37 protein-coding genes and 1 pseudogene (1 of these 38 running past the window's edge) are annotated in these 57,671 nt (G+C 41.9%); 21 read left to right on the plus strand and 17 right to left on the minus strand.

Features of this window, described 5'->3' with window-relative positions; genetic code table 11:
- Positions 1-138: 138 nt before the first annotated feature.
- Positions 139-732 (plus strand): annotated as a pseudogene (locus H6G14_RS15795) (sensor histidine kinase); the annotation flags it as partial.
- Here the strand turns inward: H6G14_RS15795 and H6G14_RS15800 are convergent.
- Together H6G14_RS15800 and mnmG are read right to left on the minus strand one after the other, a co-directional pair.
- Entirely contained in the window at positions 727-2,109 is a 1,383-nt protein-coding gene (locus H6G14_RS15800; RefSeq protein WP_190568308.1) for a hypothetical protein, read from the minus strand. The pseudogene H6G14_RS15795 and the gene H6G14_RS15800 overlap by 6 nt on opposite strands.
- A gap of 330 nt (positions 2,110-2,439) precedes the next feature.
- Positions 2,440-4,362: a tRNA uridine-5-carboxymethylaminomethyl(34) synthesis enzyme MnmG gene (gene mnmG, locus H6G14_RS15805; protein ID WP_190568309.1), complete on the minus strand. Its 1,923-nt coding sequence runs from the start codon at positions 4,360-4,362 to the stop codon at positions 2,440-2,442.
- A 225-nt stretch (positions 4,363-4,587) separates the two neighbouring features.
- Between mnmG and H6G14_RS15810 the strand changes: the two genes are divergently transcribed.
- The 5 genes from H6G14_RS15810 to H6G14_RS15830 all read left to right on the plus strand — a co-directional run bounded on the left by H6G14_RS15810 (position 4,588) and on the right by H6G14_RS15830 (position 17,311).
- A complete protein-coding gene (locus tag H6G14_RS15810; RefSeq protein ID WP_190568310.1) occupies positions 4,588-5,430 on the plus strand; it encodes a M15 family metallopeptidase in 843 nt (280 codons plus the stop codon).
- Between the two features lie 308 nt (positions 5,431-5,738).
- The gene (locus H6G14_RS15815; RefSeq protein WP_190568311.1) at positions 5,739-8,264 is read left to right on the plus strand and encodes a cyclic nucleotide-binding domain-containing protein; all 2,526 of its coding nucleotides are present in this window, start codon (positions 5,739-5,741) and stop codon (positions 8,262-8,264) included.
- 407 nt (positions 8,265-8,671) lie between these two features.
- The gene (locus H6G14_RS15820) at positions 8,672-14,086 is read left to right on the plus strand and encodes an ATP-binding sensor histidine kinase (protein WP_190568312.1); all 5,415 of its coding nucleotides are present in this window, start codon (positions 8,672-8,674) and stop codon (positions 14,084-14,086) included.
- Positions 14,087-14,212: 126 nt separating this feature from the next.
- Entirely contained in the window at positions 14,213-15,580 is a 1,368-nt protein-coding gene (locus H6G14_RS15825) for an NAD-dependent succinate-semialdehyde dehydrogenase (protein WP_190568313.1), read from the plus strand.
- 87 nt (positions 15,581-15,667) lie between these two features.
- The gene (locus H6G14_RS15830; RefSeq protein ID WP_010997705.1) at positions 15,668-17,311 is read left to right on the plus strand and encodes an acetolactate synthase large subunit; all 1,644 of its coding nucleotides are present in this window, start codon (positions 15,668-15,670) and stop codon (positions 17,309-17,311) included.
- A 485-nt stretch (positions 17,312-17,796) separates the two neighbouring features.
- On the opposite strand, the gene H6G14_RS15835 is transcribed toward H6G14_RS15830, so the two are convergent.
- Together H6G14_RS15835 and H6G14_RS15840 are read right to left on the minus strand one after the other, a co-directional pair.
- A complete protein-coding gene (locus H6G14_RS15835; RefSeq protein ID WP_190568314.1) occupies positions 17,797-18,399 on the minus strand; it encodes a hypothetical protein in 603 nt (200 codons plus the stop codon).
- 450 nt (positions 18,400-18,849) lie between these two features.
- Positions 18,850-19,722, minus strand: a complete 873-nt coding sequence (locus H6G14_RS15840) for a 4-hydroxybenzoate solanesyltransferase (protein ID WP_190568315.1) — start codon at positions 19,720-19,722, stop codon at positions 18,850-18,852.
- A 379-nt stretch (positions 19,723-20,101) separates the two neighbouring features.
- Between H6G14_RS15840 and H6G14_RS15845 the strand changes: the two genes are divergently transcribed.
- The 3 genes from H6G14_RS15845 (at position 20,102) to H6G14_RS15855 (ending at position 24,532) form a co-directional block, all read left to right on the plus strand.
- Entirely contained in the window at positions 20,102-21,754 is a 1,653-nt protein-coding gene (locus tag H6G14_RS15845; RefSeq protein WP_190568316.1) for a Ppx/GppA phosphatase family protein, read from the plus strand.
- 298 nt (positions 21,755-22,052) lie between these two features.
- The gene (locus H6G14_RS15850) at positions 22,053-23,123 is read left to right on the plus strand and encodes a DMT family transporter (protein ID WP_190568317.1); all 1,071 of its coding nucleotides are present in this window, start codon (positions 22,053-22,055) and stop codon (positions 23,121-23,123) included.
- A 239-nt stretch (positions 23,124-23,362) separates the two neighbouring features.
- A complete protein-coding gene (locus H6G14_RS15855; RefSeq protein ID WP_190568318.1) occupies positions 23,363-24,532 on the plus strand; it encodes a peptidoglycan-binding protein in 1,170 nt (389 codons plus the stop codon).
- 9 nt (positions 24,533-24,541) lie between these two features.
- Here the strand turns inward: H6G14_RS15855 and H6G14_RS15860 are convergent, their stop codons facing one another.
- The 4 genes from H6G14_RS15860 to H6G14_RS15875 all read right to left on the minus strand — a co-directional run bounded on the left by H6G14_RS15860 (position 24,542) and on the right by H6G14_RS15875 (position 29,472).
- Positions 24,542-24,997, minus strand: coding sequence for a DUF2141 domain-containing protein (locus H6G14_RS15860; protein WP_190568319.1), 456 nt, complete (start codon positions 24,995-24,997; stop codon positions 24,542-24,544).
- Positions 24,998-25,179: 182 nt separating this feature from the next.
- Positions 25,180-26,547: a sensor histidine kinase gene (locus tag H6G14_RS15865; protein ID WP_190568320.1), complete on the minus strand. Its 1,368-nt coding sequence runs from the start codon at positions 26,545-26,547 to the stop codon at positions 25,180-25,182.
- A 196-nt stretch (positions 26,548-26,743) separates the two neighbouring features.
- A complete protein-coding gene (hetF, locus tag H6G14_RS15870; RefSeq protein WP_190568321.1) occupies positions 26,744-29,245 on the minus strand; it encodes a cell division protein HetF in 2,502 nt (833 codons plus the stop codon).
- 8 nt (positions 29,246-29,253) lie between these two features.
- Positions 29,254-29,472: a hypothetical protein gene (locus H6G14_RS15875; RefSeq protein WP_190568322.1), complete on the minus strand. Its 219-nt coding sequence runs from the start codon at positions 29,470-29,472 to the stop codon at positions 29,254-29,256.
- 621 nt (positions 29,473-30,093) lie between these two features.
- On the opposite strand from H6G14_RS15875, the gene H6G14_RS15880 reads away from it, so the two are divergent.
- Complete coding sequence (locus H6G14_RS15880; protein ID WP_190568323.1) at positions 30,094-30,237, plus strand: hypothetical protein; 144 nt, start codon at positions 30,094-30,096, stop codon at positions 30,235-30,237.
- A 1,160-nt stretch (positions 30,238-31,397) separates the two neighbouring features.
- Entirely contained in the window at positions 31,398-31,715 is a 318-nt protein-coding gene (locus H6G14_RS15885) for a thioredoxin family protein (protein ID WP_190568324.1), read from the plus strand.
- Between the two features lie 47 nt (positions 31,716-31,762).
- On the opposite strand, the gene H6G14_RS15890 is transcribed toward H6G14_RS15885, so the two are convergent.
- Together H6G14_RS15890 and H6G14_RS15895 are read right to left on the minus strand one after the other, a co-directional pair.
- On the minus strand, positions 31,763-31,999 hold the full coding sequence (locus H6G14_RS15890) for a hypothetical protein (RefSeq protein ID WP_190568325.1): 237 nt from the start codon (positions 31,997-31,999) through the stop codon (positions 31,763-31,765).
- A gap of 81 nt (positions 32,000-32,080) precedes the next feature.
- Positions 32,081-33,928 (minus strand): S8 family peptidase, encoded by a 1,848-nt coding sequence (locus H6G14_RS15895; protein ID WP_190568326.1) that lies wholly within the window; start codon positions 33,926-33,928, stop codon positions 32,081-32,083.
- Positions 33,929-34,054: 126 nt separating this feature from the next.
- Here H6G14_RS15895 and H6G14_RS15900 point away from each other — a divergent pair, with 126 nt between their 5' ends.
- The 3 genes from H6G14_RS15900 (at position 34,055) to thiD (ending at position 37,202) form a co-directional block, all read left to right on the plus strand.
- Positions 34,055-34,486 (plus strand): hypothetical protein, encoded by a 432-nt coding sequence (locus H6G14_RS15900; RefSeq protein WP_190568327.1) that lies wholly within the window; start codon positions 34,055-34,057, stop codon positions 34,484-34,486.
- Between the two features lie 172 nt (positions 34,487-34,658).
- Complete coding sequence (locus H6G14_RS15905; protein WP_190568328.1) at positions 34,659-36,272, plus strand: hypothetical protein; 1,614 nt, start codon at positions 34,659-34,661, stop codon at positions 36,270-36,272.
- A gap of 84 nt (positions 36,273-36,356) precedes the next feature.
- A complete protein-coding gene (thiD, locus tag H6G14_RS15910; RefSeq protein ID WP_190568329.1) occupies positions 36,357-37,202 on the plus strand; it encodes a bifunctional hydroxymethylpyrimidine kinase/phosphomethylpyrimidine kinase in 846 nt (281 codons plus the stop codon).
- Positions 37,203-37,292: 90 nt separating this feature from the next.
- Here the strand turns inward: thiD and H6G14_RS15915 are convergent, their stop codons facing one another.
- On the minus strand, positions 37,293-38,135 hold the full coding sequence (locus H6G14_RS15915) for a LolA family protein (protein ID WP_190568330.1): 843 nt from the start codon (positions 38,133-38,135) through the stop codon (positions 37,293-37,295).
- 264 nt (positions 38,136-38,399) lie between these two features.
- Between H6G14_RS15915 and eno the strand changes: the two genes are divergently transcribed.
- Entirely contained in the window at positions 38,400-39,689 is a 1,290-nt protein-coding gene (eno, locus tag H6G14_RS15920; protein WP_190568331.1) for a phosphopyruvate hydratase, read from the plus strand.
- Positions 39,690-39,818: 129 nt separating this feature from the next.
- Here eno and argC read toward each other — a convergent pair whose 3' ends face one another.
- Entirely contained in the window at positions 39,819-40,877 is a 1,059-nt protein-coding gene (argC, locus tag H6G14_RS15925; RefSeq protein ID WP_190568332.1) for an N-acetyl-gamma-glutamyl-phosphate reductase, read from the minus strand.
- Between the two features lie 481 nt (positions 40,878-41,358).
- On the opposite strand from argC, the gene ribBA reads away from it, so the two are divergent.
- The 5 genes from ribBA to H6G14_RS15950 all read left to right on the plus strand — a co-directional run bounded on the left by ribBA (position 41,359) and on the right by H6G14_RS15950 (position 49,950).
- The gene (ribBA, locus tag H6G14_RS15930) at positions 41,359-43,041 is read left to right on the plus strand and encodes a bifunctional 3,4-dihydroxy-2-butanone-4-phosphate synthase/GTP cyclohydrolase II (RefSeq protein ID WP_422394077.1); all 1,683 of its coding nucleotides are present in this window, start codon (positions 41,359-41,361) and stop codon (positions 43,039-43,041) included.
- A 736-nt stretch (positions 43,042-43,777) separates the two neighbouring features.
- Positions 43,778-45,244: an ammonium transporter gene (locus H6G14_RS15935; RefSeq protein ID WP_190568365.1), complete on the plus strand. Its 1,467-nt coding sequence runs from the start codon at positions 43,778-43,780 to the stop codon at positions 45,242-45,244.
- Between the two features lie 422 nt (positions 45,245-45,666).
- Positions 45,667-47,223 carry an ammonium transporter gene (locus H6G14_RS15940; protein WP_190568334.1) on the plus strand — a complete coding sequence of 519 codons (1,557 nt, stop codon included), beginning with the start codon at positions 45,667-45,669 and terminating at the stop codon, positions 47,221-47,223.
- A 457-nt stretch (positions 47,224-47,680) separates the two neighbouring features.
- A complete protein-coding gene (locus tag H6G14_RS15945; protein ID WP_199326185.1) occupies positions 47,681-49,033 on the plus strand; it encodes an ammonium transporter in 1,353 nt (450 codons plus the stop codon).
- Between the two features lie 101 nt (positions 49,034-49,134).
- Positions 49,135-49,950: a GDSL-type esterase/lipase family protein gene (locus H6G14_RS15950; protein ID WP_190568336.1), complete on the plus strand. Its 816-nt coding sequence runs from the start codon at positions 49,135-49,137 to the stop codon at positions 49,948-49,950.
- 127 nt (positions 49,951-50,077) lie between these two features.
- Here the strand turns inward: H6G14_RS15950 and H6G14_RS15955 are convergent, their stop codons facing one another.
- The 5 genes from H6G14_RS15955 to H6G14_RS15975 form a co-directional block, all read right to left on the minus strand.
- Positions 50,078-50,986, minus strand: a complete 909-nt coding sequence (locus H6G14_RS15955) for a glycine betaine ABC transporter substrate-binding protein (protein ID WP_190568337.1) — start codon at positions 50,984-50,986, stop codon at positions 50,078-50,080.
- 39 nt (positions 50,987-51,025) lie between these two features.
- Positions 51,026-51,658 (minus strand): ABC transporter permease, encoded by a 633-nt coding sequence (locus H6G14_RS15960; RefSeq protein ID WP_190568338.1) that lies wholly within the window; start codon positions 51,656-51,658, stop codon positions 51,026-51,028.
- A gap of 107 nt (positions 51,659-51,765) precedes the next feature.
- Entirely contained in the window at positions 51,766-52,521 is a 756-nt protein-coding gene (locus tag H6G14_RS15965) for an ATP-binding cassette domain-containing protein (protein ID WP_190568366.1), read from the minus strand.
- 283 nt (positions 52,522-52,804) lie between these two features.
- Positions 52,805-54,493, minus strand: coding sequence for a hypothetical protein (locus H6G14_RS15970; RefSeq protein WP_190568339.1), 1,689 nt, complete (start codon positions 54,491-54,493; stop codon positions 52,805-52,807).
- 40 nt (positions 54,494-54,533) lie between these two features.
- Entirely contained in the window at positions 54,534-55,484 is a 951-nt protein-coding gene (locus H6G14_RS15975; protein ID WP_190568340.1) for an ABC transporter ATP-binding protein, read from the minus strand.
- A 616-nt stretch (positions 55,485-56,100) separates the two neighbouring features.
- On the opposite strand from H6G14_RS15975, the gene H6G14_RS15980 reads away from it, so the two are divergent.
- A protein-coding gene (locus H6G14_RS15980) for an alpha/beta hydrolase (RefSeq protein WP_190568341.1) crosses the window boundary here: on the plus strand, positions 56,101-57,671 show its 5' portion. It continues 70 nt past the right edge of the window; the window shows 1,571 of its 1,641 coding nt (coding positions 1-1,571); its start codon is at positions 56,101-56,103; the stop codon falls past the right edge of the window.

The raw sequence follows: 57,671 nt of genomic DNA on the forward strand, positions 1-57,671 counted from the left end.
TGGTGTTGAGGAATTTACTTAATGACGAGGCAGGGGGCAGGGGGAGCAGGGGGCAGGGGGCAGGGGGCAGGGGAAGCAGGGGAAGCAGAGGAGGCAGGGGGAGAACTGACTGCAAAATTTTTGCCCAATCCCCAATCCCCAATCCCTGTCCCTCGCTCAATTTTAGAGCGAATGGTGCAAAGTAGCGATCGCCAACTCAATCTGATTAACTCTTTATTAGAAGCTCATATTGGTGAGGTGCAGGGTTTGAGCTTGCAATGTCAGCCTGTACAATTACAGATGGTGGTAGAAGCGGCGATCGCAGATTTAGAACCCATGTTGGTAGATAATCAAGCCACTTTGATCAATTTAGTCACCGCAGATTTACCATTAGTAAATGCCGATCCTACGCAAGTATGGCGAGTGTTTTCTAACTTCATCGTCAATGCCATCAAGCATAATCCCCCTGGATTACACCTAACAATCAATGCTATTCCCCAAGATGACAAAATTTTCTGCACTGTCAATGATAACGGTGTAGGCATCAGTCAACAACAAAGCGATCGGTTATTTGACCTTTATTTTCGGGGTGGTAGTATTCGTAATTCCTTGGGTTTGGGCTTGGGTTTATACCTATGTAAGCAAATCATCACTGCTCACGGCGGTGAAATTGGGGTAAAAAGTGGTTTAGAGAAAGGGGCTACATTCTGGTTTACGTTGCCCGTCACATCAAATCAGGTTAACCAATTATAGTTTCTGCCCAGCATAGATTGAGCGCACTTCACCATTACGCCGAACTATAGCTTCACCATTATTGACATCAACTAAAGTCCAACCGCTAGCACCAATAGTTTCACCAATGCTGACACGTCGGCTAGTGCCATTAACTTGAAATAAGGCAACAGATTTATTTCCCAACTCTAATAAGCCTTCTAAGGTGTGGATAGGGGTTGGTGCTGGTGCATTGACGGTGAGTGATGCCACAGGTACAGCTTCTCCACCAGTGTTAGGCTGTTTCGGGAGACTCGTACCGAATGGAACGACAGGCAAGTTTGGGAGTAATTTAGGTGCTGGTTGGATGTTAATTGGTGCGTTACGTACAGCTACTGGCTTGAGTTCCGAACGCACAGCCGAGGCTAACATATTCACGCTTGCAGGTTTGCCTGCTGGTTGCACTTGAGTTAAGGTATTTTTCACTATGTTAGGTTGACCCGTAGCCGAATTATTCGCAACCGGTGGTAAAGGTGAGCCAGGAATAACTGGCGGTGCATAGCGCATCGGTAAGGGTGCTTGATAAACAGGTATGTAAATGCGCTCAACAACGTTAGAACGGCTAGCGGCTGGTGATGTATTATTGGCGGTGAGGGGGGATGGTAGATTACCTGGTGGCGGTTGACTGTTGTTGAAAGCTGAGGTTGTGGGATTATAAGTCATCCTGCTGCCAACTGCCGAACTAGCTGGTTGCCGATTTTGGATATCTGATTTATCGATAACTGCCAGCGCTCCTAGCATATAGTTAGCTAGCTCTCCCTGCACATCTGGCTGAGGAAGTAGTTGTGCTTGTGGTACATAAATATTTGGCTGGGTGAGTTTGGAAGTGAGTAGAACCAACACACCCGATTGCAATATATATAGTACACCCGCGATCGCCACACCAAGGGTTGTCCCCACAATCAGCATTTTGCCCAAAGTTAGTTGAGTTTGCTGACGGATTTTCGTCATCTGTTTGACAGATTGAGACTCAACTACAACCTTCCCTCCCTGTCTACTAATGACGGAAGATACACTCTGTACACCTCGATTGAGTGAGTTGGGTAAAACAATTTGCGGCACATCTAGGGTCTGCAAATGTTCATATTCTAAAGTTTGGTGATGAGAAGGGTTGCTGGAACTATGGAACCAATCACTGGCGGCAGTTTCATTCATCCTACTGACTGGAGATGCTTGGCATATTTGTCTACCTCTTGTGTTAGTCAGGTGAGGCAAGTTCACATCAAGAATCTCGTCGATATCAGCAAAAAGTTCATCCATCAAGCCATCAGCATAAAATTCTATCGACCAAGGCTCGTTAACGATCAGGTCTTCTGACGGTTCTGGAATAATGAGATGGGTGCTAACTTCTTGTAACATAAGCATTTTAGGGTAGTAGCTGCCAGGATGGGGCAACACCGCCCCTACTGCCTGGGAATCAGGATTTTTAAAATATGTGAGGACTTAAGCAATGAGACTCTTGGTTCTGGTGGGGTGTAAGGGTATGAAGATGTAAAAACTTTGAATCACTATACCCCTATACCCCTGCACCCCTTTTCCAAATCGTTGATTTTTGTTCTCATGCGAAAACCCTATTTGTATTAAATCCAACGCAAAAGCGGGGATCAGTTGATGATGCCAGTTCTGGATTCTTGTCATCTATCATACCCATCCCTCCCTCTACTATACTCACCCTTGATGAAGATGAAGTTAAGGTAAAGCGGCTAATCCTGTCTGGTGCTTGGTTTGACGCAATTCTAAATAAATTAATAAGGCGTTGATATCGGCTGGATTGACTCCACCGATTCGGGCTGCTTGACCAATAGTCAAGGGTTTGACCTTATTCAGTTTTTCCCGCGCTTCTTTGGAGAGGGTTTCCACAGTTGTGTAATCCAAATCCTTTGGTAGTTGGCGCTGTGCTTGACGGGCAATCTGTTCGATTTGGCTTTGTTGCCTGGCGAGATAGCCAGAGTATTTGATGTCAATTTCTGCCCCTTCTCTTTCGGCTGGGGTAAGTTCGGGGTTTCCTAAGCCATATCTATCGAGGTCTACATAATGGAAGCCTGGGCGACGCAGTAAGTCAGCCAAGGTGATTGAACCTTTAATGGCTTGTTGGGTATTAGAGGCGATCGCTTTGCCTACTTCATCATTTTCTTTTACTCTGGTAGCATACAGCCGTTCTTTCTCACCTGTAATCTGCTCCTGTTTACGGGTAAACATTTGCCAACGACGGTCATCTATTAAGCCTATTTCCCTTCCTAAAGGAGTTAGGCGCTGGTCAGAGTTATCAGAACGTAGCAGCAACCGATATTCGGAACGACTGGTAAGCATCCGGTAAGGTTCGCGGAGGTCTTTTGTACACAAGTCATCAACTAAAGTTCCTAAGTAACTTTGCTCACGAGGAAAAACTATCATTTCCTCATTTCGGACAAACCGCGCCGCATTAATTCCGGCTACAATCCCTTGGGCTGCGGCTTCTTCATAACCAGTTGTACCATTCACCTGTCCCGCACAAAACAAGCCAGCAACTTTCTTCGTCATCAGTGTGGGGTAACACTGAGTTGCGGGTAAGTAGTCATATTCCACAGCATAAGCTGGACGTAACATAACGCAATTTTCCAACCCAGGGAGACTACGTAGCATCTGTAGTTGCAAATTTTCGGGCAACCCTGTAGAAAACCCTTGGATATATAATTCAGGAATATCCCGTCCCTCTGGCTCAATAAAGATTTGATGACTTTCTTTATCCACAAAGCGGACAATCTTATCTTCAATACTGGGGCAATAACGGGGGCCTTTGGCTTCTACCCAACCACCATACACAGGCGATAGGTGCAAGTTTTCTCGAATCAGGCGATGGGTTTCGGGGGTAGTGCGAGTCATGTGACAAGGTAGCTGTTCCCGTTCTACCCACACATCTGGGTCAAAACTAAACCAACGCACTTCCGCATCCCCTGGCTGGAGTTGCATCTTACTGTAATCTACTGACCGCTTATCTACCCGTGCGGGTGTACCAGTTTTCAACCTACCAGTTTCAAATCCCAAACGATTCAGGGTTTGGGTTAATCCCTCAGCCGCAAACTCTCCAGCACGTCCGGCTGGCATGGATTTGTTACCTACCCAAATTTTCCCCCCCAGAAATGTACCTGTGGTTAAAATTACGGCTTTACACTGGAAAGCTACACCAAAGTAAGTTTCCACACCTATGACTTCATCATTAGCACCCAGTACCAAGTCCGTCACCATACTCTCGCGGATGCTCAAGTTCTCTTGATTTTCCACAATATTTTTCATGATAGCCGCATATTCCCGCTTGTCAGTTTGGGCGCGTAATGCCCACACCGCAGGCCCTCGTGAAGAGTTGAGGATGCGCTTTTGTAGATATGTGCGGTCTGCCATCTTGCCAATTTCCCCGCCCAAAGCATCTACCTCATGGGTCAACTGGGATTTGGCAGGGCCACCCACAGCCGGGTTACAGGGTTGCCAAGCAATTTTATCCAAATTGAGCGTCAGTAACAAGGTACGACAGCCGAGACGAGCAGTAGCGAGGGCCGCTTCGCAACCGGAGTGACCTGCACCGACGACAATGACATCAAAAGCGTCTTGAAATTCCACTGAATTGTGCATGGTCATACGTACAGGATTAACAAGCTGAGATTTATCCCTGATTCTAACCTAATCTAGCCCGTGATTTTAAGTAGGCTAACCTTCGACAGCAAACTGCATCGAGTTCATGATGCTATTTGATTTTTAAAATATATCTAGGGTGGGCAATGGCTAGCATATCATTCGCATAAATGAATTTTGCTATAAATATAATTATGTAATTTCTTATATTTATTTAGCATTGGTAATTTTATGAGGCGATTTATTAAGAAGTTGAAATTTATTCTTATTACAGTTTTCATGGTTATTACACTAGTTGCCAGTAATGAAATTAATTATTCCAAAATCGCCCAAGAAAACCAAATATTAAATGCCTGTACAATCAATAATACCGTAGCTTGTTTGGAGATATATCAAAAACCGATATTACCAACACCCTTTCCTAATAATCCGCAAACTGAACAAGAACGTTTTTTGTCTGCGATCGCTACTAATTTACCAGAAATTCCCCAACCCAATAGCTATGAATATATATTGCTTCGTGCCTACGGTGCAGCTTTTGTAGACCCAGATCCAACAGTTAAATTTCCTTCTAAGGTAGTTTTTAACAACGAGCAGGAGACGGAAATATTTCAAACTAATTTAACGATGGATAAAATCATAGGCACTAACAATTGTTACTTACAACAATCAGCAGCATTAGCTTTAAATAAAGCACGTTCTCAACAAAATATTCCTCTCAAATCTGGCTATGGTGCTAGTGATTGTACTCGTAACTACGCCACAAATTTAAGATTCTGGAGAAAATATGCTAACAAAAATACTTTAGATAAAGTCAGGGAAGGCAAAGAAACAGCAATTCTTGGTGTAGTTGCACCACCAGGAGCATCACAGCATCTTTGGGGTTTGGCAATTGATTTACGAGTATCTAATACTAAACAAAGACAAGCTCTTTATGATAATGGTTGGTTTCAAACTGTAGAAAATGACATACCACACTGGACTTATCTTGGTGTTAATGCAGATAATCTGGCAAGCTTGGGTTTAAAAAATAAAGTTGTTAGAGGAATTAGCTATTGGTTGACACCAATTTAATTGGACTTATGCACCTGGATTTTCTGTTGAGACTGGGGGTAGGGGTATAGGGGTGTAAGGGTATGGGGGTATAGGGGTGTAGGGGTTTCAAAGATTTATGCGTCAGTCCTATTTAATTAGGATTAGAACTTACAAATGTAATGGTTTGTAAATTAACGGCTACGACTAAAAAACACCGCCGCCAGCACAATTAAACCCAAAAGCGCCAAAGGAACACCCAGATTAGGTAAATCAGATAAACTCATCAGATAGCTATTTTTAGGGATAATTTCTTTTATACAGCAAGCAGCCTGCACGGAGAACCCAGGATGACATCTCCAAACACAGTTATATGGCTACGAGAACGGACAACTTTAGGTATTCTCTCATCGATGGTGTTGGATGCGATCGCCCAAACTTTGGAAGAGCAAGTTGTACCAGCCAATAGTACTCTAGTTTCAGAAGCTACTCACCCAGAAGCACTGTATATTGTCCAAGATGGTCAACTAGAAAGCGAAACTACTAATCAAAATAGTTCTGCTTTAGCTCGTGGGTTTCTACCAGGAGCGGTCATCAATCTGCAAGAATTACTCTTGGATGAATTAACACCATGTAAAATTGTCACCTTAACAGAATCTCATGTGTGGGTCATACCTACGGCTAAATTTCGGGACTTAATTAGCCAATACCCGGAGATTAATCAGGCTTTTTCTCGACAATTGGCGCAGGAATTAGCCCAGGTGACATCTGCGTTAACCTATGAGCAAGAACGTTCTGTAGCGTTGCGTCCCTATTTAGTCACCAAAGCGCAACGGGGAATTGTGGGTACGAGTCGCTACGCTGTGCGTCTGCGAGAGCAAATTCGCGGTGCGGCTACTGACCGCAAATCTGTAGAAATCTTTGGCGAACCAGGTTTAGAAAAAGATAATATCGCTACTCTAATTCACTTTAGTTCCCCCAAGCGACGGGAACCAATTATTAAAATCAATTGTGGGATTTTGCAGACAAGCGGTGCAGATTTATTTGGTCGCGCAGGCGGTAAACCTGGACTGTTGGAGTGGTTGGGGGAAGGTAGTTTAATTCTCAACAATATCCAAGAATTACCTCCAGAGTTATTACAACCTGTAGCGCAGTTACTGCAAACAAATACATATACTCCCGTTTCTCGACCAGGAGAACCAGCTGCTACACCCCGTACCAGTAAAGCCCGGATTCTACTTGTGTCGGAAAAAACCGAGTCTAAGATTGAGCGTTGTGTGGGACATATTATTAAAGTACCACCGCTACGGGTAAGGAAAGCTGATATTAAAGCCCAGGTAGAATATTACACTAGTTTGTATGTGCGATCGCGTGGACTGAAGAAACCCCACATAACCCCAGAAGCTTTACGCCGCCTACAATCTTATGATTTCCCAGGTAATCTCAAGGAGTTAAAAAACCTTGTAGAAAGGGCAATTGTGCAAGCAGGGGAACGCAGGGAATTAACCGAAGAAATATTCTGGGCGGCGGAACCGAAGAAAAAACAATTCCGGGTCAATCTTTTAAATCTTTATCCAGGGTTGCGGCGATTTTTACGCAGTTCTTGGTGGCCTGACAAGATTAACTATGGTTTTACGGTTGTAGCGTTTGCATTTATTGTAGGCGTTTTGTTTCTCGGCCCGCAAACACGCGATCGCAATTTTGCTTTAAATTTATTTTGGGCTTGGTGGTGGCCTCTCATCCTCTTGATTTTTCCTTTTTTCGGGCGTGTGTGGTGTGCTGTCTGTCCCTTCATGATTTACGGGGAAATCACCCAAAAACTATCTCTGTGGCTATTCCCCCGCCAACTCAAGCGCTGGCCGCGAGAACAAGCAGAAAAATGGGGCGGATGGTTTCTATTTGGTTTATTTACCTTAATTTTCCTGTGGGAAGAACTTTGGCATTTAGAAAATACAGCCTATCTTTCCGCTTGTTTACTATTATTAATTACCTCTGGGGCTATGATTTTTTCTGCCCTGTTTGAGCGACGTTTTTGGTGTCGCTATCTTTGCCCCATTGGGGGAATGAATGGTTTGTTTGCTAAACTTTCCATGACTGAACTCAGAGCGCAGCAAGGTATTTGTTCTGCTACCTGTACTACCTATCAATGTTATAAAGGTGGCCCCGAAAAAGGCGAAGGGATGGAAACAGATGGTTGTCCTTTATATTCTCATCCAGCCCAGTTGGAAGATAACCGAGATTGTGTACTGTGTATGACTTGTCTCAAAGCTTGTCCCCATCGTTCTGTAGAATTTAACTTACGTCCCCCTGGCATTGAACTTTGGACAACTCATGTACCCCGCAATTATGAAGTAGCTTTGTTATTTTTGCTGTTAGGGGGAATATATATCCATCGTTTACCAGAGTTGTTGGATCGGCTAGGTTTACAAATAGATTTGACTCGATTTTGGCTACATTTAGGGATATCAATCATAGCATTATTAATGCCATCTGCTATTATTTTATCCAGCTACTGGTTAATTAAAATCTTCAATACTCGCCGTAAACCTCGACGCTTGATTGAACTTGCTTATGGTTATTTGCCATTAGTTTTAGGAGGAAACTTTGCTCACTATCTACGTTTAGGTTTAGGTGAAAGTGGCAAGATTATCCCCGTTACTTTTGCCACATTTGGTCTGAGTGGTGAGCAATTACCAATATTAGTAGCACACCCAGCCGTGATTGCCTTTTTACAAGGTGCAACTCTCATTTTTGCCGTGCTGTTGACGATAGTATTGACGCAAAAAATCGCCCGACAACCATTGACAACCTTAATTTGGCAACACCTCACAGCTATGATTTTGGGTATAAGTATGTGGACAATTATTGTTCTTTAGGTTTTGTTATTAGGACTGACGCAAACAGGTTATCCGTTGAGGACGGGTGTAAGGGTTTCAAGCATTTATTTTGAACTTTGAATTTTGTAGCTTTAGCTTCCCGTAGGGTATTTTGAATTGATTCATACCCCTACACTCTTGTCCAAAACCTTGATATTTCGTTTTCATGCGTAAGTCCTAACTATGATCTGATGAGGGAGGGAGCAGAGGGAAAATATCTGACTCAGTACCGACTATACGCCCTACCAGCACTAACATCACTGATTACTCAGTAATCATTGTTAGTCAATATCTAGTTGATGGGAATAATAACTAAGTATGTATGCAATTTGTGAGGCTTTTCATCAGCGAATTGCGACTTAAGGCTAGAGAAGTAAACACAAGTTTGCATTATGAGGTATGTATAAATGGCAACCCAAGAATATTCCAACCCCATCATTACCGGATATCAAATTAGTTCTCAACTATATGCTGGTTCCAAAACAAGAGTATATCGAGCTATCCGTGAGCAAGATCAACGCCCGGTAGTTATTAAACTTCTAGCCTCAGATTATCCCAATTTCCAAGAATTACTACAGTTTCGCAATCAATATACTATTAGCAAAAATCTCAACATTACCGGGATCATTAGTCCCTTATCATTAGAAATCTATGGTAACGGTTATATTTTGGTGATGGAAGACACAGGAGGTATTGCTTTACGAGAATATATCAAAACCACTCCCCTTCCCCTAATCGAATTTTTGGCGATCGCTATCCAAATAACTGATATTCTGCAAAAAATACACCTCAATCGTGTAATTCACAAAGATATCAAACCTTCAAACATCCTGATTCATCCCCAAACAAAACAAGTTCAATTGATCGACTTTAGCATCGCTTCATTACTACCTAAAGAAACCCAAGAAATCAGAAGTCCCAATGTTTTAGAAGGAACTCTCGCCTATATTTCCCCCGAACAAACCGGCAGGATGAACAGAGGAATCGACTACCGGAGCGATTTTTATTCTTTGGGTGTAACACTTTATGAACTATTGATGGGAGAGTTACCATTTAGTTGTGATGATCCGATGGAGTTGGTGCATTGTCACATAGCAAAAACACCGATCGCCTTGGGACACCAACAACATATTCCCCTGGTGTTATCTGATATCATCATCAAGCTGATGGCAAAAAACGCTGAAGATAGGTATCAGAGTGCTTTGGGATTAAAGCATGATTTAGAAACTTGTTTGTACCAACTCAAAAATAACGGCAAAATTACAGCGTTTGAAATTGGTAAATGGGATATGTGCGATCGCTTCCTCATTCCCGAAAAACTTTATGGGCGAGAAACTGAAGTTAAAGTCTTACTGCAAGCTTTTGAGCGTATCACCAAAGGCAAATCAGAAATGATGCTAGTGGCAGGATTTTCGGGTATTGGTAAAACCGCCGTCGTCAATGAAGTTCACAAGCCGATTACCCGTCAACAAGGATATTTTATCAAAGGTAAATTTGATCAGTTCAATCGCAATCTTCCCTTATCAGCCTTTGTGCAAGCCCTACGCGGTTTAATGGGGCAATTGTTATCAGAATCAGACTCCCAATTGTCTAGGTGGCGTACCAAGATCCTCGATACTGTGGGTAATAACGGCCAAGTGCTAATTGAGGTGATTCCTGAACTAGAAATCATCATCGGAAAACAACACCCTGCGCCGGAACTGTCGGGAACAGCCGCACAGAATCGCTTTAACTTATTGTTCCAAAAGTTTCTGGCACTTTTTAGCACCCCAAAACATCCCTTGGTGATGTTTATAGATGACTTACAGTGGGCAGATACGGCTTCCCTACAGTTGATCAAATTGCTGATGGAAGACCAGAGTTATCTGCTTTTGTTGGGGGCTTATCGAGATAATGAAGTCCACACCACCCACCCATTGATTTTGACAGTAGAAGAACTGAAAAAAGTGGGAAAGACTGTGAATACAATTACTCTCGCCTCCCTGACCTTCTGTGATACAAATCGTTTAGTTGCTGATACCCTCCATTGTCCAACAGAGCGATCGCATCCCCTGACAAAATTAATTGAGCGTAAAACCAAAGGTAATCCCTTTTTCATCACCCAGTTTCTCAAGGCTTTACACGAAGATCAGCTGATTACTTTCAATCGTCATCAAGGTCATTGGGAATGTGATATTACTCAAATTAATGAACTATCCCTCACTGACGATGTGGTGGAGTTTATGGCGCAGCAGTTACAGAAATTGCCTAGCAAAACACAAGATGTACTCAAATTAGCTGCTTGTATTGGTAACTCTTTTGATTTAAATACTTTAGCAATTGTTTTAGAAAAATCAGCAGCAGATACGGCAAATGCGTTGTGGAAAGCTTTGCAGGAAGGATTAATTCTACCTCAAAGCCAGGTCTACAAATTTTATTTGAATCACCAACTCCAAGATGCCAATGTTAGTAATAGCCAAAATGTGGAATATCGATTTCTACACGATCGTGTCCAACAAGCTGCTTATTCTTTGATTCCCCTAGAGCAAAAACAAGCAACTCATTACCAAATTGGACAACTTCTGTTACAACAGATTTCCCCAGTTGCTAGAGAAGAGCGAATTTTTGAACTAGTCAATCAACTCAATTACGGAATTGCTTTCATTACCCAACAAACAGAACGAGATGAATTAGCACAACTCAATCTTACTGCTTGTCGTAAAGCTAGGAGTGCCACAGCTTATCAAGCGGCTCATGAATATATCGCTGTGGGGTTGTCGTTATTAGGAGAGAATGCTTGGCAGCGCCAGTATGAAATCACCTTAACTCTACATGAATTTGCGGCGGAAGTCGCTTCTCTGCGCGGTGAATTTGCACAGATGGAACAATGGATTAATGTTGTCACCGCTCAGGCGCACTCTTTCATTGAACAAGTTAACGTTTACCGTATTAGGATTCAAGCTTATATCTCCCAGAATAAATTTGTCGAAGCAATTGCGATCGCCCAAAAAATCCTACAACAGTTGGGGGTAACCTTTGCTGAAGCTCCCACACCAGCAATTATTCAACAGGAAATCCAAGAGATTAGGGAACTGATTGGTGACAGAGCAATTGCAGATTTGGTTCACCTACCCATCATCACAGATGAGGAGAAAGTTGCCATTGTCCAGATTGCCAGTAGCATCATGACAGTGGCTTACCTCTCCGGCTCTCCCCTGTTTCCATTAATCACTTTGCTGTTAGTCAAAATATCCATCCAATACGGAAGTACACCCGCTACAGGGTATATATATAGTACTTATGGTGTGCTGCTGTGTAATGTTTTGCAAGATGTGGATACAGCAACAGAGTTTGGTCAATTAGCACTGCAAATACTGTCTAAATTGGATGCTAAGGCGACTCAACCCCAAGTTTTGCTCATTTTGGCATTGTATATTTTACAACGCAAATCTCATATCCAAGAAATTTTACCACTCTTGCAAAAAGGCTATGCGATCGCACTGGAAGTGGGCAATCTAGAGTTTGTCGGCCATCATGCCCACAATTTTTGTAGCCATTCTTTTTGGTGTGGTCAGCACCTTGCCACTTTACAAGAAGATGCTCGCGCCTACTGCAATGAGTTGGAGCAACTCAATCAAGTGACAACAGCCAATTATGTCCGCATTTATTGGCAATCTACACTAAATTTACTTGGTTTTGCTGCCCATCCCAGCATCTTGTCTGGGGAAGCCTTGCATGAGCAAGAATTTATGCCTCTGTTAATAGCTGCCAATGATGGGTATGGGTTGTATATTTTATATTTGTATAAACTGATGTTGTGCTACTTGTTTGGTGAAATTGAGACAGCAAAAACCATTACCATTGATATTAGAAATCATTTAATGGCTGCTGCTGGACTCTTCTGTGAACCCATATTTTATCTCTATGATTCTCTGATTGCTTTAGCACAGTTGAGACAAAATTCAGACGAAGTATCAGCCACATTAAAGTACGTTGCAGAAAACCAAGCCAAGTTACAACAATGGGCGCAATATGCCCCCATGAATCACCAACATAAGCTTGATTTATTGGCAGCAGAAAGATATCGAGTTTTGGGTGAAACAACCTCAGCAATTGAATATTATGATCGCGCTATCTCCGGAGCAAAAAAATACCAATACATTCAGGAAGAAGCACTCAGCAACGAGCTAGCAGCTAAATTTTACTTGGACTGGGGCAAAGACAACGTTGCTCAGATATATATGCAGGAGGCATATTATTGTTACGCACGTTGGGGGGCAAAAGCTAAAATTGATGACTTAGAAAAACTCTACCCCCAACTGCTTAAACCCATCTTGCAACGGCGACAACTCAACTTTAACCCCTTAGAAACTATTGCACCGACTAACCGCAATACCATCGCCGTCTCAACAGACACTGCCGGCACAAGTAGCACTAGTATTTCTGATATCCTGGATTTTACTTCTGTCCTCAAAGCTGCTCAAGCCATATCCAGCACCATCGAATTAGAAGAATTAATTGTCAATTTGACGAAAATTATCCTCGAAATTTCTGGAGCTAAAAAGATTGTTTTAATCCTCCCCCAAGACAATACTTGGTGTGTTCGGGCAATTACTTTTATTACTTATGAGAACAAACCAGAAGGAAGAATTCAAAACATTCTGCTTTCAGAAACAATTGATACTTGTCAACATATCCCTGGAAAAATCATTAACTACGCCAAAAATACCCTGGAAACTCTTGTGATCGATAATTATCAAATAAACATTCCTGGGTTGATAGATCAATATCTCCTCAAACATCAACCGAAAAGTGTATTATGTCAGCCAATTATCAAACAAAGCAATTTAGTCGGTATTTTATATTTGGAGAATCAAATTACCTCCGGAGTATTTACCCTAGAACGCTTGCAAGTAATTAACTTACTTTCCTCTCAAGCAGCTATATCTTTAGAAAACGCTTGCCTCTATCAAAAAGCTCAACAAGCATTACAAGATTTACAAGCAGCCCAATTACAAATTATCCAAAGTGAAAAAATGTCTGCCTTAGGTAATTTAGTAGCTGGAATAGCCCATGAAATGAATAATCCTTTGGGTTTTATTGTCGCTACTCTGGCACAAGCTAAACCCGCCATAGCCGATATTGCCGAACATCTGAGATTATACCAAGCAAAGTTCCCCCACAAAAGTGCAGAAATTATTAACCACGCTGAAGAAATCGATTTAGATTATAGCTTAGAAGATTTGCCAAAGATGATAGATGCAATGGTGATGGCAAGTGACAGACTAAAAAATATCAGCACCAGCTTAAGAACTTTCTCCCGTGCCGATACAGACTATAAAGTACGCTTTAATATCCACGAAGGTATAGATAGTACCATTCTCATTCTTAAGCATCGGCTCAAAGCTAATGCACAACGTCCCGCCATTGAAGTGATCACCGATTACGGTAATTTACCTGAAATTGAATGTTTTCCTGGGCAATTAAACCAGGTGTTTATGAATATTCTCGCCAATGCTATTGACGCATTAGAAGCAGCAAATAAAGGACAAACTTTTGAGGAGATAAAAGCTCATCCTCACCAAATTATAATTACCACCTCAGTCCACAATAACCAAGTTAAAATCATCATCGCTGATAATGGAATTGGTATGAGTGAACAAGTGAAACAAAAAATATTTGACCACTTATTTACTACGAAAGACGTTGGTAAAGGTACAGGATTAGGACTAGCGATCGCCCGGCAAATTGTCGTAGAAAAACACAATGGTTCACTATTTGTAAATTCTCAACTCGGTGCAGGGACTGAGTTTGTCATCACCTTACCAATTCTCACTCGTTGAGCAAGCTTTTAAATATAGCCACTAAATTTTGTCCAAAAGATTAAAATTTGGGTGGTAGCCTCCTTGGGAAAATATGTGTAACACTAAGAAGCTACCTCAAGCTATTTTTAAACGGGAGGTTAGGTAATGGCGATCGCCACCATCAATCCCGCCACAGGGGAAACGCTCAAAACCTTTGAGCCACTCAACGATGTAGAAATTGCCGCTAAATTAGATTTGGCAGACCAGGCTTTTGAAAAGTACCGACATACAAGTTTTGCAGAGCGATCGCAAGCTTTGCAAACAGCCGCAAATATACTGGAGCAAGAAAAAGCTGACTTTGCTAAGTTAATGACTTTGGAAATGGGCAAGCCTTACAAAGCAGCAATTGCCGAAGTCGAGAAATGTGCTGCTGTTTGCCGCTACTATGCGGAAAATGCCGCCGATTTTCTGGCTGATGTCAGTGTAAAAACTGATGCCAGTCATAGCTTTGTCCGCTATCAGCCCTTGGGGATAATTCTGGCAGTTATGCCGTGGAATTTTCCCTTCTGGCAAGTGTTCCGCTTTGCTGCACCTGCACTCATGGCAGGTAATGTTGGCTTACTCAAACACGCATCGAATGTACCACAGTGCGCTTTAGCCATTGAAGATATTATCAGCCGGGCAGGTTTTCCTGGAGGTGTATTTCAAACTCTGTTAATCGGTGCGGCAAAAGTTGCCGATTTAATCGCTGATGAGCGAGTAAAAGCTGCTACCTTAACCGGAAGCGAACCAGCCGGCGCATCTCTAGCGGCGGCGGCGGGAAAACAAATTAAAAAAACAGTCTTGGAATTGGGGGGAAGTGACCCATTTATTGTGTTAGAAAGTGCTGATGTAGAAGCAGCCGCCGCTACTGCTACATCAGCACGGATGTTAAATAACGGACAATCTTGTATTGCCGCGAAACGCTTCATTGTGGCAGAAGCGATCGCCGATCAATTTGAAAAGTTGCTGTTAGAAAAATTCACAGCGCTAAAAATTGGCGACCCTTTACATCCAGATACAGACTTAGGGCCACTAGCAACCCCCGATATTCTCCAAGACTTAGACCAACAAGTACAAACTGCCGTTAAAAGTGGCGGTCAAGTCTTGACCGGTGGCTATCCTTTAGCTGATCGCCCTGGCAACTTTTACCCCGCCACAATTATCATAGATATCCCAGTTGATCAGCCCATTGCCCAAGAAGAATTTTTTGGCCCAGTGGCGTTGTTATTCCGTGTCCCAGATATCGATACAGCAATTCAACTGGCTAATGCTACACCCTTTGGTTTAGGTGCAAGTGCTTGGACAAATAACGACCAAGAACGCGATCGCCTGATTTCCGAAATTGAAGCAGGCGCAGTATTTATTAATGGTTTAGTAAAATCCGACCCCAGACTACCATTTGGGGGCATAAAACGTTCTGGGTATGGCCGAGAATTAAGCATTCAAGGCATACACGAGTTCGTTAATGTTAAAACCGTTTGGGTTAAGTAATTGGTGATTGGTAATTGGTAATTGGTGATTAATATTACCCATTACCCATTACCCAAAAAAATATTTATCGCTACTGAGGAATTGAAAATGAATACAGCAGAACTGTTAGTACAGTGTTTAGAAAATGAAGGAGTGCAATATGTTTTTGGACTTCCTGGCGAAGAAAACTTACACGTTTTAGAAGCACTTAAACATTCTTCGATTCAATTTATTACAACCCGTCATGAACAAGGTGCAGCTTTCATGGCAGATGTTTACGGACGTTTGACGGGAAAAGCCGGTGTATGTCTTTCTACCTTAGGGCCGGGGGCGACAAATCTCATGACTGGGGTGGCTGATGCCAACCTGGATGGTGCGCCTTTGGTGGCGATTACCGGACAAGTGGGAACCGATAGAATGCACATCGAATCCCATCAATATCTAGATTTGGTAGCGATGTTTGCCCCTGTTACTAAGTGGAATAAACAGATTGTCCGACCGAGTATTACACCCGAAGTTGTGCGAAAAGCCTTCAAGCGATCGCAAAGCGAAAAACCAGGGGCAGTTCACATAGATTTACCAGAAAATATTGCCGCTATGCCCGTAGAGGGCAAACCTTTGCAGAAAGACAATATCGAGAAAACATACGCATCTTTCGCCAGTATTCGTGCCGCCGCCGCCGCTATTTCTCAGGCTGTTAATCCCTTAATCTTAGTAGGAAATGGTGCAATTAGGGCTAAAGCTAGTGATGCTGTCACCCAATTTGCTACCCAAATGAATATCCCTGTTGCTAATACCTTCATGGGTAAAGGTGTGATTCCTTACACTCATCCCTTGGCCTTATGGTCAGTAGGATTGCAACAAAGAGATTTCATTACTTGCGGTTTTGATAATACAGACTTAGTAATTGCTATTGGTTATGATTTGATCGAATTTTCACCCAAAAAATGGAACCCAGAAGGCAAAATTCCTATTGTCCATATTGGTGCAGATTCTGCGGAAATTGACAGTAGCTATATCCCAAATGTATCCGTTATTGGTGATATTTCTGACTCTCTGGTAGAAATATTAAAAGTAGCCGATAGACAAGGCAAACCTAATCCTTATGCTATCAGCTTAAGAGGCAATATTCGGGAAGATTACGAACAATATGCCAATGATGATGGTTATCCCATAAAGCCACAAAAGTTGATCTATGACTTACGGCAAGTAATGGGGCCTGATGATATCGTAATTTCCGATGTCGGCGCTCATAAAATGTGGATAGCCCGTCATTATCATTGCCATAGCCCTAATACCTGTATTATTTCTAATGGCTTTGCCGCAATGGGTATTGCCATTCCTGGTGCTTTGGCGGCAAAACTCGTTTATCCTAACCGTAAAGTTGTCGCCGCCACGGGTGACGGTGGTTTTATGATGAATTGTCAGGAATTAGAAACAGCCTTACGAGTTGGTACACCATTTGTCACCTTAATTTTCAATGATGGTGGCTACGGTTTAATTGAATGGAAACAAGAAAATCAATTTGGTAAAGGACAATCATCTTTTGTGCATTTTGGTAATCCAGATTTTGTCAAATTAGCTGAAAGTATGGGCTTAAAAGGTTACAGAGTTGAATCAGCTTTGGATTTAATTCCCGTACTCAAAGAAGCCCTAGCGCAAGATGTACCAGCCGTAATTGATTGTCCTGTAGATTACCGAGAAAATCGCCGCTTTACACAAAAAGCTGGTGAGTTAAGTTGTTCTGTTTAGTAATATTCTAGAAATTTTTTAGCTTGTGGTCAGCACTATTTTCAGTGCTTTATTCTGGACTGTAGAGACGTTGCATGCAACGTCTCTACATAATTTATATTGGTATAAATATTTAACTGGATAAAATAAACTTCTAACTTTTGTGATACTAAGTAACCTAACTACAGATAGTCTAAAGCATTAGCTTTATACCAATAGTATGAGAAAGAATAAAACAAATAATGTGTTATGTAATCCTTAAGAATTAGATGTTGAATTCAAACTGGCAAATTCCACTTCCGTTGGATCAATACCTAAATCATCGGGTTGTGATATATTTTTTCAGCGACGGAATCTGGGTACCGATTAAGTATTGCAATTTATCAAAGGCAATTGACCTTCATCACAAAACACTAATTGAAGCAAACAAAGAATTTTTTGTTTTTCCTGTTGATTTAAACCCAAATAATTTCCATGATTAGCCAATGGAGCAATTAAATTACCAATTACCATTTTTCAGCCCAATAAATAATTTCTGAAGCTGAACTATCAATAGCCACGCCATAGCTATCACCGTGATTCCACTTAAAGCTAGGCCTACCTTTATCCTTTGCATTTAAAACAAGTATTTCATAAGAAGGTGGAAAAGACTCGACAGCAGATTCACTGGTGTAGAAGAAAGTAGTTGGCACACCATTAGGTAAATTGGCGTGAACGTTGGTGTCACCGCCTCTATATTGATGTTTAGCTAATTTGCGGTACTGTTCGAGTAACTGTTGAATCTGTTCTGGTGACTTTCTCAGCCTTACTTGGAAGTAAGCACCAGTTTGTGAACTTCCTGGTGCATAGGCTAGGCGCTCATTTTCGACTCCTGCCGGTATTTCTGTAGGAAAGTGTTTAATGTCGTCCTGACTAGACCAAAGTTGATGACGTATTTCTTTGTAGCGTGATGTATCTGTGACTATTTCCGACTGGCTACTACTGATAAAAGCTTTTCTTAGAAAGAAACTTCCCCCAACAACACCAACGCTGCCAAGAGACAATAAAACTATCATCGTGATTTTGACTAGGTGCGATGGGTTCTGACCCAATGTAAGTGAGCGCTTCATAGAGTTGGGTGAGTCTAACTTCTATAGCCATATACCCAACTACTAAACTATATTCGTAATATTTCGGAGGAGATCGCAGATATTTTGATAAAAACTTTTTAAAAGTACGGAAAATACTGCTTTTTTATAAAATTTAGGTAAAGATTGTTCAGTAGAAATACGTAAAAAAATAAGGACACAGCATTGCTTTGTCCCTCTGAGTGTGAAGTTATGAGGATTTACGTATGAAAATGAAAAATTAAGGGTTTGGACAAGGGTGTAGGCTAACATCTTGCAGCTTCTCAATCAGCAAGTGGTGGGTAATGCCCACCCTACGAAATAATCAGCCTTTTACCCTGTTATTTTCGTCATAAGAGAGTGGTGCAAGGTGTAAATGAGGATGTCAATTTTTAAACCCCTTACACCCTTACACCCTTACACCCTTACACCCTTACACCCCTATACCCTTCCTTACAAAGAACCAAATATCATCCCAGCCAGTACAATAAAACCAATCCAGACATTTTGCCGGAACATCTCACCATAAGCAGGATTAGGCAATTGTGGCTGTCTTAAACGTAAAACCTGCCAAATCCAACCAACTGAAGCGATTCCTAAGGTAATCCAGAATGCTAAATGTAGGTGGATGGCAACACCCAACCAAGTTAGGCAAATAATTGTGCCTAAAAAGAAAATTCCAATAGCTAAAGGAGCATAATCACCAAAAAATAAGGCACTGGAATTAACCCCAATCCGTTGATCATCTTCGCGATCGCTCATGGCGTAAACTGTATCAAATCCCAATGTCCAGAGTAAGGTTGCCCCCCACAGTAACCAAGTTGCTTGAGAAATGTTTTGTGTTACCGCACTCCAGCTAATTAACACCGCAAAACCCCAAGCAATGGATAAAACCAACTGCGGGACAGGAAACACTCGCTTTGCACCGGGATAAAGCAAAATTACAGGCACAGCAGCCACAGATAACCAGAAGCTTAAGGAGTTAAGGTAATATGCAAGAATTGCCGCACAAAATAACGCTATAATACCAACTACAATACCAACTTTTATAGAAAGCGTCCGAGCTGCTAAGGGGCGATCGCGCGTTCTCTCCACTTCTGGATCAATATCCCGATCCCACAAATCATTAACCACGCATCCAGCCGCACTGGTAGCCAGAGTACCCAAGACAATTACCCCCACCAAAGGCAAAGGGGGTTTGCCAGCCGCAGCCAAAAATACAGCCCAAAGTGCCGGAATCATCAAAATTAATCGTCCTTCTGGTTTGTGCCACCGCAAAAGACGGAGAATTGTTAGCCAAATGGGTTCTTGGTTAGTTTCTAACATGGGGATTGGGGATCGGGTATGGGGGATTGGGTATTGGGGATTGGGGATTGGGTATCGATGTAGATTACCTATGACTATCCTGTTGCTTTCTACTCTTCCCAGTCCCTAGTCCCCAGTCCCCAGTCCTTACTTCACACATCTTTACATCTATAGAATAGCGTTATTTGATATTTGTAAAGACATAATCTTCAGTGGCAACTTTAACTAAATTTAATTAAATAGTCACTAAAATTGTCAGTAGCAGGGTGAATATACTTAAGTTCAGGTAGTTCCAACTACGCTCAACCTGAGAATTAAGTGTGTTGCAACATATATCAGTGCCAACTACCCCCGACACATCATTCATTACCATCCATCCTGAATACAGAGAGAAGACTAGATGGTGAATTTAGTTTCATCTAGCTGGGAGAGTGTCAACACTCAACCAGTTCAGCAACACCGCATTATTGCTGCCATTGACATGGGAACCAATTCTCTGCACATGGTAGTGGTAAAGATTGACCCGACACTACCAGCTTTTAGCATTGTTTCCAGAGAAAAAGAAACCGTGCGACTAGGCGATCGCAATATTACCACTGGGGAGTTAAAACCAGAGGTCATGGCAAAAGCGATCGCTGCGTTGAAGCGCTTTCAAGAAGTTGCCAAAACTGCTAATGCGGAAACATTAATTGCTGTGGCAACTAGTGCAGTGCGAGAAGCGCCCAATGGTAAAGATTTTTTACACCAGATAGAAACAGAATTAGGTTTAAGCGTTGACTTGATTTCTGGGCAAGAAGAAGCACGACGCATTTACCTTGGCGTTTTGTCGGGGATGGAATTTCATAACCAACCGCACCTGATTATTGATATTGGCGGTGGTTCTACAGAATTGATTTTAGGTGACACCCAAGAACCTCGCACCCTCACCAGTACCAAAATTGGTGCTGTAAGACTCACTAGCGAGTTAATCACCACAGACCCCATCAGTAATATCGAGTTTCAATACCTGCAAGCCTACGCCAGGGGGATGTTAGAACGTTCTGTAGAAGAAGTGCTAGCTAACCTGAATTTTGGCGAATCTCCCCGTTTAATTGGCACTTCCGGCACCGTTGAAACCATCGCCATGATTCATGCGCGGGAAAAAACGGGTACAGTCCCTTCTACCCTCAACGGCTATCAATTCACCCTCAAAGACTTGCGAGAGTGGGTAAATCGCCTGCGGAGAATGACAAATGCCGAAAGAGCCGCTATCCCTGGAATGCCCGAAAAACGCTCTGAAGTCATACTTGCCGGCGCTGTCATCTTGCAAGAAGCTATGACCCTGTTGGGTGTGGAGTCATTAACCGCTTGTGGTCGCGCATTACGGGAAGGGGTAATTGTTGACTGGATGTTAAGCCACGGCTTAATTGAAGACCGATTGCGGTTTCAAAGTTCAATTCGCCAGCGTAGTGTCCTCAAACAAGCAAGTAAGTATCAAGTTAACTTAGAGTATAGCGATCGCGTAGCTACATTTGCCCTGAGTTTATTTGACCAAACCCAAGGACTACTACACCACTGGGGCAGCAACGAACGGCGATTACTTTGGGCAGCAGCAATTTTACACAACTGCGGTCATCATGTCAGCCATTCATCCCACCACAAACATTCCTACTATCTCATTCGCAATAGTGAACTACTCGGTTACAACGAAACCGAGATCGAAATCATTGCCAATTTAGCCCGGTATCACCGCAAATCACCACCCAAGAAAAAGCATGAAAATTTCCGCAACTTGTTGAGTAAAGAGCATCGGCAAGTCGTGAGCCAATTAAGTGCGCTGTTAAGATTAGCAGTAGCATTAGATCGGCGACAAATTGGGGCGATCGCTCAAATCAAATGTGATTATTATCACCACTTTCAGCAGTTTAATTTGCTCATCTATCCATCTCGACCCGATGATGATTGTGCTTTAGAGCTATGGAGTTTAGACTACAAAAAAGCAGCCTTTGAAGCAGAATTTGGTGTGAAATTACTCACCCATTTGGAAAAAAATTTACTCCCTAGTTTCTCCTAAAAAGCCTACGTTGCTGGTGTTCAATTCAGGGAGTGGTCAAAAGAAGCAGGGGAGAAGAGGGCAGGGATTGGGCAAAAATTTTGCAGTCAGTTCTCCCCCTGCCTCCTCTGCTTCCCCTGCTCCCTGCCCCCTGCCTCTTCCGGTCATAGGTAATAGTTAAAAATCTTCTCCCAGTTACCAATTACCTGTTACCCATGACCAAATCCCCTAAGTATTATTTCCTTCATAAAAAGACACAATTGGGTAGAATTGGTTAAAGTAATCTCTGCACCTGTAAACCAAAGGCATCACCAACACCATGCAACTGAAACTCAGTGCATCCAAATTTCCCATAGCCCCTCTACTCCTAATTGCGCCATTTTTTCTATGGGGGACGGCAATGGTAGCAATGAAAGGAGTTATACCCCACACCACACCATTTTTCATGGCGGGAGTGCGGTTGCTACCGGCGGGAGTGTTAATTTTAATTGCCGCCGCACTGTCAGGTAGACCCCAGCCCAGTAGTTGGCAAGCATGGTTATGGATTGCCTTATTTGGGCTAGTGGATGGAACCTTATTTCAAGGCTTCTTAGCTGAGGGATTAGTCCGTACCAGTGCGGGGTTAGGTTCAGTCATGATTGACTCCCAACCTTTAGCGGTGGCGTTGCTGTCGTTGTGGCTATTTCAAGAACGAATTGGTTTATGGGGATGGCTGGGATTAGGTCTGGGAGTCACAGGAATTAGTTTAATTGGCTTACCTGACGAGTGGATTTTCAGTTTACTAGGTACAGGTGCAGAGGTGACAATTGGCAACTGGCAAAACCTGTTTGCTAGTGGTGAATGGTTAATGCTGTTAGCGGCTTTGTCGATGGCAGTGGGAACGGTATTAATTAGATTCGTAACTCGCTATGTTGACCCTGTAACGGCTACAGGCTGGCACATGATTATCGGTGGTTTGCCATTGTGGGGAATTTCCGCAGTCGTAGAATCTCAACAATGGGAAAATCTGGTAGGTTCGGAATGGCTGGCTTTAGCTTATGCTACCGTCTTTGGCAGTGCGATCGCCTACGGATTATTTTTCTACTTCGCTTCTAGTGGTAGTCTTACCAGTCTCAGTTCCCTCACCTTCCTTACCCCCATATTTGCCCTGTTATTCGGTCATCTCTTACTCTCCGAAGTTCTCAGTACTTTGCAATGGGTAGGAGTATTCCTCACTTTAATCAGCATCTACCTCATAAATCAGCGTGATAACCTGGCAGGACAGAACAAAAAGTCTGTCATGGAGGAAATATCTGCAAAATCCCAGCCAATACTTGCAGAAGCAACTACAAAAAAGCTCAATCCCTTAACTGTAAAAGTTAGGGAATCCGAGCCAGAAACTCTACCCTAAGACACTTGCCCATAAAAAATAATCAATCCTTGAGTGTACAGAGCAAGTATGCTCAGAAAAATCTAAGTTTTTAGATTACCTTGAATCAGAAGAAAAAATAAAATAATTAGACAAAATAAGGTATATTACTAGCAACTATGGTTAGATTTTTGCGTCAAAATAAAAATTAGTACTTACATAGATTTAGGTTATCAATTCCCCGATAACTTTAAAAACACATTCAGGCTCTAACTTTTAATATGAGGCTAAACTACCCCTCAATTGTCATACTTACCTGTTTTTCTTGTGTGGGTTTTTACTCGACTCAAGCCAGCACAGCTACAACTAACTTCGCACCTGAAAAATTAGAAGTGGCGCAAGTCAGTTCCACTTCAACGACTGGACAAGTTGTTCTGAAGCCAGGTAGTCAAGGGCCGGATGTACAAACACTACAAACGCAATTAAAGCAGTTAGGATACTACAGTGGCATTGCTGATGGAAAATACGGAGACAGTACAAAAAAGGCTGTAGCAAAATTTCAGCAAGCTAAGGTGTTTAGTAGAGTTGATGGGGTGGCGGATCTAGCCACTAAGAGAATTTTACAAACAGCCTTGATAGATAATCAGAATAAACTAGCTGTTGCCTCATCTTCTGAAGCTCCCGTCACAACCACCAATAACTCTAGTTCAGCACTTAGAGATTTTCTTTGGTGGTCAATATTGGGTTTAGGAACTTTAGGAACTATTGGCGCAATCTTATATTTATTACGGCGCTTTGACCCCAAAAAACCACAAAAGCAACTCAAAACAGCACCACAAAAAGCTTTAAGTGCCAATCAACAAGATCCCATTGCACCAGTTTTACAAGAGTTAGCACACACATCTAATTATCAGGAAACTACTGCTCAAGCCAGTGTTTCCCAACCAGCGCCAGCATCATTCCCCGCAACAGTGATGCCCATAGAAACGACATCCCGTCTTGCTAAACTCAACATTGTTGATGAGTTAGTTCAAGATTTACGTAGTACCGACCCCACAAAACGACACAAAGCTATTTGGGATTTAGGACAGCAGGGCGATTCCCGCGCAATTCAACCACTTGTGAATATGTTGATTGATGCCGATTCACAACAACGTAATTTAATTTTGGCTGCTTTATCAGAAATTAACGTCCGTTCACTCAAACCAATCAACAAGGCTTTTGCCGTCTCCATGCAGGACGAAAGCCCGCAAGTTAGACAAAATGCCATTCGTGATTTAACTCGCGTCTATGACATGATGGCTCAGATGAGTCAGATGTTAGCCCATGCTCTAGATGACCCTGATGCTGAAGTCCAGGCAACAGCAAGGTATGCCCTAACTCAGATGAATAGAATGCGGAACGTAGATAAAGCAAGCCTAGCAGATAATACTCCAGAAGATTCTCGCTAAAATCCTCACTCACAACTTTTTCATCTGGACTTGAATAGTAGTGTTGCTGCCTGCCAAAATAAAAGCTGCATCTCCAAATTTGGGGGCGCTGGTGCGAACTTCCGGGTTGCGAGAAAACCCAAAGGGTTCTACAGGCATACCTAAGTCATTGCGGTTAAGAGTGCCATCACCATTCAAGTCTTGAATTGCTGCTACAGCGTAAGTCCCTGCTTTTAAGTTGTTAAAAGTAAGTTTCAAGGGTGTTTCGTTAATCTGAGTACACTGCCTATCGAACACCCGTTTGCGGTCACCGGGAAATCCTTGGCTACTAGTAAATATGCTGACGCAGACTTGTCCTTGTTTGTTTTTTAACCCATCAATTTCTACAGTCAGTCTGCCATTAAAATTAGCCCTGGCACTCCCTAACCAAGTTAAATTTCCCAAAGTTGTCAGCAGTATGAGGCTAAATGCCCATTTTTTTCTCATAGGATATTACTTTATTGGTTTATGCAGATTGATCCTGACATGGTTCAGTCAATATACGCAAGTTTTTTGTATAAAAATATTGATTTAATTGCGAAATATAGCCGTAGCCAGATAGATTGGGACATCAAGCCAAGATAAAACCCTGACAACACAAGACTTTCAAGTCTGTCAACCGTCAACAGCTATACTTTAAATTTGAGCGGAATTTTAATAATGAACTCGGCTCCTTGTCCTAAATTAGATACACAATCAATCTGTCCACCATGTTTCTCAACGATAATCTGATGGCAGATAGATAACCCTAAACCAGTACCTTTACCTACCGGCTTAGTAGTAAAAAATGGATCAAACAATCGCTGTTTTACCTCTTCTGGAATTCCTATCCCGTTGTCAGCAATGCGAATTACTACTTGCTGATCATCGATAATTTTTGTCCGAATGATAATTTGTGGCTTAGTTATCATTCCCGAATATTTGACCATAGATTCTTCCAAGGCATCAATGGCATTGCTGAGAAGATTCATAAATACTTGATTGAGTAAACCAGCATAGCAATCAACTAGAGGCAGGTTCTCATATTCTTTGATAATGTTGATAGGGTGAGTAATGTTTGGGTTTTTGAGCCGACTTTGTAAAATTAGCAGAGTACTATCAATCCCTTCATGAATATCCACCAATTTTCTCTCAGATTCATCCAGACGGGAGAAATTGCGTAAAGCGCGAACAATTTGTACAATCCGATCGCATCCACTCCGCATAGAAGTTAGCAAATTAGGTAAATCATGGGTAATGAAGCCCAGTTCACTTTCCGCGATCGCAGTTGTAATTTCCTCTACAGGATGGGGATAATTATTTTGGTATAAATTGATGAGGTTGAGTAATTGCTGGGTATAGTCAATAGTGTGGACAAGATTACCAGCAATAAAGTTGATGGGATTATTAACTTCATGAGCAATACCTGCGACTAACTGACCTAAAGCCGCCATTTTCTCATTTTGCAATAGTTGAGTATAGTTATTTTGCAGGTCACGAAATCCTGCCTTAGCTATTCGTGATTGTTTTTTGACGTGTTGTAGTTTTTCTAGGGTGAGAGTATGAATTTGGGAGTTAGCTAAAAGCAACTGATGGAAATCAAGTACCTTATACTTTCCCGATAGACTTTTTACTAAAATTGGTTCATAGACAAGTTTAGGCGATCGCTGCAATGCTTCTTGTGTAGTTTCTGTAACTAACTTATGTGCAGAAAAGATCAAAACTTGTGGTTGGAGAAAATTGTAGAGACTTTCAATCGGGCGCATCGAAAACAAGCCAAAACTGTAAGGGCGACTCATAAACTCAAAAAATCTCTGCCGTGAAATCATCCCTACAAATTGTTGATTATCAGTCAAAATAATTCCTGGCAATAAAGGCTCATGCTCAAAAAGGCTAATCAATTTGTTACCTGGAAGATGAATTTCTACCTCAACATCCCACGCAGGTAATTCTTGTAACGTAGAATCTAATTGCAAGCTCAAGTCATGACCATTTTTCACGCTTTGATTAGCGAGCATAATTGTGTTCCTTTGGCTTCAGGTATTTTTGCTACTTTCCACTCCGAACAATTACAGTCCAGCCAATTACCAAAAAAGCAGTATCCCCATACCTAGTTTTCCCAAAGTACTTTTACAAATTTTCACAATAGCGACGATCCAGCCCGCGCTTTACGAAATCTTTATCTACTTCAGTTGTCAGTTACCCCCCAATCCCTCATCTTCCTCTACTTTGCTTGGGGCTTTTTTGTTGCAGAAGCGATCGCCAGTCTCGGAGACTATTTTCTGTCCATAGCCAATTTTTGCTCAATTCGTCTAGCTGAAAATTGATAGGATCTTTTTCTAAAACTGTTTGCCGCAATTTGAGGGCTTCATTTATATATTGCGCTTGTTTACCAGGAGGGAAATTCCGAGCATTTTTATACATTCCCAATGCTAAACCAGCATAGGCGGTTAAAGCCTCTATTGGCACATCTGCTCTAGGGGTAATTTCGGCAGCATAAGCAACATTTCCTTGTTTAAGTGCTAGATTTAATACTTGAAACCAAGAGTCATTGGCTCGATTGATATTACCCTCGGCATAATAAGCAAATCCTAAAGCATTTGTATATAAAAGTGAGTTTGGGTTAGCTTTCACCGCTATTTCCCAATAACGACGGGCATCATCAATGCTGTATTTTTTATCTCCTGTTTGGATAGATTGCCAAGCTAATCTTCCTTTGAGAAAGTTAACTGATGCCCGTTTTTCTTGGTTGGCAGGAATTAATTGTAATGCTGCTTGGGCGGGTTTTAGTGCGTTGCGATTGAGTAATTCTTCTACAGCTGCTAATCCTGGTTCCAAATCACCTTGATTCAATTTTTCTGTGGCGGTGGCTGTCACCATTCCCGTAGACATTTGTCGTAAATCCGTTGGGGTCTGAGTCTCAACTGGTAAAGATTGGGTGGGGATGGGGGGTATGTCACGTACCACTTGTGTCTGACGACTTTGCCACCAACTAAAAATGAGTATAGTGGCGATCGCACCGACCCCAATCATCCCCAAAATCTGCCAACGCTGGCGACGGACACGATTTCTCGATGCCAGGAGGCGGAGATTTTCTAATTCTTGGTTCAGGTTTGGAGCAGTATGATTATTTACGGGAGGTACAATTCTGGATAAATCTTCCCTTGGTGCAGTTGTAATCGGCCGTTCTATATGACTATCTGGCAAAGGTTGTCTAACTTCTGGAGGTAAATCAGGTTCCTCATCTCCCATACTCTGCTGGTCTAGTTGGCGAAATATATCAGAAACAAAAGCCGAATCTTCGGCATAACTTGGGTCGTCATACTCAATCTCATCCACGAGATCGCCCCAAGTTTCTTCCCCTAACCAGTCCACTCCTGAAGAGTCATGCACTAAACCAGAGGGCATCATATCCTCAATTGGTAAAGACATTTCCCCATCATCCAGCACACCAGAGTAAGTAGATGCGGTATTGGCTGCTAAAGATGAACTATATTCATCCAGTGAACCAACACTTGTAGCCGCAGAGAGTTTGGGGCTAAGGAAACCGTCAAATTCCGGTTGGAGATATAAAATTGGTAATGCCCAGTAAAGCTGGTGTGAACCATAGGCGGAAATTAATCCTTGACGTACCCGACTCACACATAAATCTACAGGATATCCTTGACTCAAGTTTCGATAAAACAATTGTGTGAGAGTCAGCGCCACTTCATCAGGAATACGTTCCGACATAGCCAAAACGCTTTGAATACCCCGTTTAACTAGGCTATCTGTAAGGTTGCGTTCTCCTGTGTCGCCACTATTATCAAAGCTAGCGGTGTAGGTACCCCAACAGGAGTTAAACACCGCCATTTGGATATTATTGTTAACCAACAAACCCGCTAAATCGTCGCCACATAGAGTTTCTGTCAAGCCAGTCCGGCTGCTGACCAAATAAATTTCCCCACCATTCGGCCCTAAATTGCTGTGACCAGAGTAGTGTAAAACATGATATCTGCCTTGTTCTAAAGCCTGGGTTACTTCTTCTCTCCCTGGCTGGTTGAGGAGGGTGAGATCAATTTCTGGGAGATAATTACCACCTTCGATTGATCTGGGTAACTGACGATGTAGTTCTGCTTGCAGTCGAATAGATTCTTGTTTCAGCAGATCCAAACTCGCTTGGTCTGTGGGTGATGAGAGAATCATTAAAACTCTCACAACCCCATCTTCCGGGATCTTGAGTCTGCTGGCTGAAGGTAAACGGGAAGTCGGGGAAATACCGCTTTGGTAGCGAGAGAAAGCAATATAAGGGCCTGTTGCTAGGGGGCGATCGCCTGCGTGCATCACTTCCCACGGCAGACGTGCTAACCTAGTATCCTTGAGACCCAACCGTAAACGTAGTACTTGTTGGTGGTTTTGAGCAATACCTTGGGCTGTAATCAAGCTATCTCTGAGAGTACCTTGAAACAGTGCATTATATAATTGTTGACCTAATGCTACTAAATTAACAGAATTGCGAGCGATCGTACTTTCCCGCCCCATAGAAAGAAACGCATCTCCCTGTAAAACTGATTTCAATGGGTCATTCATCAAATGCCCAGCCGCCGCCAACCAATCAGCTACAGGCCATGTCACCAGTTCTTCTGCCAAAGGTACCCCAGGCGCGACTTCTTCCGTCCGCACCAAGTAGTCATTCTGCCCTACTGGGGTTACAGAAATGTGAAATTCCTGGGACACAACTTCTCCTATCTGCCTCCTAAATCTAGTTTGAAACACCAAAGTTTCAATTCGATTTCCCTCTTTTCCTGTAAATCTAGATGTAGCAAGCCATTGAATGTTTCTCCACTCAAAGGTTTTGCTGATTCTACATCTACAACTTTATCCGGATTGGTTAGCATCTGCCCAGAACAGTTTAACGGTAGATGCACCTTGATCTTTAACTCCCCTAGTTGGTTGATAGCCACTGGGGGTTTTTTCTATAACTAGCATATACTTAGATTATTCTACTGTCTTGGGCAGGGAAAATTTACCAATTCTCTAAGACAGACCTGAACTAATAACTATTTTGTCTAACTTTTAAAAAAGTTTCATCATTAATTTCCTAGTTGACAAATATAGACTAGGGATTTTTTATGTTTACCAAGCAACAATCATAATTATGCGAATTCATCCGGAATTGGCCGAATATGGGTAGAACAAATAATTGGTAGATGCACCCTGATAACTAACTCCCCTAGCTGGCTAACACCGACTGGGGGCTTTTTTTATGTTTACCAAGCAACAATCATAATTATGCGAATTCATCCGGAATTGGCTGAATATGGTTAGAACAATTAATTGGTAGATGCACCCTGATAACTAACTCCCCTAGCTGGCTAACGCCGACTGGGGGCTTTTTTTATGTTTACCAAGCAACAATCATAATTATGCGAATTCATCCGGAATTGGCTGAATATGGGTAGAACAAATAATTGGTAGATGCACCCTGATAACTAACTCCCCTAGCTGGCTAACACCGACTGGGGGCTTTTTTTATGTTTATAAATAGCCTGCATCATTGTACAAATTCATCCGGAATTGGCTGAATGTGGGTAGAACAATTAATTGGTAGATGCACCCTGATAACTAACTCCCCTAGCTGGCTAACACCGACTGGGGGCTTTTTTTATGTTTGCCAAGCAACAACCATGATTATGGGAATTCATCCGGAATTGACTGAATATGGTTAGAACAATTAATTGGTAGATGCACCCTGATAACTAACTCCCCTAGCTGGCTAACACCGACTGGGGGCTTTTTTTATGTTTACCAAGCAACAATCATAATTATGCGAATTCATCCGGAATTGGCTGAATATGGGTAGAACAATTAATTGGTAGATGCACCCTGATAACTAACTCCCCTAGCTGGCTAACACCGACTGGGGGCTTTTTTATGTTTAGCAATCAGTAACTTCATTGATCATAATATCGTTGAAAATATACTAATTGCTGATGCAAAACCCATTATTTTGATGAACGTACCCTAATAAATAACTCTCCCCAGTGGCTGCCACTTTTAAGGGCTTTTTTTTGGTAAAAAAGCAACTTCATTTGTGACAATTTCATCCGGAACATCCTGTTGAATCGTAGAACAACTAATTGGTAGATGCACCCTGATAACTAACTCCCCTAGCTGGCTGCCACCACTAGGGGTTTTTTATTGGAAATGAACTACAGCAAACCTTTGATGCAATTTATCCGGAAGACTGTACTTCAAAATAGAACAATTAATTGGTAGATGCACCTCAATAACTAACTCCCTAGTTTGGTTAACACTAACTGGTGATTGGTAGATGCACCTTGATAACTAACTCCCCTGCATTACTTAATAGTAGGTAGGAGATTTTTTTATCAACTTTTAGCTTGCTTGCCCTATGGATTGGTAGTTGCTTGAGGGCTACAGTTTAGCTCAAGATTGGAGTTATATTCTAGCGCGGATGGAGTAATATTGCGATGAATGTCACCATCTTTTGACCAGAATTTCTTGAGTCTTAGGAATTATAACTTACTTTTGTTATTTTTAAATTAAATAAGTAATCCAAAAAAATGCTACCCTTTCGATTACCTATTTTGTGACTGCGATCGCTCTAGAATTTGATAGAAAATACCCTATTTGAGTGATGCGTTGGTATACTCTACCATCAATCCAGTTGATTTCTATATGTTAGTTCACAAGTAGTTATGATTTTTGTGCAGAGAGAGCATATCTAGGCGCTCATGTCTAGATTCTCTCAAAATTTTAATTTTTCTCTAGAAATTTTACTTTTACACCTGTCATAGTTTAATGTCTGTAGCCTAAGCGCTATGCTGAATAATATTGGCTACATCAACAAGAGACACAGAGCTACATGAGTTTAGCTGTCATTAAGTTTTCCTCCGAAGAGTGCGGCATCTGCCACAAAATGGCTTTCTATGACCAAAAAGTGGCTGAAGAACTGGGCTTGCAATTTATTGATGTCAAAATGCAAGATACGGCGGCTTATCGCAAGTATCGCAAGATTTTGCTAACTCAGTATCCCGATAAATACGAAATGGGATGGCCTACTTATATTATCTGCGAGTCTCCTGAAGGAGAATTCAACATCAAAGGTGAAGTTAAAGGAGGTCATCCCAAAGGTGAATTTAGAACTCGCTTACAGCAGGTTCTTGATTCTAGTAGTAGTTAGGGGTGTAGAGGATATGAGAGGGATGAGGGAGATAATTCACTCAGCACTCATGACTCATCACTTAGAACTTCAAAAGATTTTACCTCTAGGACAGGGCCAATCATGGCGATAGTCATGACATCTTCGCGTACTTGTCCTTTTACCTTGGCTTTTTGTCCAGCCTTGAGTAATTCTTTGTCCGCGCCTCTGAGAATTTCGTAAGTAACGCCGTTATCTGAGACTAACGCCCATGCGCCAGTACCAAGATTACGGCGTTCGATTTTGCCTGTGACTGTGATACTCATAAAAGTTGGGGAGTTGGGAATAGGGGAAATGAGGAGGGCAAGAAGAGATAATACTTGTCTGCTTTCTTACCCCACTCCCTTCTACGCTGTTTTCTCTTCGTTTTTCAATGCTAAACGAGCGAGTGCATAACATAGTAAGGCGTTGATAATTAGGAATATGCGGGCTAAGTTCACATCATTTAGTCCCCAAACTGCTGGGTCTAAAACTGCACTAACCGTTAAACAAGCCGCTACACCTAAAGTTGAACCGATGGCAAACCATTTCCAACTGGGATGACCTAATAGTAAAGCTATTAACACAATTGGAATCAACACACTGGCAAACACGGGGTTTAAAGCGTCGCTTCCCTGTAAGGTGTTGCCTAATTCGGGAATGGAACTACCCAAAACTCGGAATGGCCACTGGGGTAGGTCAAAGATATAGATTCCTTTGAGGAAGAATAGACCAGAACTACCAAAAATCAAGCCACTGGATAAAGACCAACTCCAAGGGAAGGGTAAGTAAACTCGTAAAAACCAAGCTAATAGGTAGGAACCAACCACCATTAAGATTTTGGGCAATAGTGCTACAGCACCACCATCAAACCAGAAACGGGGGTTGAGATAGCCGTTATCTCGCAACCAACGGAAGAAATCTTGGAAGCTGATTTGTCCTTGGGCTGCTAATTTAACTGCGGCTTCGGCGTTGAGTTGTCCAGCACCGTAGTAGTTTAAGCCATCGTCTTGAATCACTCGCGCCGACTGTTTGAGTACTTCTAAAATTGCGTCTGGTTCTTTTAAGCCACTAGCTTTAATTAAAGCAGCGACACCAGCAACGTGGGGTGCAGCCATGCTTGTTCCTTGGAGTCCCAGGAACACGCCTTCGCCTTGTTCGTTGATAGTTTCTTGCAGAATTGCACCTGCGTCACTCCCACCAGGGGCAGAAATATCAACGCCAGCACCAAAGTTAGAATAGGGGGCTTTTTCGCCGTCGGGGCCAAAGGCGGAAACACCAATCACATGGGGATAACGGGCGGGGTAGGAGGCGGAACTATCATTTTCATTACCCGCAGCCGCAATAATGACTACGCCTTTGTTATGGGCATAGTTGATAGCATCTTTGAGTAATTGGCTTTCACCACCGCCACCCAAGCTCATATTAATCACATCTGCGCCTTTGTCAACAGCAAATTTAATGGCTTCGGCAATATCAGCAACGGTTCCGCCACCGTAAGCACTCAGGACTTTTAAGGGCATGAGGCTTGCTTCGTAAGCAACTCCAGCTACCCCATATTTATTGTTGGTAGCTTGGGCGACTGTACCGGCGACGTGAGTACCGTGTCCGTTGTCATCTGTGGCTTCTACTCTGTCGTTGACGAAATCGTAGCCTTGAACAAATTTGGTTTCTTGTAAGTCACGCACCTGGGTAACACCAGTGTCGATGACTGCTACAGTTACGCCGCTACCTTTGGTTTGAGTCCAAGCACCTTCTACACCAATTTTGTGGAGGTTCCACTGTTTGCTGTAATATTCGTCGTTGGGGCCAATTAAGGAGGGGTTAAACTCCTGGCTTTGTTCGTTTCCTAAAATTTGTCCCAACCAAACTGGTTTGGCTGGTGGAGTCAGCTTATAGATATAATTCGGCTCGATAATTTCTGTGGCTTTAGCAAAGGACGATTTTTGCAACGCGTTGAGTCGCTGGCGATCGCCTTTGATAATATAAACATGATCTTGTTCTGAGAATTTATTATCTAATTGGGGTGTAACGTTGTATTGTTGAGCGATCGCTTGTAAATCCTGTTTGATCACCTCGGCTGGAATATCTTCTCGAAAATCTAACAAAATTGTCTCGAATTCACCTTTAGCTGCTAGTCCCTGAAAACTCAGGAAACCGAATACAGCAGATACCAGCCCGATGACAAACAAGCACAATAATATAAGTCTTCTCATATCAACTCATCACGCTTTTTGCCAGTTATTGCTCACTACGATAACCTATCTGCGTCCCTGATTGGTGTACTTTGTAATCTACTTAAATGTTTTTAGTTAAATCTCGCACATAGGATTATTTAAACAATGGAACGTGGTCTTTTCTGGTTGCCACTGTTAATTATCTTTTTCTGGTTAGCTTGGCAAGGTTCAAAGGAATATCAAAAAGTCGAAGCCTATCGTATTTGGGCAGAGCAATTTGATCGGGCTAAGTATGATATCTATGCCGTATTGGGTCAAAAAGATAACGATATTACCTGGGGTAAACCTACAGCCAAGGGTTTAATTCAACTGCAAACTTTTTCTCTACTTGATGTACAAGATATTCAACTTGTGGTAAATAATGAAGTTGTAAATTTAGACGCACCACCAGAAAAGGGTCGTTCTATCGAACTCAAGTTTAATTTTACTGAATCTGCTAGTTCGGTGTTAGTTCCATTTACCGAAATTCCTTTAGCCACAGAATGGGGTAAGTTTTTGCGGGGGGTATTACAGAAATTACCTGGGGAACAAAATTAATCATTATATAGTCGTTGATTTAATATGAAAAATATAAGTTTTGATACTTGTATTTTTCTAGTTTAATTTATCAGTAACTACAGAGCATAATTCAGAAAAATCATCAGGCGATCGCGTAGTTAATATTAAAGCTCATTAACAGCAATAATATATAATTGCAGGGTAATAATTTATGCGAGCCAATATTCTGGGTTTTGGTGTTATTTTCTTTCTGAGTGGTTGTGCTACTAATATTGACAGTAACTCTCAAGCAGCAAATAATATTAACGCTAAAATAGAAAAATGTCCCCAGGCGCAAGTAGTTTCTTTACCTGCACCCAACAAAGATGAAGGCTTCTACGATAGGTTTGATTTTCACATCCGCAATATTTTAGCTGATGGTGATACAGTTAAGTTTCAGACTTTAAAACAGGATTTTGTTTTCTGTCGCGGTAATAATAATTGGACAGTGCAATCTGGGACTTTAACCAAGGAACTACAACCAGAAAATAATTACGCCACCTTTGCACAAGAATTGGTAAATCCAAAGTTTAAAAATATTAACTTTCAAGGTAAAAATTATCAGTATAGAGTTGTTAGACAGCCGCAGTTCACCTTGGGAGAAAACAACAATATTTCACGAACGGATGTAACAGACCCGGCAAAAGACGCGGTTGTATTTGAGTTAATTAACCCCAACGAAAAAAATACCCAAAGACAAACCTTATATACACTAAAAGATTTACAAGAAATAGCAGTCAAAGCGGGGTATTCTGCCACAGGAAATCAATTAGGCTTCCCCCGAATTACATCTGCTAGTGTTTACAATGACCGTATTTGGTGGTCAGTGGCTTTTGAACAAGGCGAAGGCAATAACGGCATTGCTACTATCGTCAGTTATGACCCAAAAACCGATAAATTTAACCTCATTCAACCAGAATCACTCTGGTCTACTCAAATTACTGACTTAGCCATCACTGGCGACGCTAATAATCCTACATTTTGGATGGGTACTAATATTAGTGGTGAAGGAAATCTCTACATTCCATCTCAAGGACTGGTAGCTTATCGCCCAGATTCTCAAAATCCCAATACAGGTTCTTTAACTGCTTACACTGTCAATAACAGCCCGATTGTTGGGGCAATTCCTGACAAACTCAGATTAGAAAATGACAAACTTTGGGTTAGTACTGCCAACGGTATTTGTCAAGTCAAGTGGGAAACTGCTGATAATCCTGAAAGTTGGTCTTGTTGGCGATTTGCTGCAATGGCTAAACTACCCCAGAAACTACCAATTTACAGCGCCTTGACCAATAAAACACCAGCCGCATCTTTATCTGGCGGGGATGATATAGAGGTTTTATGGTGGAGTCCCGTCAACTATCAGACTCAAAAGGGACGTTATGAAGTGAGATATTCCCCAGGCTTCACGGTGGAGTTAGAAGAAGGCGCGAGTACTTATCAGTTTCCGCGTTCTCTACCAGCAGGAAAACCATCCGTTGATTGGCCTGGTTTTGAGTGGAATTGGAACGGAGAACGTTTTGTACGCGGCTTTGATGAAGTTTCGCTGAATTTATCTGGTGGTGGCCCAAGGGGTATTGGTTTTGGTCAACTGCAACCGGAGGTTCCTATCAATTGGAATACCATGCGCGGTGATTTAGAATTACTCGATTTGTCTGCAAAATCTACCAAGGTAAAATATTACTCTGGTTGGGTAGATGATACTGCACTCAAGCCTTATCTTACGGTTATACCCCAAACTAGACCCCAAAACCCTCAACCAAACCCTTTGGCAAAAGGGGTGTAGGGGTATGGGGGTATAGGGGTAAAACTAGAGTCTAAATTCTTCACTTACACCCTTACACCCCTAAACCCTTATACCCTTTACTTTATGAATGCTGAAACAATATCCAGGGTTCCTGTTGCATTGACCATTGCCGGTTCCGATAGTGGCGGCGGTGCAGGAATTCAAGCTGATTTACGCACTTTTGCCTTTCATTGTGTTCACGGTACTAGTGCTATCACCTGCGTCACGGCACAAAATACCCTGGGAGTAGCCAGAGTTGATGCTATGGCACCGGAGGCAGTTGCAGCCCAAATACAAGCCGTTGTGGAGGATATTGGTGTACAGGCGGCGAAAACGGGAATGTTACTTAATCAAGCAATTATCGCTACCGTTGCCCAGCAAGTTGAGGCTTTAGAAATAAATAACTTAGTAGTTGACCCGGTAATGGTTTCACGGACTGGGGCGCAATTAATTGATGATGATGCTATCAAGACTCTGCTCCAGCAACTAATCCCTCTGGCGGCGATAATTACACCCAATAGGTATGAAGCCCAAATTTTAAGCGGTTTACCGATAAATACCCTAGATGATATGAGGGCAGCAGCTCAAGTCATTCACCGCAATTTAAAAGCAAAGGCTGTGTTAGTAAAGGGTGGAGGGATGCAGGGAAATGCCCGTGGTGTAGATATTTGGTTTGATGGACAACATCTAGAAACCCTGACAACAAAGCGGGTAGATACCAAAAATACTCACGGTACTGGTTGTACTTTATCAGCTGCGATCGCCTCCAATCTAGCCAAAGGTCAAAATCTATACCAAGCTGTAACCCAGGCAAAGGAATATGTCACTACTGCACTCACTTACTCCCTCAATATTGGTCAAGGACAAGGCCCAGTAGGACATTTCTTTCCGTTGTTACAAAATGATGGGTATAGGGGTGTAGGGGTATAGGGAAGGGAGGAAGTCAAAAGGCAAAAGTCAAAAGTCAAAAGAAAAAATCTTTTACCTTTTTACTTTTTACTTTTTTTGTCCCCAGTCATCTCACAAAGGGCTAATAGAGAGGGTTTTCACTCTTTGAGTACCTTGAGGTGGTGAAAATCGGAAAGTATTGGCATTGATAGTAGGATTTACTGTTTTACTTAAGATTTTTTCGGTTAAGAGAATATCTAAATCTTCTGATTTGCCAGCTAATTGTACTTGCTGGAGAATAGCTGTTTCAGGATTGACGAAGGCGCTTAACGTAAATCCGTCTTTTGGGTCTTTGTAGTCATACACATAAGCTGTTTGACCATCAAAATTACGTGTTTCTCCCTTGAGTTCGCCATTACTAACCAAGCCAAGGTATGTCAAAACATTTTTGTCTGATAAGTTACCATCAACAACAACTTTTCTGTCTTCCTCTGGGAAATCTAGAAAAACAAAAGAGGAGATACCAATTAAAACCCAGTCGCTGGAGTCTTTAAAATCTTGATAGGAAGTAACAGAGTATTGTCGCAAATCGGAGCGGTAAATCCACACTTGTTTACCGTCAGAAATAACTAAATTTCCCGTTTTGGCAGCTTCTCCTGGCTTTGTATAAGCGACTTCAGCCCGAAACTTTTTCCCTGACTGGGTAATCATTTTGCTTTGCAGGTAAATTGTCGTCTCAGTACCTTTACTACCCACTTTAAATTCTATCTGGGAATCAGTTTGATGGCGATCGCTTTGTAAGAGATTGGTAACACTTTTCGCTAGTAAAGATAAATCTAACGGTTCTGTAGCTTGACTGATGCTGGTAACATAATTGAGAGGCTGCTGGGGTAGACGTAATTGAACAGCATTTGCTGCTTCCCCGAACATAGCCAGACCAGTAAAAAAGGCGATCGCTTTTAAAGTAAATTTCATGAGTATTCCTCATTTGACTGTAATCGATTTTACTCGCTGCCAAAATTATCTCCAGTTAAAAAATTGACTACTAACTATTGGCTATTGACTATTGGCCAAAAAATAATTCAAAATCCAAAGTTCGTGCATTGGGCATAGACTTACCCAATCTTTGGAAATCTTCATTTAATCTCAGCCAATAAGTCGCCTCAGCGCCTATGCTAGCGATGGGGTTGAAGCATTCGATTGTGTGCGATCAACGGTAAGAAGGAGACGAATAGATCAATGAGTAATATTGTCGATACAGCCATTGAGGCAATTGTCGCCCGCGAAATTCTCGACTCACGCGGTAGACCAACAATAGAAGCGGAAGTACATTTATTAAGCGGTGCTGTCGGCTTGGCACAAGTTCCTAGCGGCGCTTCCACAGGCACATTTGAAGCCCATGAACTCAGGGACAAAGATAAAAGCCGTTACGGCGGTAAAGGGGTACTCAAGGCTGTACACAACGTGAATGAAGTACTAGCCCCAAAATTAATTGATTTGGATGCTATTAACCAAGAACTCATCGACCGCACAATGATTGCCCTTGATGGTTCTGGTAACAAATCAAATTTGGGTGCAAATGCGATTTTAGCCGTTTCTTTGGCAGCTGCTAGAGCCGGGGCAGCATCTTTGGGGATTTCCCTATATCGTTACTTAGGCGGCCCTTTGGCGAATTTGTTGCCTGTGCCTTTGATGAACGTGATTAACGGCGGGGCGCACGCTGCTAATAACGTGGATTTCCAAGAGTTTATGATCGTTCCTGTGGGTGCAACTTCTTTCCGGGAAGCCCTGCGTTGGGGTGCTGAGGTATTTGCTACCCTCAGTGAAGTGCTGCATGATAAGGGCTTGCTGACAGGTGTAGGCGATGAAGGTGGTTTTGCACCTAACTTGGAATCCAATCAGGTAGCCTTGGAATTGCTAGTTGCAGCCATTGAAAAAGCAGGATACAAGCCAGGGGAACAAGTAGCCCTAGCGTTAGATGTGGCGGCTAGTGAATTTTATAAGGAAGGGCAGTATGTCTATGATGGTAGACCCCATGCACCAACCGAGTTTATCGATTACTTAGGGCAGTTGGTTGATCAATACCCAATTGTGTCCATTGAAGATGGCTTACACGAAGAAGATTGGCAAAATTGGCAATTACTCACCCAAAAAGTCGGTTCACGGGTGCAGTTAGTGGGCGATGACTTGTTTGTAACAAACGCTACCCGCTTACAAAAAGGCATCCAAGAAAAAGCAGGTAACGCCATTTTGATTAAACTCAATCAAATTGGTTCCTTGACTGAAACCCTAGAAACCATCGACTTAGGAACTCGTAACGGTTTCCGTTCAGTCATTAGCCATCGTTCTGGTGAAACAGAAGACACCACCATTGCTGATTTAGCCGTTGCTACCCGTGCAGGTCAAATCAAAACTGGTTCCCTCTGTCGTAGTGAACGGGTAGCCAAATACAACCGCTTGCTACGTATTGAAGATGAATTAGGCGATCGCGCTGTTTATGCTGGGGCTGTGGGTTTAGGGCCGAAATAGGGACTGGGGATTAGGGACAAAAAAAGTAAAAAGTAAAAAGTAAAAAGGTAAAAGATTTTTTCTTTTTACTTTTGCCTTTTGCCTTGAACTGGGGACAAATTCAATCCTCTTTCATTACCCAATACCCAATCACGGATAAAACCCCATCTTCGGTAAACCCAATGTCTCATCCCAACCCATCATGATGTTGAGACACTGAATTGCTTGACCCGCTTGGCCTTTGATTAGGTTGTCAATGGCTGACATGACAATTACCCGGCCAGTACGCGGGTCAACTTCTACACCGATATAACAAAGATTGCTGCCCGCAGCCCATTTGGTTTGGGGATAAATACCACTTTCACAGACTTTTATCCAAGGGGAATTACGGTAAAATGCTGTATAAATAGTAGTTAAATCATCTCCGACTAAACCAGGATCGCGGAGGGTAGCGTATACAGTTGCTAAGGTTCCGCGCACTATGGGGATGAGATGTGGCGTAAATTGGACTGTCACTTCGTGTCCTGCTAAATCACTACAAATTTGCTCGATTTCTGGTGTGTGACGGTGACGAACGACACTATAAGGGGCAAGAGAATTATCTGCTTCTGCTAGTAATAAATAAGTTTTGGCCTCCCTCCCGCCGCCAGATGTGCCAGATTTAGCGTCAACAATAGCGGTTTCCGGGACGATTAACCCTTGTTTTAACAGTGGCGATAATGCTAAGAGGCTAGCGGTGGGGTAGGAACCGGGACAACCGACTAATTGGGCTTCAGAGATGCGATCGCGGTACAGTTCAGGTAAACCATACACGGCGGTGTCGGCTGTCGTGCGATCGCTCCTCTCCACACCATACCAAGTGGTGTAAGTTGTCAAGTTCCGGAATCGATAGTCTGCACTCAAATCCAGTACTTTACAGCCTTTTTCCAACAATGTTGGCACAAATCGACAAGCCAAACCATTTGGCATCGAGAGAAATACTACTTCGCAGCGACGCGCAATAACTTCTGGGTCTACTTCTTCAATTGATAATTTAACTGCATGAGCTAAATGGGGGTAGAGAGATGCGAAAGATTTACCTACACTACTCTCACCACCTAAATAAACTAGTTCGACTTCTGGATGATCCATCAGTAATCGGACTAACTGCACCCCACCATAGCCTGACGCGCCAACAATCCCAACGGGTACGCGCCCAAAATTGCCCATCTTATCAAGTCCTTATCCGCTTTTGGTGAATCTGTGATTAGCTATTAACTATAGAACTTATGGTGAGCAATGAGTTATGTATACTGAGTTCCTTTAGGGATGGCTAGAGTTGAGTAGTGTGCAGAATTTTGGCTCAAAACCCGAAATTAATCACTTGTAGTATTTAGTGTTACAACAGGAACTCAGCACTCAGGGACTCTAGTAAGTACGGTTTGCTCACAGTTGACAGTTGACAGTTAACCGTCAACTGTTAACAGCCAACACGAAAGGGAATTTTAGCGACAGACATTTCTCCTTGTTATCAAAACATTGCTAGTCTATATCTCCGCCGTATAAACGAGCTACAATTTAGAATAAGAAATTGTAAAGAAAATTTACTATCACTGGCTCAAAATCCTCTGTGTCACAACCTAAAAATACACAGCAGTCCTCCGCTAATCCCCTAAACGGGGAGAACCCTGGCACGGGTGTTGTTCCTCAAATATTTGCCTCTTCAACCGAAAAGTTTATGTTTGATTCTATTGATGCTGCCTTATCAGATTTAAAAGCCGGTCGTGCCATTGTAGTGGTAGATGATGAAAACCGAGAAAATGAAGGCGATTTGATTTGTGCTGCTCAATTTGCCACACCTGACATGATTAATTTTATGGCGGTGGAAGCAAGAGGATTGATTTGTTTAGCAATGACAGGCGATCGCCTCGATGAACTCGATCTACCATTAATGGTGACAAATATCACCGATCCCAACCAAACAGCTTTTACTGTCAGTATTGATGCTAGCCCCCATTTAGGAGTATCTACTGGTATCTCAGCCGAAGACAGGGCGCGGACAATTCAAATCACGCTCAATCCGGCCACAAAACCTTCAGATTTGCGTCGCCCTGGTCATATTTTTCCTTTACGAGCTAAAGCTGGCGGAGTACTCAAACGCGCTGGACATACAGAGGCGGCTGTTGATTTGTCTCGCTTGGCTGGATTGTATCCGGCTGGGGTGATTTGTGAAATTCAAAACCCCGATGGTTCAATGGCAAGGTTACAGCAATTAATTGACTATGCCAAAAACCACAACCTAAAAATTATTAGTATTGCCGATTTAATTAGTTATCGCCTACAAAACGATCGCCTGGTATATCGTGAAGTAGTCACCAAACTACCCAGTCAATTCGGTCAGTTTGACATCTACGCCTATCGTCACACCCTCGACAATACAGAACACGTTGCTATTGTCAAGGGCAATCCAGAGAATTTTCGAGATGAACCTGTGATGGTGCGGATGCACTCGGAATGCTTAACAGGTGATGCTTTGGGTTCTTTGCGCTGCGATTGCCGGATGCAGTTACAAGCTGCCTTGAAAATGATTGAAACTGCGGGTCAAGGTGTAGTTGTCTACCTACGGCAAGAAGGAAGAGGAATTGGCTTGATTAACAAACTCAAAGCCTACTCCTTACAAGATATGGGATTGGATACGGTAGAAGCAAACGAGCGCTTGGGTTTCCCCGCCGACTTACGTGATTATGGTATGGGAGCGCAAATACTCATGGATTTGGGCGTGAAAAAGATTCGCCTGATTACCAATAATCCCCGGAAAATTGCCGGGGTTAAGGGGTATGGATTGGAAGTAGTCGATCGCCTGCCATTACTAATTGAAGCCAACGATTATAATTCTTACTACTTAGCGACCAAGGCGAAAAAACTCGGTCATATGCTGTTGCAGACTTACTTAGTAACTGTAGCTATTCACTGGCAAGATGACCCACAATTGGTGACAAAACGCTATGAACGTTTAGAAAAACTGCGGCATTTAGTTAGAGGCTATGATTTATTGTTACAGGAAGAAGCTCGACCATTGGCGATCGCTGTTTTCGACAAGCCATCCTTGACAGTACACTTAGGTTTCGACCAAGAACAAGTCGCTAGCTGTGATTGGTATAGCCAAAGCGGTCATCCTTACCTACAAGCAATTTTGCCAATTTTGGATAACCTCGCAACTTTACCTTACGTCCAAAAACTTGAATTTTTGATTTCTTCAGGTAGCGATCCCCTCAGTAATTTGCAAGTCCAATTAGATCGGCAAACGATTGCAGCCGATAAATTGCCTTCCTCTGTGGGTAGTGACTTGGAGACACAAAAAATTTATAGCTTGAGTAAAGAACTGGAAGAATAAATTGGTTCGCCATACGTTTGGACTCAGAAGTGTTGAATCTCGCAACACAACTTCACAATCTTTGTGTTCTACCTAGAAAAATTTGCTTGTCTATTGACAATAAAGTCATTAACTACTTGAATTTGGTATCACCAATATCAATTCACAACTTGAGCAATATCCTCAAAATCTTAACATTCAACACTTCTGGTTTGGACTCAAACCAAAATAATTAAACATAGGTAAACGTAGATGTTGACGAAGTCTTCCAGCAGGGTACACAGATGAATTTGTACTTTAGCAGACTAGTAAACACTATATGTCTCGGAGTCATTAACAGAAACTTATTTTTTTTATTTAAACTTAATAATTCTCTATCCAATGAAAGTTGATTATGGTGAAACGTTGACTTTACAGAGAATTTCCGTATTTAATTTGACCAGGCATGGCACATAAAATATCTCTAAACGGAAAAAATGTATTAACTAATACAGAATTAATGTTTAAGTAAATAGACAATCAATCAAATTTATTGATAAGTTAACCGAACAGCAACTTTCATAACAGAAATTAGTCACGCAATTTCTTAAACCTCAGATTTTGATTCTTGAGATGAGAAGTTGTGGTAATTTTCGGGAAACCTCAATAAAAATTTTGACCAAATCTTGTCTACGTTATTTAGTTCGCCTAAAAACAAAGGGTAAGTCTGCTACTACTAACATCAATTATGGCTATAAACACAGGAAAAAATAAGCTGGTGAATAGGCATATTCGACCCTGGCAACGCCTATTGGTGTTAGCGATTGGCTCGATGGTATTTGCTGTTTTTGCACCGACGATTGTGCAAGCGGCAGATACTCCTACCCTAGAATCTCTATCAGAAACTACCATCAAACTGCAAATTTCCATTGATACTACTTGGGTATTACTTTCTGGGTTTTTAGTATTTTTCATGCAAACCGGCTTCGCCATGTTAGAAGCAGGTTTAGTTCGCCAAAGAAGTGTAGTTAATACCCTACTAGAAAATTTCATTGACGCTGCTGTCACAGTTTTGGCGTGGTGGGCGGTGGGTTTTGGTATCGCATTTGGTACAAGTGCAGGTGGTTTGTTTGGTATAGATACATTCTTTCTCAGCCAGTTACCGGGTGCTGATGGTAGCTACCCATTAGGCGCACCAGGTTCTACAGCTGCTATCAACACCTATACTTTGTTCTTTTTCCAGTTTGCCTTTGCTGCTACCGCCAGTACCATTACTACTGGTTCAATGGCTGGCAGAACCGACTTTATAGGTGACTTAATTTATAGTGCGATCATGGGTGCTATTAGCTACCCAATTATCGTGCATTGGGCTTGGAACTCCAATGGCTGGTTAGGCAAACTCAGTTACCATGATTTCGCCGGTGGTTCGGTTGTTCATACTGTGGGTGGCTGGACAGCACTAGTGGGGGCATATTTACTTGGGCCTCGTCCCGAACGTCCTCCTTGGGGAAAATTACCACCAGCCCATAACTTAGCCTTGGCAACTTTGGGAACGATGATACTCTGGTTTGGCTGGTATGGCTTTAATCCTGGTTCAACCCTTGGTACTGCTAATCCTGGGTTGATTGGGTTAGTAACTATCAACACCACATTAGCAGCAGGTGCAGGCGCACTAGCAGCATTAATTTTTCTGTACGTTCGTACAGGTAAGTGGGATTTAGTTTACTGTCTCAATGGTTCTCTAGCTGGTTTAGTCGCAATTACAGCACCTTGTGCTTATGTGGCTCCTTGGGCTTCTGTACTAATTGGTTTAACGGGGGGAATTTCCGTTGTATTAGGAGTGAGTTTAATTGAGTCACTCCACATCGATGACCCAGTGGGAGCATTTTCTGTCCACGGTATCAGTGGCATGATGGGTACTCTCTCCATAGGCTTTTTAGGACAAGAGGAACTCACCCTTAATCAAAAAGCAGGACTATTACTAGGTGGTGGGTTTGATTTGCTAGGTATCCAAATGCTGGGGATAGTGGCGATTACGGTTTTCACGGTCGCTTTTGCCTTTCTGATGTATGGTGGACTCAAAGCTGTGGGATACTTACGTGTTAATGCTGAGGCTGATCGTATTGGCATTGATGCTTATGAACATGGTGCTTCAGTGTGGCCTGATGTTTACTCAGTTGAAGAGGTAAGCAAACTACAAGACCAGACAAAAATTTCTGAAAATAAAACTTTAGAGGGGGAATAAAATGGCAAATTTGCTCGATATTTTTTGTGACCAATCTTTACAGAAGTTTCTTGGAAATGATATTGACAATTTGAGGCGATCGCCCGTTGAAATCATCAAATTTTGTTAATTAAAGACTCAATGAAGGAGACATGAATAATTTGAAAAAGAATCTATAATAAACTTTTCAGAATTTCTGAAAATAATATTTACAAAAGTGCCATCAATTTTCTAAACTCCTACTTAGGTCGGTTAAATTCCCCATTTGTAAATTTGTGATGTCAATAAAGAATAGCAAATAACCACTTAATTTCACCTAAGTAGTCTTGCTTTGTAAACTCCTCACACAAGAACTGATGAGAAAGAGTCTACGAACTAGGAGCTCAGTACTCATTACTTTCTTTTGCTGTTAAAGATAGTTGGAAGGTTAGCAATTCGGACTCATGTACCAACAGAAATCAAGAACAAAAAATAGGCGCTTTTCTACCAGAAATTACGCTAAAAATAGACAATCTAACTCGCAAATCCAGATATTTAATCTAGTCAAAAAACTCTCTCCCAGTTGGCAAGCTTGTATACCCCTGGCTTGTTTGATTGTTTTGGCTTGGAGTTATGTGGCAGTTGCTCAAGCCCCAGCAGCAGGGCCGACAACAGCAGAACTAAAAGTTGCGCTTGACACCCTATGGGTAGCGATCGCCGCCTTTCTAGTATTCTTTATGAATGCTGGTTTTGGTATGTTAGAAACTGGCTTCTGTCGTCAGAAAAATGCTGTTAACGTTTTAGCTAAAAACCTGATTGTTTTTGCCTTAGCAACCGTTGCTTTTTGGGCAATCGGTTTTGGGTTAATGTTCGGTAATGGCAATGATTTCATTGGCTTCAATGGGTTGTTTCTCACAGGAGAAGATAACAGCCCGGCAACAGGTGATGCTTATAAAGGTGTGTTCAGTGCTTTAAGTTGGGCTGGCGTACCTTTAGCCGCAAAATTCTTATTCCAGTTGGTGTTTGCTGGAACTGCGGCAACAATTGTGTCTGGCGCAGTTGCCGAAAGAATTAAGTTTGTTGACTTCTTGATTTTCAGCCTTTTACTTGTAGGTATCGCCTACCCCATTACCGGACACTGGATTTGGGGCGCGGGTTGGTTGGCCAAGGCTGGTTTTTGGGACTTTGCTGGTTCTACAGTGGTTCATTCAGTTGGCGGTTGGGCAGCTTTGATGGGAGCTGCATTTCTGGGTCCCCGTATTGGTAAATATCAAGACAAGCAAGTTGTGGCTTTACCTGGTCACAACATGAGTATTGCTACCTTAGGCTGCTTGATTCTGTGGTTAGGTTGGTTTGGTTTCAACCCTGGTTCTGTGATGGCTGCTGACCCCAATGCTATTACTCACATTGCCTTAACAACTAACATGGCTGGTGCCGTTGGTGGTATTGCTGCTACTGCTACCGCTTGGCTGTACTTAGGTAAACCAGACCTGTCAATGATTATCAATGGCATTTTGGCTGGTTTAGTTGGTGTTACTGCATCTTGTGCTTATGTCAGCATTCCTAGCTCTATTATTATCGGTTTGATTGCCGGAGTCATAGTAGTTTTCTCTGTGACTTTCTTTGACAAACTAGGTATTGATGACCCAGTAGGAGCGACTTCAGTTCACCTTGTTTGTGGTGTTTGGGGTACTCTGGCAGTTGGTTTGTGGTCGGTTGGCCCTGGTGTTTACTCCTGGTATGGTGAGGGTCTTGGCCCAGCCAAGGGTTTATTTGCAGGTGGCGGCTTAGGACAGTTGATTACTCAATTCTTAGGTGCTGCCGCAGTAGGCGGTATGACTGTACTTGTCAGTAGCATTTTCTGGCTAGTATTAAAAGCCACCTTGGGTATTAGAGTTACTAGGGAAGAAGAATTAGAAGGCTTGGATATCGGTGAACACGGTATGGAAGCCTACAGTGGATTCCTGAAAGAAGCTAGCCCTGGTGGATTTGCAGAAGGCAAGACATCTGACGGCTATTAAAGGGGAAGATTACACAACTACCTAAGATAGCGGTTGACGGTTGTCTGTTGACAGACTTGAAAGCCTTTTATTGTCAGGGTTTTATCTTAGCTTGATCTCCTAATCTATCTGGCTACGGCTATAAATCCTCTAGTTAGAGTCTATGACCCCGGTTTCTTGGTGAAACTGGGGTTTTTTAATCTGGATTTCTATGAATACTGAGGAGGTTAATTAATGAGTACATAATTTAACAGAACACACTAGCTGATTAATAGCATCTCCAAAAAGAATTATTTTTTGATTAAAATTTGTGGAAAGATAAATCAGAGTAGCTTGCAAGACAAAAATCTTTGGCTAAAAGTAATGAAATGTAACTAAGTATACAAGGTTACTGATCATTAGGGAGTAAGAAATAAACGTGTTTCAGAAAATTTTGATAATTGGGGTGATTACCCTACTACTGCTGATAAGTCCTGTCATGGGTAGTGCTTGGGCGCAAGCCCCAGCTACGGCTCCACCTGCTGATACAGGAGATACAGCATTTATGCTGATTTCATCAGCCCTAGTCTTACTGATGACACCAGGATTGGCGTTTTTTTATGGTGGATTTGTACGATCGCGCAATATTCTCAATACATTGATGATGAGTTTTGTATTGATGGCGATCGTGGGCGTTACCTGGGTTTTATGGGGTTATAGTCTGTCGTTTGCCCCAGGGCTGCCCTTTATTGGTGGCTTACAGTGGTTTGGGTTAAACGGTGTGGGACTAGAAACCACAGGTTATCTGCAAGGTTCAGAGCCGGCGAATGTGGTTTCTTATGCCGGGACGATTCCCCATCAGGCATACATGATATATCAAGCCATGTTTGCCATTATCACCCCAGCCTTAATTTCTGGTGCGATCGCCGAACGGATGAGTTTCCGTGCCTATTGCCTATTTGTGCTACTGTGGTCAACCTTTGTTTACACGCCTCTAGCCCACATGGTTTGGGCAAAAGGTGGATTCTTAGGTTTATATGGCGGCTTAGGCGCGCTCGACTTCGCCGGTGGTACAGTAGTTCACATTAGCTCTGGGGTTTCTGCCCTTGTGGCCGCAATCATCCTGGGGCCAAGAAAAACCCATCCCGATCGCCTCAGCCCTCCCCACAACGTAACATTTATTTTGTTGGGTGCTGGTTTGCTATGGTTTGGCTGGTTCGGTTTTAATGCTGGGAGTGCCTTATCTGTTGCTAGCAGCACTTCTGGCAATTTCATCACTAATCCAGCCACAACTGCCTTCGTTGCCACCAACACTTCAGCCGCAGCCGGGGCTTTAATGTGGCTAATTCTAGAAGGAGTATTACGCGGTAAACCCACCGCCGTAGGTGCAGCCACAGGCGCAGTTGCTGGTTTAGTAGGGATTACCCCAGCCGCCGGCTTTGTCACCCCTCTAGCGTCAATTTTGATAGGTTTTATCACAGCTTTTGTTTGCTTCTATGCCGTAAGTTTCAAGCACAAGTTAAATGTTGATGATGCCTTAGATACCTACCCGGTGCATGGTGTTGGTGGAACAGTTGGCGCAATTCTCACAGCCTTCTTTGCCACCGCCGAAGTTAACTCAGGCGGTAAAAACGGCGTACTCAAGGGTAATTTTGGTGAACTAGGTGTAGAATTGGCCGCGATTGTCATCGCCTATGTAATTGCAGCAGCCGGTACTTGGATAATCTTGAAGATTATTGATGCTACCGTTGGCTTACGTGTCAAAGAAGAAGCCGAATATCAAGGTTTAGATATCAACGAACACGGAGAAGAAGCATACAACTCCGAGTTTAGCGATCGCATCGTACCGTAGAAATTTAGTTACAGCCCAAAAATGTTTTGACGACCGACTAATGACTAATAAGAAATACCGATTTAAAATCTGAGTCAAATCATTGGTAGATGTCGCTAGTCGTGTCAACTTCTGCAAAACACTTTCCTGTTTGGGCTTTTTTCTCACTGGTATCCAACGGTATACTGATGCTGGCTGTCATCTTGCTAATTTGGCAACAGCAGAAATTGTCCGTCTTTTCCAGTAATGCACCCCTCTCAGTTCCAGTTAGTCAACCCCAAGCTGTTGCACCAGAGTTAGGCCCCCGTCACCAACTCAATTACCAACAGTGGGTAGATATTCTCAAACAAGAAGCCAACGTTGCTGCCGAAAAACGTCCCCAGCGCTTAAGTATAATGGCTGGGGATTCTCTAAGTCTGTGGTTTCCCGTCGAATTATTACCAGAAGATAGAAACTGGCTCAATCAGGGAATTTCTGGCGAAACCAGTGGGGGATTATTACAAAGATTGAATCTTTTTGACAAGACTCAACCAGAGACAATTTTTGTCATGATTGGCATTAATGACTTAATTCGTGGGGTAAATGATGAAGTCATTTTAGATAATCAGCAACAAATTCTCCGTTACCTGCGAAAAACTCACCCCAAAACTAAAATTTTTGTCCAGTCAATTTTGCCTCATGGGGCAGAAGATGCAACCTGGGAAGGAAAAGAAAAACTTCTAGCTATTCCCAACAGCCGTATTCAAAAGTTAAATCAGCAATTACGAAGCATAGCTACTAAACAAAGTGTTACATATCTGGATTTGTATCCCTTGTTTACTAACCAAAAAGGCAATATCCGCCCAGAGTTTACCACTGATGGCTTACACCTAAGCCCAGCAGGTTATGTGGTTTGGCGCACGGCGTTACAAGTTTATCAACAGAGGGTAGACAAATGAAAATGCTTGTTGGGTTCAAGTCCCGCCTCTTGTGGGTGGCTGTCTTTAATTTTGAATTTTGAATTTTGAATTTTGAATTGGAGCGAAGCGACTTGACTCTGGGAAAGTCTCAACACAGCAATTTTCTTTAGAAAGTTTTGAGTAGTCCTTTTGATTTACGGAAATTCCTTGCTACTTCTTTTATGTCTCGTAATTCGCCTTCAACTAAATAATTGAGTTGTCGCATTTCATCAGCAGAAATTTCACCAGTTAATTGAGCGATCGCTGTTTTTAATTGGGGATATTTTTTTAAGGTTTCTTGTCTGACAATTGGTGTTGCTTCATAAGGAGGGAAGTATTGTTGATCATCTTTGAGAACAACTAAACCTAAACGAGCAATTTGTCCATCTGTCGAGTTACCTGCTACCATATCAACTTGTTTTTGAATTAAGGCACGATATATTAAACCCAAGTCCATAATTTGCGGTGGTTTAGTAAACTTGAAACCGTAAGTTTTTGCTAAACCAGGAAAACCATCTTTTCGTTCTAAAAACTCGTAGCCAAAGCCGCCGCGCCATTGGGGTGTATATTGAGCCGCATCTGTGAGAGTTTGGATGTTATAGCGCCTAGCATCTTCACCACGGACAATGATAGCAAATGTGTTTTCAAAACCTAAGCTAGGCATTACCTCTAGTTGAAACTGTTGACTATAAGCTTGTTTTAATTTCTCGTAAACTACTTGAGGATTATTAATTACTGGTTGTTTTAATATACCAGTAAAAGCGGTGCCAGTATATTCAATATAAGCATCTATCTTGCCAGCAAGAATCGCATTATGACAAACAAAAGAGCCTCCTAATCGGGGACGGCGAGATACTTTTAAGTTAGTAGTTTCTTCAATTTGTTGCGCTAAAATTTCACCTAGTATATCTTGTTCGGTAAAATCTTTAGAGGCTACAATAATATCACCAATATTTGTATTTGTGCTGGGACTACAACTAGCGATCGCCAGCACAAAAGCCAAAGACAATAAGAAAAATATTAAAAATTTTTTCATACTGAATAACTGGAAAAAGATTTTCTTTATAAAAAATAATTACGAATTAACCTTGAATTTCTGCTCTAACAATCCAATTAATAAATCAGCCAATAAAGCAATTGCCGCCGCAGGAACTGCCCCAGCTAAGATTAATTGATCATTGACTACAGCAATTCCTCGAAAAATAAACACGCCCAAGCCACCAGCACCAATGGCAGCTGCAATAGTGGCAATTCCAATAGAGATCACTGTCGCTACTCGCACCCCAGCCAAAATCACAGCCATTGCTAAGGGAATTTCTACCTGTAATAGCAATTGTCTATCAGTCATTCCCATTCCCCGCCCAGCTTCTCGAATCGCCGGATCTACTCCAGAAATACCTGTATAAGTATTACGAATTAGTGGCAGTAGGGAATACAAAGCCAGGGCGACAATTGCTGGAGTCGCACCAATACCACCAATTACAGGAACAGGGATGAGTAAGCCAAACAATGCCAAACTGGGAATAGTTTGGAGAATATTAGCTATACCTAAAATCGGTTGTCGCAGTTGTTTTTGGCGCGTGATTAAAATCCCTAAAGGAATGCCAATAATAATAGCAATACTAATAGCAACACTTACTAAAAATAAATGCTCTATTGTGCGTTGTAGGATTTCTGGCGCATACTTAATTAAGAAGAAATCTTTCATGGATTGGGGTTTGGAGACAAAAAAAGTAAAAAGGTAAAAGATTTTTTATTTTGACTTTTGCCTTGGATTGGGGATTGGGGAACTATTATCAATTTTGAATTGTTCAATTAACTAGTTTGTAGAGAATGCAGACATTGAAGAAAAGCAAGACTTTCTGGATGCTGGGAAGCCATAAACTCATCTTTTGTACCTAAAACTACCAACTCTCCTCCATACATTAACCCAATTCTTGATGCTAAAACAAAGGCTTCTTGGATATCATGAGTCACAAAAACCACTGTCTTACCTAATTCCTGCTGTAATCGCCGAAACTCTCGTTGCAATTCTAAGCGTGTAATGGGATCAAGTGCGCCAAAGGGTTCGTCCATCAACAAAACTGGGGGATCTGCGGCTAAAGCCCTTGCTACGCCGACTCTTTGCCTCTGTCCTCCAGATAGTTCATGGGGGTAGCGTTGAGCGAATTGTGCTGGATTTAAGCCTACCAAGTGTAGCAATTCATAAACCCGCGTTTTAATTTGTTTGGGTAGCCAGCCTTCTAAAGTTGGTACTAAACCCACGTTGCGTTCTACAGTGAAATGGGGAAATAGCCCTGTTTCTTGAATTACATAACCAATCTTGCGCCGCAGTTTAATTTCATCCCACTGATTTGTAGGTATTCCTTGAAATAAAACTTCGCCTTGGGTGGGTGTAAACAGATGATTGATTAATTTCATAGTGGTAGTTTTGCCACTACCACTACGTCCGAGTAATACTAGTGCTTCTCCTTCGTAGATGGCAAAGTTGAGATGGGATACAAGAGGACGATGATTACGGCTAAATGTAACATCACGGAATTCAATTGTTGCTGGTTTGGCTTGCGGCATAATATTCATTTTTAATTCGTAGCAGAACTGACCCATCTGGCAAAATAGTAGGTGCGTCAGATGTGGAAAATTCCTAAATTTGTACGAAATTAGTGAGTCTGACGCACCCTAAAGTTAGTTTGATTATGACATTTTTATATATCTTTGCTACTGACCACTGATAAAACTCTATCCTCTTGTGGGTGGAGTTTTTATTTATATGATTGGTTACCAAAAACATAATCTCAGTAAAAAACGCACCGTGTTATGTGGCGGTGCGTGATAGCAAAGCTAAATTAATTAGTTAATTTCCAGCTAATAGTGCTTTCGTTGCTGATTCTCCAGATTTTTTCAATTGACGCGTGATTTGAAACATTAATAAACCTAAAATACCACCATGTCCCAACAGTGCTAAAAATGTAGTCATTATTGGTATATAGCCAGTTGATGGGTACAAAATAATTATTGGTGCAGCCACAGACAGTAACCACAGGAAAGGTTGATTGCCAGGGTTAGAAAACAACATTACTAAAACGATTGGTGGCAAAATAATAACAGCACCTACTATCCCATTAGCCCAAAAGAGCTTCTGTTCATTTTTCATCAATAGAAGTAGTTGAGCTAAAGCTGCATAAATAATGGCTAAACTACCTGCAAAAACTACAGACATAAAGACAATAAGTTTATCAGATGTAGACCCTGGTACGACTAATGTAAAGAAAATCAAACAGCTAATAGCAATTATGGCATTGATGGCGATCGCTAATATACCCGGACTTTTTTCACCCCAAATCAAATCACTGATTAATTTGCTTTTACCTAGCTGCTGGGACATATACATATGTCGATAGCGTGACCAATCTTGTAGAGTTTGGCGGTTAGGAGTTAGTGCTGCAATCAGATACAAAAATAGCCACAAATCCAAAAACATTAAGGTAGCTAAATTTTCCTTTAATCCTAAATAAGAGTAAGATTTATCTAGGAATTGTGATTGCCAATTGGCAAATCCCAAAGTCAGAATAGCAAAGCATGAAGTTAATAAATAACTTTGCTTTTTACTCAACATAGTGGCATTTTTATCTCGATAGCAACGGTTTAGAGATTGCCAAAAAAAGTAAATTCCCATGAAATAAACCAAGACATTGAAGCATACCATAATAGGAAAACTATTTCCCAAGGGTATAGCGAACCAATGAAGCCTAGCAAATTCAAATTCACCAGTATAATCTGTGAGAAAATAATTGGGACTAAATAACTGAAAGATAGTAAATGGATAATTACTTGTTCTGCTATCTTGCAAGGCTTCTTTAGCAAGTAAGAGAAACCCTAAAATTAACCCACTACCTAACCAAGCTTGAAAGCCGCCTAACCAAGTACCTACTAAACCAAATAATAAGGCTCCACTATAGTAAAAAATGCTAGATACTATCAAAATTCCATAAAAAGAAAAAATCTGAATTAAGGGAATTTGTGCGTTTATTCCTAAAGATAAATGAAACGGAATTGCTAGTAATAACCCAAAATACAAGAGAATGGGAACTCCTAACATCTTGCCATAGAGAATGCTTTTAGGTGATTGGGGGCTTAGTCGAATAAAATTGAGTGTGGCTCGCCGTTCTTCTGTTGCTAAATCGCTGATAAGTAAGTAAGCTCCTCCTACCAAGAGAGCCAACATAGCAATGAAACTGAGGAACGTAAAGACATCTTGACTCCATAGTTGCCAGTTAATTATGACACGATTATATTCATCTAACAAACAAGATGGTGAATTAAAGTTCTTGGTAACACCTGTACAATATTTATGGGTGATTTCATAGGAAGAATTGATATATTGTGTTGGTAGTTGAGTTTGGCAGTAAATAAAGAGGATGAATTGACCTAGCAAAGATACAGCAACAACCAGCAAAATATTCCGAAGTTGCCAACGCCCTTTAATTTCTCTTAACAGTTGCGGATTCCATTCGCTGAGTTTGTACATAAAATTTTGCATCATTGGCGGAACTCCAAAAATGGGCATTGATAATATTGACTAATTAAGATGCTTGTTTGTGTCCTAATTTTAAGAAGATACTTTCTAAATCTTCTTGTGTACAATGAAAGTTAGTTATGGGAATACCGGAAATAATGAGCGATCGCAGTAATTCTGCACAATCATCTTGTGTACCAGCAAAATTCACCCTGATGCTGTTTTTCCCTGGTATTGTCTCACATTGCTCGACCAAGGGATAATTTTTCAACTCACTCATAAGAGAGTCTAAACTACCAGATGTAGATAAAACAATCTGTTGCTGAGAAAGTCTTTGGTAGAGTGCTTGCAGTGAAGCACTTTCTACTAAAAAACCCAACTCCATAATCCCTACCGATGTACAAAGTTCGGCTAAATCACTCAAAACATGGGAAGAAATTAATATTGTCATTCCCGCTTCTTGCAACGCTTTAATGATTTGCCGAAACTGCATTCTCGCAATGGGATCAAGCCCAGAAACAGGCTCATCTAACAGCAGTAAAATTGGTTCATGAATAATCGTCCGTGCTAAACTTAAACGCTGTTTCATCCCCCGTGATAGGGTAGAAATTTGGCTTTTGCGTTTATTTTCCAGTTGTATCAGTTCTAAAACTTCATGTAGGCGTTGAGTCCGGCGTGGTTCCCGCAAGCGATACAGCCGTGCAAAGTAATCTAAGTAATCCCAGACTGTTAAATCTTCGTATAAGGGATAGTCATCAGGTAGGTAGCCAAGATGACGCTTGAGATTCGGGTTACTTTTATCAAGTCGTAGATGTTCGCCATTAATATAAATCTCCCCGGTAGTTGGTTCCTCAGCTGCTGCTAACATTCGGATAAGAGTTGTTTTTCCCGCACCATTCGGCCCAATTAACCCATATACTTCACCCATTTGGATCTCTAAATCAACGTCATTGACAGCAATGTGTCGTTCAAATTGCTTAGTTAATCCACGGGTACGAATTGCTAATTCTTTTACCATAGGGGAACACAAAAAATAAATTATCCGAAATTGATGGCTTGGTAGGGTGAGTCAGTATAAATAATTTCCGAGTAACCGATGCAGGTAATGGGTAATAGTGCAATTACCCATTACCCATTACCAGATTCCTCATTTCCTTGTGAGTGAGGAATGTTATCTGGAAGTCCATAGCTGCTAGAGTGCGACTGTTGTTTAAACACTAACCTACCTTGTGTATACAGATTGTGCCAGTTCTGTTTCGGAAATTGAAACTGATTCTAGATTGTCAGTGATCATAAGCTTCCTTGGGATAGATGTAATTAAGAGACATAATGATTAGTGTGACTATTTAGCACGATTGATAATGCAAGTGAGAGAATAAGAAAGCAAGCGCTTGGCTTATGGTGTAAATGGCATATTCGTGGTCTATCAGTGTGATAATTTCTATCTACTGTTGGGTAAGCAGTGAGAGGTTGTTCTGTTACTGAAAACTGCCGCGCCACTTGCTACAAGTCTAGAAACTCTAATTAACTCGTGGTTTGGAGGAAAGGCACATTAAACTAAATCAAGAATGACTAGGAACTAGCAACTAACACACGCAGTTTGTTTAGACGAGGTAGACAAGCGGATTATTCTCATGAAAAGGTTGTTGAAATATCTGAGTCTAGGTTTATTGTCTACTTGTTTTGCCGCTAAACCAGGTTTAAGCGCTGAACGTATCAGTCTTTTTTACCCGCCTTTTGGTGAATTTTCTTTACCTGTTAGTTCGCTAGAAACTTTTGCCAAGGAAGGGAAGATTGATAGTGATTTACAGTTTTATGCTCAACGTGCAACTCCCGAACAGTTAGCACAACTACGGGAGTTTCTACAACAACGCTTTGATGTCACCCCTACTTTCATATCTCAAATTACTTACTCACCAATCGGTGAACAGGTTTTGCAACGCCTGGGAGACATAGTACAAACTGATTCCCGCCGCAATGGGTTTTATGCTTTGCGTTCTGCGTTGATTTTATCCGCCGCCAAACCACAGGGTTTCTCAGTTATTAATGTCTTGCGTAATTTTCCCAGTGATAATTTGCGGCTGAATTTCTCAGAGGGTGTGAGAATAGTTGATGAATTGTCACAATTGACTAAAAATAGGGATAAAGTTGTTGCTTCTCTGCAACAAGGCGCGGTAGCTCAGACTATTGTTTCTCATGAGAATTTATCTAAACTACCGGATTTACGATCGCCTGGAAAGTTCCGTTGGCAAATTGTCAATTTCACTTTAAATGATCCTCAGCGCGATCGCCGTTTACCAGTAGATTTATATTTACCACAAGCAAATACAGATACTCAAGGACAACCGCCTTTTCCCCTAATTGTAATTTCTCATGGCATCGCCTCAGACCGCTATAGTTTTATTTACTTAGCTGAACACCTAGCATCCTACGGTTTTGCTGTTGCTGTATTAGAACATCCTGGTAGTAATGCTAAACGCTTCGAGCAATATTTTGCAGGTTTAGCAAGTCCGCCAGAACCGAGAGAATTTATTGACAGACCTTTAGATATTAAGGTGCTTCTCGATGAACTCCAACGTTTGGAACAGTCTGATCCCAGGCTCCAGGGTAAACTCAATTTTCAACAAATTGGGGCGATCGGTCAATCCTTTGGTGGTTATACGGTTTTGTCTTTGGGAGGGGCAAGAATTAATTTTAACCAACTCAACCAGGACTGTAACCCCGACAATTCTAGTTTGAATATATCCTTATTGTTGCAGTGTGAAGCTAATCAATTATTGCCACAAGATTATCAGTTGCAAGACAGGCGTATTAAAGCAGTAATTGCCATTAATCCTATTGCCAGCTCCATTTTTGGCGAAAGTGGTATCAGTCAGATTAAGCTTCCCGTGATGATGGTAGCAGGTAGCCAAGATATTTTCGCCCCACCAGTACCAGAACAAATTCGCCCTTTTACTTGGCTTCCTAACCCCTATAAATATTTAGTCTTAATTGACAACGCCACCCACTTCACTCTCATCGGCGATTCACCCCAAGGTAATAATGTTTTACCTGTACCAAGTGGCTTGCTGGGCCCCGATAGAACTGCCGCTTATTCCTATCTCAACGCTTTAAGTGTGGCCTTTTTACAAGCCAATTTGCTCAATCGTCCTGAATATCGCTCTTATTTGCAGCCCGCTTACGCTCAATCTATTAGCCAAGCTCC

It is taken from the genome of Nostoc parmelioides FACHB-3921, from assembly GCF_014696625.1.
In the GTDB taxonomy this organism is placed as follows: domain Bacteria; phylum Cyanobacteriota; class Cyanobacteriia; order Cyanobacteriales; family Nostocaceae; genus Trichormus; species Trichormus parmelioides.

Bases quoted from the DNA above. Each gene is read 5' to 3' on its own strand.
- H6G14_RS15800 (WP_190568308.1), bottom strand. From the start codon at position 2,109: ATGTTACAAGAAGTTAGCACCCATCTCATTATTCCAGAACCGTCAGAA.
- mnmG (WP_190568309.1), bottom strand. From the start codon at position 4,362: ATGACCATGCACAATTCAGTGGAATTTCAAGACGCTTTTGATGTCATT.
- H6G14_RS15810 (WP_190568310.1), top strand. From the start codon at position 4,588: ATGAGGCGATTTATTAAGAAGTTGAAATTTATTCTTATTACAGTTTTC.
- H6G14_RS15815 (WP_190568311.1), top strand. From the start codon at position 5,739: ATGACATCTCCAAACACAGTTATATGGCTACGAGAACGGACAACTTTA.
- H6G14_RS15820 (WP_190568312.1), top strand. From the start codon at position 8,672: ATGGCAACCCAAGAATATTCCAACCCCATCATTACCGGATATCAAATT.
- H6G14_RS15825 (WP_190568313.1), top strand. From the start codon at position 14,213: ATGGCGATCGCCACCATCAATCCCGCCACAGGGGAAACGCTCAAAACC.
- H6G14_RS15830 (WP_010997705.1), top strand. From the start codon at position 15,668: ATGAATACAGCAGAACTGTTAGTACAGTGTTTAGAAAATGAAGGAGTG.
- H6G14_RS15835 (WP_190568314.1), bottom strand. From the start codon at position 18,399: ATGAAGCGCTCACTTACATTGGGTCAGAACCCATCGCACCTAGTCAAA.
- H6G14_RS15840 (WP_190568315.1), bottom strand. From the start codon at position 19,722: ATGTTAGAAACTAACCAAGAACCCATTTGGCTAACAATTCTCCGTCTT.
- H6G14_RS15845 (WP_190568316.1), top strand. From the start codon at position 20,102: ATGGTGAATTTAGTTTCATCTAGCTGGGAGAGTGTCAACACTCAACCA.
- H6G14_RS15850 (WP_190568317.1), top strand. From the start codon at position 22,053: ATGCAACTGAAACTCAGTGCATCCAAATTTCCCATAGCCCCTCTACTC.
- H6G14_RS15855 (WP_190568318.1), top strand. From the start codon at position 23,363: ATGAGGCTAAACTACCCCTCAATTGTCATACTTACCTGTTTTTCTTGT.
- H6G14_RS15860 (WP_190568319.1), bottom strand. From the start codon at position 24,997: ATGAGAAAAAAATGGGCATTTAGCCTCATACTGCTGACAACTTTGGGA.
- H6G14_RS15865 (WP_190568320.1), bottom strand. From the start codon at position 26,547: ATGCTCGCTAATCAAAGCGTGAAAAATGGTCATGACTTGAGCTTGCAA.
- H6G14_RS15880 (WP_190568323.1), top strand. From the start codon at position 30,094: ATGTGGGTAGAACAATTAATTGGTAGATGCACCCTGATAACTAACTCC.
- H6G14_RS15885 (WP_190568324.1), top strand. From the start codon at position 31,398: ATGAGTTTAGCTGTCATTAAGTTTTCCTCCGAAGAGTGCGGCATCTGC.
- H6G14_RS15890 (WP_190568325.1), bottom strand. From the start codon at position 31,999: ATGAGTATCACAGTCACAGGCAAAATCGAACGCCGTAATCTTGGTACT.
- H6G14_RS15895 (WP_190568326.1), bottom strand. From the start codon at position 33,928: ATGAGAAGACTTATATTATTGTGCTTGTTTGTCATCGGGCTGGTATCT.
- H6G14_RS15900 (WP_190568327.1), top strand. From the start codon at position 34,055: ATGGAACGTGGTCTTTTCTGGTTGCCACTGTTAATTATCTTTTTCTGG.
- H6G14_RS15905 (WP_190568328.1), top strand. From the start codon at position 34,659: ATGCGAGCCAATATTCTGGGTTTTGGTGTTATTTTCTTTCTGAGTGGT.
- thiD (WP_190568329.1), top strand. From the start codon at position 36,357: ATGAATGCTGAAACAATATCCAGGGTTCCTGTTGCATTGACCATTGCC.
- H6G14_RS15915 (WP_190568330.1), bottom strand. From the start codon at position 38,135: ATGAAATTTACTTTAAAAGCGATCGCCTTTTTTACTGGTCTGGCTATG.
- eno (WP_190568331.1), top strand. From the start codon at position 38,400: ATGAGTAATATTGTCGATACAGCCATTGAGGCAATTGTCGCCCGCGAA.
- argC (WP_190568332.1), bottom strand. From the start codon at position 40,877: ATGGGCAATTTTGGGCGCGTACCCGTTGGGATTGTTGGCGCGTCAGGC.
- H6G14_RS15940 (WP_190568334.1), top strand. From the start codon at position 45,667: ATGTACCAACAGAAATCAAGAACAAAAAATAGGCGCTTTTCTACCAGA.
- H6G14_RS15945 (WP_199326185.1), top strand. From the start codon at position 47,681: ATGGGTAGTGCTTGGGCGCAAGCCCCAGCTACGGCTCCACCTGCTGAT.
- H6G14_RS15955 (WP_190568337.1), bottom strand. From the start codon at position 50,986: ATGAAAAAATTTTTAATATTTTTCTTATTGTCTTTGGCTTTTGTGCTG.
- H6G14_RS15960 (WP_190568338.1), bottom strand. From the start codon at position 51,658: ATGAAAGATTTCTTCTTAATTAAGTATGCGCCAGAAATCCTACAACGC.
- H6G14_RS15965 (WP_190568366.1), bottom strand. From the start codon at position 52,521: ATGCCGCAAGCCAAACCAGCAACAATTGAATTCCGTGATGTTACATTT.
- H6G14_RS15970 (WP_190568339.1), bottom strand. From the start codon at position 54,493: ATGATGCAAAATTTTATGTACAAACTCAGCGAATGGAATCCGCAACTG.
- H6G14_RS15975 (WP_190568340.1), bottom strand. From the start codon at position 55,484: ATGGTAAAAGAATTAGCAATTCGTACCCGTGGATTAACTAAGCAATTT.